Source organism: Microbulbifer regidiadema (SeqCode) (assembly GCF_052466995.1).
This window is the reverse complement of the sequence record NZ_CP174297.1, coordinates 3,602,184-3,659,401: the sequence shown is the minus strand read 5'-3', so window position 1 is coordinate 3,659,401 and position 57,218 is coordinate 3,602,184. Positions and strand designations below refer to the sequence as shown.

Genomic DNA, 57,218 nt, shown 5'->3' with positions numbered 1-57,218 from the left:
TGTTCAAGCAGATTTCAGATACCCCCCGCGGCCTGGTGCTGGTAACCGGGCCCACAGGTTCCGGTAAGTCCACCACCCTGGCGGCGATGATGGACTATATCAACGACAACAAATACGAACACATCCTCACCATTGAGGACCCGATCGAATTTGTGCACGAATCCAAAAAGTGCCTGGTGAACCAGCGTGAAGTACACCGGGATACCCACGGCTTTGCCGAAGCCCTGCGCTCTGCACTGCGTGAAGACCCGGACATTATTCTCGTCGGTGAGATGCGGGACCTGGAGACCATTCGCCTGGCGCTGACAGCGGCAGAGACCGGTCACTTGGTATTCGGCACCCTGCACACCACTTCCGCCGCCAAAACCATTGACCGTGTGGTGGATGTATTCCCGGCGCAGGAGAAAGCCATGGTGCGTTCAATGCTGTCAGAATCCCTACAGGCGGTTATCTCCCAGACGCTAATGAAGAAAACCGGCGGTGGCCGGGTCGCCGCACACGAAATTATGCGTGGTACCCCGGCTATCCGTAACCTGATCCGCGAAGACAAAATCGCGCAGATGTACTCGGCCATCCAGACCGGTGCCAGTGTCGGTATGCAGACCATGGACCAGTGCCTGGAAGACCTGGTGGCGCGGCGTATCATCAGCCGCGAAGTGGCGCGCGAAAAAGCCAAGATGCCGGAAAACTTCTAAACGGCCCCAAATCCGCCCCCCAATCTGGGGAAAAAGTCGAGTTAAAACGCGGTAGACAGCATGGATATTGAAAGACTCCTACAACTGGTTGTAGAGAAAGGTGCTTCGGACTTATTTATCACGGCAGGCGTGCCGCCCTCCATCAAACTGCACGGCCGCGTTGTGCCCTGTAGCAGCACCGCGCTCACACCGGAAAAAGCGCGCGAGCTGGTGGTAAGCACCATGAACGAGAAACAGCGGCGCGAATTTGCCGAGCAAAAGGAGCTGAACTTCGCGATTGCCGTGCGCAATGTGGGGCGTTTCCGGGTATCGGCCTTCTTCCAGCGCAACCTGGTGGGCATGGTACTGCGTCGCATCGAAACCAAAATCCCCTCCATCGACGGGCTCGGCCTGCCCGACGTACTCAAAGACTTGGCCATGACCAAGCGCGGGCTGATCATTTTTGTGGGCGCCACCGGTACCGGTAAGTCCACCTCTCTCGCCTCCATCATCGGCCACCGCAATGAGAACACCAAGGGCCATATCATCACCATTGAGGACCCGATCGAATTTATCCACCAACATCGCGGCTGTATTGTGACCCAGCGCGAAGTGGGCCTGGATACCGAGTCGTTCGAGGTCGCCCTGAAGAACACCCTGCGTCAGGCGCCGGATGTCATCCTGATTGGTGAGGTGCGCTCCCGCGAGACTATGGACCACGCCATCGCCTTCGCCGAGACCGGCCACCTGTGCCTGTGTACCCTGCACGCCAACAACGCCAACCAGGCCCTCGACCGGATCATTCACTTCTTCCCGGCGGACCGCCACAAGCAGCTGTTTATGGACCTGTCCCTCAACCTGAAGGCGATGGTGGCCCAGCAGCTGGTACCGACCCCCGATGGCGATGGCCGCCGCGCCTGTCTCGAGATCATGATCAATACCCCGCTGATGTCGGACCTGATTCGCAAGGGCCAGGTGGATAAGATCAAGGAGTTGATGAAGCGTTCCGGGGAGCAGGGCATGCAGACCTTCGACCAGGCCCTCTACGAGCTCTACGATGGGGGAGAAATTACCTATGAGGATGCCCTGTCCCACGCCGACTCTGCCAACGATTTGCGCCTGATGATTAAGCTCAAATCCGAATCCGATGCCGAGTACTTAAATAGTGCCGCCGGCGAGTTGAGCCTGCAAAATGACTCAGAGTACGGCGACGGTGGCCCCCAGCTCTACTAGCCCCCAATCCTGCCAGATCAATACCGTTTACAGACAATCCGGTCTGTAAACGGTTCGCACCCGCTATAATCCGCCTCCGCTAACGCCCCGATCCAGGAGCCGGTGCCGCCCGATATTTACTGCCTCCCACTTTAATCAACTGATAAGACCGCGAGTACAATTATGTTAGAGGCACTTTTCTCACTTATTGCCGCAACCGCTCTGTTACTCGGCTCCCCCGGGCCCGCGCCACTTGCCCTGGCCGCCTCGGGAGCAACCTTTGGAGTGAAAAAAAGCGGCCGCTTTCTTATCGGTATCCTGCTCGGCCTCAGTGTTGCTATAGTCGGGGCAACCGCCGGTATCGCCGCCCTGCTCGCGGCCTGGCCACAGGCGCGCCTGCTAGTACAGCTTTGCGGTGCCTTATATATTGGCTATATCGCGATTAAAATTGCCACGGCCCCGCTACTGGAACAGGGCAAAGCGGCAGCCGTGCACCCCCCGTCGCTGTTTGATGGATTTATTTTTAACTTATTAAACCCCAAGGCCTATGCCGCCTTCCTTGCCCTCTTCTCCCAATTTTTACTGCCGTTCGGAGAGAGTGGCCCAAGCTATTTCGCCACGGGTTTGGTCTGTTTACTGGTAGCCGCTGCGGTGGATTTTATCTGGCTGTGTTTGGGGGGAAGCCTGCGGCCAGTTTTTTATAAGCCCAGACAGGCGCGAATCATCAGAGTCTGTTTTGCGCTATCAATGCTGGCAGCAGTGCTCGCCGTTTTTATGCGCGGGAACAGTTAAGCCCTAGCAAATTTCTGCAATCAGGCTTTTTACCGAGGGCAACATGCGCCGGCTTACCAGCGGCGCCGCCGTCACCCCCTCCAACTCCACCCGATAATTTGTACCGTCCCGGCGCAGGCCAACAATATATTGCACCGCCACCAGCGCACTGCGGTGGATACGCACAAAGCGCGGGCCAAACTCTCCCTCCAGCTCTTTCAGAGACTCATCCAGAATGGTCTCTCCAGCGGGGTGGTAGGCCACCACATATTTGCTGTCGGCGATCAGACAGCGGATCGAGTCGACCTCCAGCAGCTCTACCCCCAGACGACTGATCGCCTTAATGCGGCTGCGGCCCCGGGGTTCGTCCCGCTCTCGCTTTGTTAACAGTTGCTGCTGGGGTTTACTCAGACGCTGTACCCCGGCAATCGCCTCGCGCAGCTGTTCGACGTTCACAGGTTTCAATAGATAACCAGCCGCTGAAGTGGCAAAAGCGGGTAGAGCAAACTCATCGTGAGCGGTGCAGAAAATTATTGCCGGTGGGCACGGAAGACTGGACAGCTGTTGGGCCAACTGCAAGCCACTGCCGCCGGGCATTTCTATATCCAGCAGTATAAGATCCGGGTCGAGCGCATGTACCTGTGCCAGTCCGGCTTCAATATCTGCCGCCTCCCCCACAGCGCTGCAATTATCGACTCTCTCCAACTGCCGGTGCAGGCGGGCCCGAGCCAGGGGCTCGTCATCAATAATCAGTACACGCAACTGTGTCACTCCATCACCTCAATAGCTTTGTTGGAATTTGTGGCGATCGCTATTTCCTGTGGGTCCACCGCCCGGGGGGACAAGGGTAGCCGCAGTAGCACCCGGTACCGGCCCAGCTCCCGACTGGCGGTAAATTTGAAGCGATCACCGTAGTAAGCGCTGAGGCGCTGACGAATATTTTCTGTCGCCATGCCGTTACCCGCCCTTGTCGGCGCGGCGCCGACCTGCGGCAGCGGATTTTCAATCGCGATATTAAGCATGCCCTCCTCCAGCGAGAGCTGCACCGCAATCTCCCCGCCTGCACGCAGCTGGGCCACACCGTGCAATACCGCATTTTCCAGCAGGGGTTGCAGCAACATACTGGGCAGCTGGACACTATCCAGCCCCTCGCCAATCTGCCAGCGCTGCTGCAAGCGCTCGCCCAGGCGCAGGGCTTCAATCTCCAGATAGCGCTGGGCCAGCGTCACTTCCTGCGCCAAGGGCACCAGTTTCGGATCGGCGAGGCTGGCGCGAAACAATACGCACAAATCCTCCACCAGCCGCTCCGCGCGATCCGGATCAACAGCGATCAAACTGGCCAGGCTGTTCATGCTGTTAAAGAGGAAGTGGGGGCGGATTCGGGATTGCAGCGCTTCGATTCGAGCGCCGAGTTCCGCCTGCTGCTGGTTGTACAGCTGCTGTTGCAGGTAGGCGTAGCGCAAAACCACCCCCGCACAGATAGCGCCGAGTAGGCAGTCGCCGGCAAACCCCCAGCTGTTGAAACTGGTCTGCAACAGTAGCGCGCGCAGATAGCGCTGCACGGCCATTACCAATATCAACACCGATAATACCGCGATAAAGCTCAAGCCGCCGGCGAGCTTGTGGGACATCTTGGCCAGACTGGGCCGCAGCCGGCACAGCAGCGCAGCCGAGGGCAGTATCACCCACTGAACCACCAGAGAAATCAGTCCCAGGCGCTGCCAGCTGAATTCACGCAAACCATCCAGAGCCAGTACCAGCACCAGGGCCAACAACTCCCCCATCAGCACCAACGCTGCCAGAGAGGTCACGCTACAGAGGTCCGGTAAGAAGGGGGCCTGCCCGGAAAACGCAGAATCCTTATTTCCTGCGCGATATTTTCGAATTTTCTGCGTTATAATGCCCAGCGGCCAGGGAAATGACATGCAGTTGTTATTCTTGATTGTCCCAAAGTTCCAAGCGCAAGATATCACCAAGCTCCCCAGCCTTTCATCTCAATGCAGCCAGGAAAACCATGAGTAACGAAAAATCCCCTTCCGAGTCCGCCAACAATCCCGCCGCCAAACTCTGGGGTGGCCGCTTTAGCGAAGCCACCGATGCCTTTGTCGAGCGATTTACCGCCTCGGTGAGCTTTGACCAGCGTATGGCCATGGAAGATATCCAGGGATCACTTGCCCACGCGCAGATGTTGTCAGAAGTGGGGGTATTAAGTGCTGATGAATATCACAAGATAGCCGATGGCCTGAAAGGCATCGCCGAGGAGATAACAGCGGGGGCATTTCCCTGGTCTGTACAGCTCGAAGACGTGCATATGAATATCGAAGCGCGCCTGACCCAGCGCATTGGCGCCACCGGCAAGAAACTGCATACCGGCCGCTCGCGCAACGATCAGGTGGCAACCGATATCCGCCTGTGGCTGCGCGGGCGCATCGACCTGATCGCGGCGGAACTGACCCGCCTGCAAAGCGGCCTGGTCGATTTGGCCGAGCGCGAAGCCGATACCATTATGCCCGGCTTTACCCACTTACAGAGCGCGCAACCGGTGACTTTTGGCCACCACTTGCTGGCCTGGAATGCCATGCTGAGCCGGGATTTCGAGCGCCTGATGGATTGCCGCAAGCGGGTTAACCGCTCGCCGCTGGGCGCCGCTGCGCTGGCTGGCACCAGCTACCCGATCAATCGCGCGCGCACAGCGGAATTGCTGGGCTTCGACGCTCCCACGGAGAACTCCCTCGACTCGGTCAGCGACCGGGATTTCGCCATCGAATTCTGCGCCTTCGCGGCGCTGCTGCTCACCCACCTCTCCCGCGCCAGTGAGGAGTTGGTGCTGTGGACTTCCAGCCAGTTCGACTTTATCGACCTGCCCGACCGCTTCTGCACCGGCTCCTCCATCATGCCGCAGAAGAAAAACCCCGATGTACCGGAGCTGGTGCGCGGAAAAACCGGCCGGGTCAACGGTCACCTGATCGCACTGCTCACCCTGATGAAGAGCCAGCCGCTGGCCTACAACAAGGACAACCAGGAGGATAAAGAGCCGCTGTTCGACGCCGCCGATACCGCGCTGGATTGTCTGCGCGCGTTTGCCGATATGGCACCGGCACTCAAGGCGAAGAAAGAAAATATGCTGGAGGCTGCGGCCAAGGGCTTCTCTACCGCGACGGATCTGGCCGATTACCTGGTGCGCAAAGGGGTGGCCTTCCGCGATGCCCACGAGATTGTCGGCCAGTCGGTATCCTTTGCCATTGAACAGGACAAAGACCTAGCCGAACTCAGCCTGGCCCAGCTACAACAATTCTCTACAGAGATTGGCGACGACGTATTTGAGGTGCTGACTCTGGAGGGTTCAGTGGCGGCCCGCGACCATATTGGCGGCACCGCTCCGAATCAAGTGCGCGCGGCCTGTCAGCGCGCGCGGGAGGAGATTGCGCAGCGCGCCTAAGCGCTGTTTAGGCGGATAAACCGAGAGAAACCTGCTCGCCCTGCTGCTCGCTCAATACGCGGTCGAGTAAAGTGGGCAGGTCTTCAGCAGTCGTGGTGCACTTCCAGCCGGGATTTTCAAACGAGAGGTGGTAGCCACCGGATTTGGCCGCAACCCACAACTCCCGGTTGGCGGACTGGCGCGAGAGAATGACCTGGCTGCCATTGTCCTCCAGGGTCAGGGTCAGCACCGCATCACTGCGTTCGTAGTCGATATCCCAATCGCAGTGATCGAGCGCATCCTCAATACCGATTAGGGTCTGCTCCACAGCCGCATCATATTCCGCTTGGCTCATCGTTGCTTACTTCTGTTACCGTGTAATTTGTTGAATCAGGTGGGCCGCTATACTATCAGGCTTTTGCCGGTTACCGCTGCGAATCTCCGACTCCCAGGATGTTATCAATGCTCAAACGACTCTCTCTATTATCTATCGCCATCAGCGCTACAGCGCTGTTGCTGGGCTGTGGCCAAAAAGGGCCCCTCTATCTGCCGCAGGACCCCGCCATGCCCGCCAGCAATATTCCCGGCGGCCCACCGCAGACAACACCGACCAGCCCTGCGGCGCAGCCCGGCGAGCCCGGCTCCGCAGCAGAGCAAGCGCTGGAAACGGTCGACGAAATTGAATCCGAAGACGGCTATGAGTCCGACTTCGATATCGATAACACCATTGAGAGCGGCCCCACTATCGAGGTCGACGACGAATCCGGTACAGCGGATGACTCCAATGTCGAGGAAGATTTAGCAGAGTAAGAATCGGTAAAATGAGAGAGTTTAGTTATCGCGATGGCAGCCTGTGGGCTGAACAGGTTTCCCTAGAGCAAATTGCCGAGCGCTTCGGCACCCCCACTTATGTCTACAGCCGCGCACACTTTGAGCGGCAATACCGGGATTACGCCGAGGCCCTCGGCGAGCGCCCCGGCCTTATCTGCTACGCGGTAAAAGCCAATAGCAATTTGGGCATTCTGTCGCTGCTGGCACAGTTGGGCGCGGGTTTTGATATTGTGTCCGGCGGCGAACTCGAGCGGGTGCTGCTCGCCGGCGGCGACCCAGCGCGCATCGTCTTTTCCGGGGTGGGTAAAACTGCAGAGGAGATGCGCCGCGCTCTGGAAGTGGGCGTACACTGCTTCAATATTGAATCGGAGGCGGAAATTGATCGGCTGGAGCGGGTGGCCGCAGAGTGTGGCAAGACCGCGCCGATTTCCATCAGGGTCAATCCCGATGTGGATGCCCAGACCCACCCCTATATCTCTACCGGCCTCAAAGAAAATAAATTTGGCATCGCCATAGATAAGGCGATCGAAGTTTATCAACGCGCGGCGGCTTCCGCGCACCTGAAAATTACCGGTGTGGATTGCCATATCGGCTCGCAGCTCACCGAAATCGCACCGTTTCTCGATGCCCTCGACCGCCTGCTGATCCTTGTCGACCAGCTCGCCGAGCTGGGAATAATTTTGCAGCACCTGGACCTGGGCGGAGGCCTCGGCGTGCGCTATCGCGGTGAAGAGCCACCGCCGATTGGCGACTACCTGGCGGCGGTGCACCAGCGTATCGGCGCGCGCAATTTATCCCTGATTCTTGAACCGGGGCGCTCTATTGCCGCCAATGGCGGCGCCCTGCTGACTCGGGTCGAATACCTGAAACGCACCGAAGAGCACAATTTTGCTATCGTCGACGCGGCCATGAATGACAATCTGCGCCCGGCCCTCTACCAGGCCTGGCAGGATATTGTGCCAGTGACACCGGACGAGAGTGACAGTACCCTGTGGGATATTGTCGGCCCCGTCTGTGAAACCGGCGACTTCCTCGGCAAAAACCGCTCTCAATCGCTGCAAGAGGGCCAGTTATTGGCCATGTTGTCCACCGGTGCCTACGGTTTCACCATGAGTTCCAATTACAACAGCCGCTGTCGCGCCGCTGAAGTGCTTGTGGATGGCGACAAAACTTACTTGGTGCGTGAGCGGGAGACTTTTGCTGACTTGGTTCGCGGTGAAACCACGGTACCCCAAAAGCCTGATCAGTGACTTGCATCGCAGTGGGGCCCATTTTCAGCCCGGGCCCCAAACCGCAGCCAACGCAGCGGATAATAAATACGAACAGAGAAATGGAATGCGCGTTAAATTCAGCAAGATGCACGGGCTCGGCAACGATTTTGTGATGCTCGACGGCGTCAGCCAAAAAATCAAACTGACCCCGGAAAAGATCCGCCGCCTGGCGGATCGCTGCCTCGGCGTAGGCTGCGACCAGGTGCTACTGGTAGAGCCGCCCCGCACCCCCGAAGCAGATTTTCGCTACCGAATATTTAACGCCGATGGCAGTGAAGTAGAGAACTGCGGCAACGGTGCCCGCTGTTTTGCCCGCTTCGTGCGCGAGCGCCGCCTCACCGGCAAGAAAAATATCCTGGTGGAAACTGCCGCCGGGTTGCTACACCTGAAAGTGCTCGACGGCGATCAGGTGAGTGTCGATATGGGGGAGCCGGTTCTCGAACCGCAGGCGGTGCCCTTTTCTGCCGATCGCCGCGCCGAGTCCTACCCGCTCGAAGTCGATGGCGAGACCTTCACCATTGGCGCCGTATCTATGGGTAACCCCCACGCCGTCCTATTGGTTGAAGATATCGCCTCGGCACCGCTGGAAAGGCTGGGCCCCCTGATCGAGCGGCACCCGCGTTTCCCGCAAAAGGTCAACGCCGGCTTCCTGCAAGTAGACACGCGCAATGAAGCACATCTCAGAGTATTTGAGCGCGGCGTTGGCGAAACTCGCGCCTGCGGCACCGGGGCCTGCGCCGCCATGGTATACGCCCGTCTGCGCGGCCTGGTGGATGACAAAGTCGATATGCACCTCCCCGGCGGCACACTGACAATTCACTGGAGCGGACCGGGTCAGCCCGTTACTATGACCGGGCCCGCGACCACGGTTTTTCACGGGCAGATTATTCTCTAAACCACTGTCGGGGATATTTGGCCGTCAAGCGCCCGCTGCCCCGCACCCGTGTCGGAAAAAGCAAACACAATGGAACACACAGACGCCAATCGACCCCTCGAAGAGATTGCCGGCGACGCTCAAAAGGAAGTCCAGCGCGACGATAAACTGCTTGCGCGGCAGGTGGCCCGCTACCTGGTGCAAAACCCGGAGTTCTTTGAGGAGCGCATGGAGCTGCTGGAGACGATCAAGCTGCCACGGGAAAATGGCAAAACCGTGTCACTGATGACCCACCAAACCCACTTGCTGCGGGAGCGCAATATCGAGATGCGCCAGCGCCTCGACCAGCTTTTGCACAATGCCCGGGACAACGACCAGCTGTTCTTCAATAGCCGCCGACTGATCCTGGCACTGCTGGAAGCTGAAAATATTGCGGAGGTCACCGAGACGCTCTATGCCAGCTTCGCCTCCGACTTCAACGTCGAGTTCACCAGCCTGACCCTGTTCGAGCCCATCTCCGCCCCCCGCCAAAGTCTGGGGCGAGTTCAAACCAGTACCCTGGCCGATGCCGAGGGGACAATTGGCGGCATTATTCGCAACGGCCGCCCCATCTGTGGTGTTTTGCGCCAGCGGGAAAAAGAGTTCCTGTTTGCCGAGAGTGCGCAACATATCGGTTCTGCTGCGGTAGTGCCGCTGGCCAATCAACTGGGTACCCTGGCGGTGGGCTCTGCCGATCCCCAATACTACCGCTCCAGCCTGGGCACCTTATTTCTGTCCTATATCGGTGAAGTCCTGGAGCGCCTGCTGCCAAAACTGCTCAATCGGTAAGCTGCGATCACTGTCGCCACGTCCGCCGACGGCACGACAGTGAGACGGGAAATTTAAAATTTAGATAGGGCGGCTGCCATATTTGGGTTGCGGTTTGCGCGGGGGATCGGCGGTAACCTCGGGATCAACTTCATTAATCGCACCACCGCCGGCGAGAAACGCCTCTACATCGGAACTTAACTGGCTTCTGGCACGCCGGCGCGAAGTAATACTGCGCTCTTCGGCAAATTCCTCGGAGTCCTTGCTGCGAGCGTTCTTGCCGGGATCTTCATAACCATCTTTCATAACAAAACCCTGTAACCTTTACTCCTGTTACAGAGGGAGTACCTCTGTGCCGCCCCTCTCCCGCGACATCGACAAAACTGACAACCACTTTCGGTGGCAATCCCCTACCGCCTGAATAAGCGGCGATTAATATATAGGCAGTTCCTCACTCCGCTGCCAGTGGCACAAGGAGGAGGCTGTAGAGTTTTTTGTTGCGAATAGGAGTGGAAGTATTTCGGTTAGTTATGCAGTTTTTTGCGCCCAGCCTATAGCGGAAACAGGGAAAAGAGACAGCGCAAATAGCGCAAAGCGGGATGGGGGATTAGTAGAAGTGTGGCGAAAGCCCCTTGCGGGGCTTCCTTTAGCGCTCAATCGCCAGGCGCTAAAAGCGCGGCCAAACGAGCTACACCGCCTCGCTACCGGTTTCACCGGTACGGATACGAATCACTTCTTCGAGCGCCGTAATAAAGATTTTACCGTCACCAATTTTGCCGGTTTGTGCCGCCTTGGTAATTGCCTCAACCGCAGAGTCCACCATCTCGTCATCTACGGCGAGTTCCAGTTTTACCTTTGGTAGAAAGTCCACCACATACTCGGCACCACGATAGAGTTCGGTATGACCCTTTTGGCGCCCAAAACCTTTTACTTCGGTGACGGTCATTCCCTGCACGCCCACTTCAGACAGGGCAGTGCGCACATCATCCAATTTGAAGGGCTTTACTACAGCCGTAATCAATTTCATCTTGAGTATTTCCCCTGATTCGTCCTCGTCGAGAGAACCTTACCCAGGTCACTGCCCCGTTTGTGGGGCAGCACCGGCACTGTTAACTTATTTGCTCATAAATTCCGGGTAAGCTTCCATTCCGCATTCGGTCAAGTCAACACCCTCTTGCTCTTCCTCTTCGCTCACACGGATGCCGGTCACCCGCTTGAGCAGATACCACACCGCCAGAGAGCTGATAAATACCCAGGCAAAGATAGTCAGTGCACCGATCAACTGTCCGCTAAGGCTGGCGTCACTATTGGTCACCGGTACCAATAACAAACCGAACAAACCGACCACTCCGTGTACGGAAATCGCCCCCACCGGATCATCAATTTGCAGCTTGTCCAGGGTGATAATAGAGAAGACCACCAATACCCCGGCGATCATACCGAAGAGGGTTGCCTGCAACGCCGTCGGGGTTGAAGGTTCTGCGGTAATTGCCACCAGGCCCGCCAGAACACCATTTAGCAACATGGTCAGGTCCGCTTTGCCGAAGAGGATACGCGCAGTAATCAGTGCGGCAATAGCGCCGCCGGCAGCGGCGGTATTGGTATTTACAAATACCATAGCGACGCTGTGTGCGCTGGTGGCATCCCCCAGTTTCAATACCGAGCCGCCATTAAAGCCAAACCAGCCCATCCACAGGATAAAGGTACCCAGGGTCGCCAGCGGCAAGTTAGCGCCGGGAATGGCATACACCTGCCCCTTGAGGCCGTATTTGCCTTTGCGCGCGCCCAACAGCAGAACACCGGCAAGGGCGGCCGCCGCACCCGCCATATGTACGATACCGGAACCGGCAAAGTCGGAGAAACCGAGATCCCCGAGGTTATACAGACCGAAAACATCTTGGCCGCCCCAGGTCCAGGCGCCTTCCAGCGGGTAGATAAAGCCGGTCAAAATCACCGCAAAAGCCAGGAAACTCCACAGCTTCATACGCTCGGCAACCGCACCGGAGACAATCGACATCGCAGTGGCCACAAAAACCACCTGGAAGAAAAAGTCTGAAGCCGCCGAATACACAGAGTCGCCTTCAAAACCATTTTCAGCGGAATCGCTGAGAACACTTTCCAGACTAAACGCCTCAATACCTGCAAGCGCCCAGCCGCCGTCGTACATAATGGCGTAGCCCGTCAGCAGGTACATAATGCAGGCGATCGCAAACAGCGCCACATTCTTGGTGAGAATTTCTGTGGTGTTTTTGGAGCGCACCAAGCCAGCTTCCAACATGGAAAAGCCGGCGGCCATCCACATAACCAGGGCACCACACATGAGAAAGTAAAAAGTATCAACTGCGTATTGCAATTGAAAAAGATGATTCTCCATATTTCTCTCCGTTCAAATCTGGATATTTTTAAAATTATTTTTTGCTTGCTGACTAAATAGCCGCACTACCGGTTTCCTCGGTGCGTATGCGCACAACCTGCTCAAGCTCTGCGACAAAAATTTTTCCATCGCCGATCTTGCCGCTCTGCGCGCTGGAACCAACTGCCTCGATTACCGCATCCAGTTGCGAATCTGCCACCGCGATTTGCAGCATGGTTTTCGGCAGAAAATCCACCACATACTCGGCGCCGCGATACAATTCCGTGTGCCCTTTCTGGCGACCAAAGCCCTTCACTTCAGTAACCGTTACACCGTTAACCCCCACCTCCCGCAGGGCATCTCGCACAGCATCCAGCTTGAAGGGTTTAATCACTGCGGTAATTAATTTCATGGCATCCCCCAAAGAAAAATGGACCCGCGCTGAGGCACAGGCCCTTTTGTGTTACCAGGTATAAGTCGCAGCGGCGAGCAGTGAAGGTTCGCACCAGTCGGTCTCATAGCACTCCCTATCGCTGGCATCGGTGCCGACGACAGAAGCGCTCAGGCTCAAAGCGTCAAAGGCTTTACTGAGGGTAATGGCGTAATCGAGATAGGAATCAGACCCATCGAGAAAGCCCTCCTCCTCGAACAGGTTGAGTCCCAGGTGTAAATCGAGAGAAAGGTCTGACGGAAGCGCGAAGCTATATTCCGCATAGGGGTAATAAAACTCACCGGTATCCGCCCAATAATCATCGGAGTAAGCGAGCCCTAAAGTTAAATCCGAGAAACTCAGACTGCCGTATACCTCCTGATAATCTTCATCTGCATTGCCGCCGTGATAGGCGTAATAGATATAGCCCAGATCAAAGCTGACAGTGTCACTGATGTCCGCGCTATAACCGCCGTAAAAATCCTGCTCGTAGTCGGTTTCATCGGAGCCGTAATCGAAATCCACTTGGGATGCCCAGGTACCGATATAGAGGCCATTGGCAAAATCGACATCGATCCCCCCCTGTAGGGCCGGGCCCCCGTCCGTTTGGCTGATGCCACGGAACTTGTAGTCAGACACAATGCCGATATTGGCACTGATACTGGGAGCGCCCTCGGCGGCCATCGCCAGGTTTGCGCCGAGAGCGAGAACGGCACCGGTGACGAGAGTGGCAACTTTATACATTTTATTTTCCACTGTGATTCTCCAAGACTTTTTAAGCGGTTATTTCGAGTGCTTTAGGAGCGCCGCCTGCCATCAGCCCTTTACGGTCGAGTGTGACGGGAGTCGCTTGCGTCTCGTGAAGTGCGACTTTCCCAGGCTCGCAATGATCGTGAATGGGACGCCGGCACAGACTGTTTACATATTGGTTGCAGACTTGATGCCAACACCGCAAGTACAAGTAAAATCAACAAGTTAGAAGCAATCCGCTTAATAAAATCGGTACGATTAGAGACTCGCAGACGGCGCTGCGCACCAACATGGAACTCCCATTGCGCCCCTGCACTGAAGTTGGGAGGAAAAGATTAAGGTGCACTCAGAACAGTGCGCTGGTAGGCTGCTTTTGCGGAAAAATGCACTGGGTTACAATCCGGTGCTATTCATACCCACCCATTTAGCGAGGAACTGCCCGTGGCAGCAGATAAACTGCAACAGCTGCTGAAAGAGCTACAACAACAGGGCGCGGTGGTGACCAGCGACTTGCGCAGCGCCCTGGAAGTCTCACTGGATAAATTGCCACTGGTCTCCCAGCGGGAGTTCGACACCCAGGTGGAGATACTGCGCCGCACTCGGGAAAAGCTGGCGCGACTCGAAGATAAAGTCGAGATGCTGGAGCAGGCCCTGACACAGCGGGACAACGCCGCCGAGGACTAAGCCCAGGGAGCCATTTCAAGGATGAAATCGTGAGCCTCTCAGTCACCTATGCCCGGGCCCAGCTCGGGGTTTCCGCCCCCCTCGTCACGGTGGAAACCCACCTGGCCAACGGCCTTCCCGCTTTCCATATTGTGGGCCTGCCGGAGGCGGCGGTGCGGGAGAGTCGCGACCGGGTGCGCAGCGCCTTAATTAACAGCCATTTCGACTTCCCCCAGCGCCGCATTACCGTCAACCTGGCCCCCGCCGATCTTCCCAAAGAGGGCGGCCGCTACGACTTAGCCATCGCCATCGGCATCCTCAGCGCCTCGGGCCAGGTGCCCACCGAACCCCTGGAGCGCTATGAATTTATTGGCGAGCTGGCCCTCACCGGCGCACTGCGGGAAGTGCGTGGTAGCTTACCGGCCGCCGTCGCCTGCACCGGCGAGGAACGCAAGCTGGTGGTGCCGACGGAAAATGGGGCTGAAGCCGCACTGGCCACGGGCGCAGTCGGCACCGCCGGCTCACTACTGGAGGTTTGCGCCGAGTTGCATGGACGCGAAGCCATGCCCAGCGCGGCTGCCGAGCCTATTGTCGAGGCGCACCAGTGTGCGGACCTGGCCGATGTGCGCGGCCAGCTAAAAGCTCGTCGCGCCCTCGAAGTGGCCGCAGCTGGCGGCCACAACCTGCTTTTCTACGGCCCTCCCGGCACCGGTAAAACCATGTTGGCCAGCCGCCTGCCCGGCATATTGCCCCCTCTGACCACTGAAGAGTCTCTAGAGGTAGCGAGCGTTTACTCCAGTGCGGGACTGCCTCACCAGAGCCTGCGCCCGTTCAGGGCCCCGCATCACAGCGCCTCGCCCACGGCACTGGTCGGCGGTGGCAGCACCCCGAGGCCCGGTGAGATATCCCTCGCCCACCGGGGGGTACTATTCCTCGATGAAATGCCCGAGTTTCCCAGACACGCTCTGGAGATACTGCGGGAACCCCTGGAGAACGGCGAAGTCCGTATCTCCCGCGCGCGGGCTCAAGTCACCTACCCCGCCCACTTTCAGCTAGTCGGGGCTATGAACCCCTGCCCCTGTGGCTATTTAGGCGAGCCGCGCTGCCGCTGCACTCCGGACCAGATAGATCGATATCGCAACAAGCTCTCAGGACCACTGCTGGATCGTATCGATATGCAGGTGGAGGTGGGTGCTATGAATGCTCTGCAATTACAGGATGCCGCGCCCGGCGAGGCCTCCATTACCGTGAGAGAGAGAGTGGATAGTGCGCGCCAGCGACAGGTACAGCGACAGGGTAAAACCAACAACCTGTTACAAGGCGCAGAGCTGGAAAGGCACTGCGCCCTGGGGGAAAGGGAAAAAATGTTACTTCGCCAATCGGTGGAAAAACTGGGGCTCTCCGCACGCAGTTACCACCGAATACTCAAAGTGGCGCGCACCCTGGCCGACCTCGCTCACCTGGACAGTATCAGTAGCGCGCAAATTGCCGAGGCATTGGCCTATCGCAATTTGGATAGGCGCCAAACGGCTAAAGCCTAATCGGCCAATACAGTGTACATAGCCGGTCGGGCAATAGCTTGGGAGTCTCGGAACAGCTCCGTAAGAAGGCCCGTCCTAGGGAGCCTTCAGAGCGATTAGGATCGAGACATTTCAAGCGTTGAAGTAGTGGCTATTAATATTTTTTCTGTAGCATCCCATCTGCGCCAAAGAAAAATAGTGTCTCCCCAAATAATTTGACTCCTTACTCCCGGTTGCTCGGTTTGCCAGAGGGAAAATTGTATTGTTCAAAAAATTTTTAAGGTGCATCAAGTGCCCAAATTGAAATGCGCCTATATTTGGATCAAAAAATTCTAAATTTACAAGATCCAGGGCCATAGCGTGGTTACAGCCACCTCGGATAGCAATTAAACGATATGGATTAACCGATGGCGCCTCACAAAAATAGTCACCGACCCCCGCTGATACCCAACTTACGACTTTTCTAGATTTAACTGCCCCAGTGAAGCCACTATCGTGCAACCAAATATTGGCGTCCTGTAGTTGAGTATCAGGCGCCTTTATCTTGTTATTCAATTGTATTGCCGGCATTATGGCATTAGTTATGCCTCTCCCGCCTTGCCCCATTAAGGAATCTAAGTAATCCTGGTTGTTAACTGGGTCATTGAGTTGCCCATTAAGCCAATAAAGCGATAGCGCACAACAAATCCCCCCGCTAGCCTGGTTCCTTGCCAGCACAGTGTAAACTCCGCTCCCGGGAGACTGTGAAAACAGCTTGATTCTGGTACTACCATATGCCTGGCTGCGAACTCTGGCGAGAATTCTATGGGTTCCTGCAACCTCTTCAGGCGAGGGTAGGGGATCAGCTACTTTTCTGTTTCTAAAAGGCACTTTCGCATCCTCAATTATTGACCACTTTGCGTATTAATACATACATGTAAACAATTGAGACTGAGCATACAAAAGTGTCTGCGTTATCTTTTGATATTTCTTGCTGCTTTCTATTTTAAAACTTGTGTTGCCAGCTTAGCTACATTTATAGGCCTAGCATACTCAATCCAGACGAAATTACTTTAATTATGCTTATGATCTTCTTTGAGTTTAAAGCAGGCTAACAATTGACGCAGAGAAACGCCATAAAAAATCAGGACTATCCAGTAATAGGAACCAACATACAGGACTAGAGCCGTATATCAAATAGTTACAATTGATATAAATTGTTCACTGCATAGATATCCAAATTTTAGAATCAAATTTATACAAATCAGATATAAAAAAATACTAGGTTGAAAAAAATGGCAATACAAGTAGGATAAAGGACATCAAGTTTATCCGCGACAGTTTATGCCCTATTATGGGGCTTTTTTTTGAGAAGAGATAAAAGCCCGTTTATCGGTGCACTGTAAAGGGATGTAAGTGTAATCATGTGTAATTTAATCCAACTGGCCAGATCTATTTCCAGCAAAAGAGAAAATTTACCATTTTCTGTATATTCATCAAATAAGGAGCAATGCATTGCTAATGTTCCAGTTATTAAACCATTACTAATATTTGTACTATCCGGCTCTAAAGAGTTAGGCAAGAATTCCGAAGTTACGTGTAAGACCGGGTCATTTGTCTTTCTTTCGAACAGCCCGAAAGTGGACATGCGTAATATCCCAGATAATCAGGAATACTTCGCGATTCTTTTAGAGTTTGATTACAGCGACTTTGAGCAATTCCATAATGAATATGTATCAAATTGTACACATGTCAATGGAAAAATTACTAAATCCATGAAAAAGTCTCTGTTTCAATTTATTGAATGGTCTGCTTTAGCACCGGCTGAGTCTATACATTATCGAAGAAAAGAAATGCTCCAGTTAATCTATATGGCTGGTTATACAGAAATATCCCAGTTGGTCCAAGCTCCCAGTCTAAGTCATAAAGTATTCGAGATTATTAGTTCAAATGTTGCTTCTAAATGGTGCGTAGAGGATCTTGCATCAAGATTGGCTATGAGTGAATCCACTTTGAGAAGAAAACTGAAGGCAGAAGGCTCTAGTACCCAGGCAATTAAAAGTAGGGCTAGGCTCGGCCATGGACTGCATTTGATTCAAACAACAATGGATCAGATTAGTTCAATTTCAGAAAGGTGCGGCTATCAATCCCAATCAAGATTTACCGAACAGTTTAAAACATTGTTTGGAATAACACCAAGTGAATTAAGAAAGACCAGATTGAACGATTTTGGAGAAGAGATGACTGCTATTTGACCTATGAGCTACGACCATCGTTGGTACAATGTATATGAGGAAATTAACCTCATATACATTTATAGGACTCATGTATGAAAAAGATTGCCGTAATACTCTCTGGTTGCGGATATCTCGATGGATCTGAAATTAGAGAATCCGTACTAACTCTGCTGGCATTGGAGTTGGCGGGCGCTCAATACGAAGTCTTTGCCCCAGATATTGACCAGCATCATGTTGTTAATCATATGACAGGTCAAGAACAGACGGGTATGGCGAGAAGCGTATTAGAAGAATCTGCAAGAATTGCACGAGGCAATATTAAAGAACTTGGCTTTTTGAATACCTCTGAATTTGATGCTTTGATTATGCCTGGTGGTTTTGGCTTGGCTAAGAATCTATCCACCTTTGCCTTCGATGGAAGCGGCGCATCCATCAACGAACTTGTAATATCAAAAATCATCGATTTCAATGATTCAGGAAAACCTATTGGCGCGATATGTATTGCACCAGCCATACTGGCTTTGGCTATCGGTAATAAAAAACCAGCCATGACCGTTGGGAATGATGAAGGTGTCGCGAGTGAATTGGTTAAACTGGGTGTACAGCATCAAGCATGCCAAACTAGCGCATGTATCATTGATCAAAAAAATAAAATCGTTAGCACTCCCGCATACATGGATAACCAAGCTAAGCTGCCAGATATATACAAGGGTATCACTAGATTAGTTTCTGATATCATTAGCATGGCATAATTTTTGGTTAGCTCTCATCTGATGGGTGAGAGCCTATATTCTTAATTGCTAGCTTATGGTATTGATAATTTAAAAAATCGAAGATCATGGGATGCTGTAGGGATTGATTTCATTAGAAACAAATCATTAGTAGTTATTATGTGATCGTTCATGGATCAACCAATCATTTATCTAACAACTTAGTATACAGTACCTTAAAAGTTCAAATGTGTAGTGATCGACTCTTTTTAACCATCTAATTTTGAGCACTCAACATTTCCTTTCCGTCACATTTACTGGTGGGGCGATCAGTTGACACAACCACTTATATAGTTATCATGATAACCACAGGCATCCAAGGGCACTAGATATGAACGAGCATCTATTCATTATTGCCAAGATTTCCCCCAAGACGGAGTTCTTCATGCAAGCCAAGCAGGCCATCCTGTCCATAGTAGCTAATACATTGGAGGAAGATGGCTGCCTGAAGTTTGCAGTACACGAGGATGGGAAACACCTGTTTTTATACGAGGAGTGGCGCAGTCAGAAAGACTTAGACAAGCATTACGCTATGCCTTATATCACTCCGATATTCGAAGCCTATCAAGAGTGGCTAAAAGAGCCTGTGGAGATCAATAAGCTGGAGAGGTTAGCTTAATACCCTTATGTTTTTTCTCAAAGAACTTCCCTCACAACAGATGGTTGAGGGATACTCCAAACGATTTTCTGTAAAAGATCCCGCTGCCATTCAGGACGCGCTTAGTATGATGCGGGATGCGAGCCTACTATTGCGGGAGCTTGAGGGTTATTTTTCCGAACACGGAACCTCCCAGCTACGCTTCCTGGTAATGATCGTTATCGACCGGGAGCCTCAAAGAGACAGTTTACTAGCCTCAGAAATTGCAGAACGCATTGATGTTTCTCGGCCGGTAATGACAAGAACCCTGAAAAGTATGCTGGAAGATGAGCTTATCGCTATGGAAGCAGACTCCAGCGATGGTAGAGCAAAATGTGTAGCACTCACCAGGAGCGGTAAAAAGTTTCTACAGGAAATACTACCAGGATACTTTAAGATAATTTCTAAATTTATGAAGGAATTGAACAGGTGAAGAAATCCTTACTACACGTCCTGTGTATCTGGGCATTGGTTTACCCTATTGTTACTCTATTACTTTTGGGGATGCAGGCACTGGAATTGCAAATTGCAATTGGTTTAAAAGCACTAATAATGACCGCTATTCTGGTCCCACTAATGTATTTCTATCTTGTGCCAAAGGTACATCAATTTTTGGCCCGGCATTAATTTGCCGAGCCATGTTTTGTAGCGCCAATATCTAGTCAGCAGAATATTTTTCAGCTTCTAGCTGTTCATTTAATTTTTCTTCCGCTTTCTGTGCATACTGAAGGCAGCTTACTGATTTTTTCTGTACAGCTGTGTTTTTAAACTCCCAGCCGCTGGCAGGTACATGGGGGGTAAGTAGTAAATCACAAGGTAAATCCCGCACACGGGTAAAGCTTGTACGGAAGTCCTCTAGGATATTGGGGTAGCGGCGGTTATCAATCAGTTGATAACCGGGCGCTGAAAGGCTATCAACATAGGCTACATCTGTAATTTTACCATCCACTTTGTCTTCCCAGGTCCAGGCCATACTGCCCGGGGTATGGCCTGGGATAAAATGTACGCGTAGACGCAAGTCCCCTAGAACCACTTGCTCGCCATCATGCAGAATACGATCCGCCTTTATTGGCGGATATAAAAGTTCGTCGGCAAAGTGTATATCATTGGCGCCGCCGCGAGCCATTAACACCGCTGACTCGGCATTGGTTACCACCTGAGCGCCCGTCACACGTTTTAGCTCAGCTATAGAACCAATGTGGTCTGCATGGGCTTGGCTGTGCAAGATTAATTTTAGGTCCGTGGGGGCAACTCCCAATCTGCGCATATTCTCCAATAAGTGCTCGGCCGTCTGCTCCATGCCACCATCAATTAGAATCGCCCCCTCTTTGCCTTTTAATAACAGTGAGGTAATCCCCTCGGTACCTATTTGCCAAGTGGTATCTGCAATCTTTAGCGGCGCTACTGGCCGGCGCCAGGATTTCGGCACCTTGTAATTTTCCAGTTGCGGCAAGACAGCAAAATTTTCCGCAGCCGAAAAACTGGAATAAGCTGCCATTACTATTGCGGCTAATCTGATTCTTATATTCATCTATTAGTCTCTTTTTTCTGCATCTGAGATACACCCCGGGGCCCCATTGAGCAGGGTACTTTTAATCCAACCAGCAATTCGCGCAAAAACTGCTTTCCGGTGATTAACACCATCCGTATCCGTCATATAGTGATCGTAACCGGGGTATTCCCAATAAGTCAGCTCACAACGTCGGGCTGATGCATAGGCATCTCGTGTTGCTCGGCCGGAACTGAGCGGGGCAGATTTATCTTCTGTCCCCTGGATCAATAATACGGGGGCATGGCTCTTCAATAAATCGTTGACCGGTACCCGATCGACGACATCGGCCCACCAACGCATAGAGTTTCCACCCCAGACTTCCGCGCTTTCTGGGTTAGCTCGGGCATAGGCGAGCTTGGTATCGACCTCTTTAGCTACGTGGGGTGGAACCAAACTCTTTAACACCTGAGCAAAGGACTCCCCCAATCCACTGGAAAAGACCACTGCCGCATCGGGATTTAGTCTCGGCGCCAGTCGTGCAACAAGATCACCACCTTCGGAACCGCCGAACAGGACCAGTTTGCCATTCCACCAATCAGCCCCGCGCAGTTCGTCGACAATTTGCTCTACATCTACCGCACGCTGCTCAACCGTGTGGTTAGCTACATACGCTTTTGAACAATCGTTAAATTGCTCTTCCGGGCTGTCAGAGTGAGTTACACCATATTTTTCTACCAGTAAAACTGCATATCCTGCCGCTAACTCTTTAGCCTGTTGGATAGTAGTATTTTTAACAGCAGGTAAGCAGCCAGATCCCTGGGCTATCAGGAACAAACCATATTTCCCGTTAGCCGATGGTTGCTCTAAAGACCAGTAAAGCGTTGATCCATCAGGGCGTTTACTGACTTTAAGTAGAGGTTCGGCGGACACGCCGATATGCAAAGTCGCTAGCAGAAAACCCGTTGCCGTTATAAAGGCCGATTTAAGAAAACCCATAGCGAGAACTCCCTGCCCTCACCTGAAATTAATGGTGGGGCTATATTTGCTTGGTTATTGTTGGTGAGGAGGTGAACCTCATATTCACCCCCTCTCCGAACCCAAGAAAAAGTAATGGTTCCCGAGCTAATTGAAGCTAATCACATCAAGCTTTTTTCCAATTATCAGCACTTAAGCGATAAAGGCAGTGCCGCTGTAGATGGCTTTCGCTGGGGACCAGTGGATGTTCAAAGACGAGAGAATCCCGCCGCATACCCAGCCGCTCCATCACCCGCTGGGAACGAAGGTTTTGTAATGCAGTAAAGGAAACGACTTCGCTGAGATTCAGGGTATTAAAAGCTACATCCAAAGATGCTTGTGCAGCTTCACTGGCATAGCCTTTTCCCCAGTGGGAAAAGGCCAAGCGCCAGCCAATCTCTACCGCTGGAGTGAAGGGCAAATCTTCGGTCACATTTTTCATACCGACAAATCCGAGAAACTCGTTGGTGTCTCTCAGCTCCAAGGCCCAAAAGCCCCAGCCGTATTTCTCAATATGCGCAATACTGCGATCCACACCGGCATCACTCTGCTGTCGCGTCAGCAATGAGGGGAAGAACTCCATCACCTTAGGGTCGGCATTCATTTCGGCAAATACAGGCTTATCTTCCTCTCGCCACTGGCGCAGCTGTAAGCGTTCAGTCGTGGGTTGTATTAATTCAGGCATGGAATATTCGCTATTCAATATTTTATTTCTGCTGAAAACCTTTAGACGGTGCAACCATAAAATCGCACTGATCCAGCCATTTTCGCTGCCCTGGATATGCAGCTCCCTCAAAGCCCAATTTCTGGTAGAGAGTCCGTGCCGCTAGATTAGTACGCAGGACAAATAAAGAGCACTCGATTACATCCAGGGCTCTGGCTCCTGTTTGTGCAAGCTGTACTACCAGCGCACGCCCCAATCCAGCTCCGCGATGATTGGGCGAGACAATTAAGCGACTTAGGTGGCAGCGGCCCAGGTGTTGGTAATACTGCCCAAAAGCCAGCACAGCACCGCTGCTGCCCTGAAGTGCGTAGCTGGGCAACTCAGGCCAACGACAATCCTCCAAAAAAGACCTCCCCTCGAACGGAAACCTGAAATCGGGACCACCCCACTGTTGGCACTGCTCCCTATCTGATAGCCAGGACATCAACGTTGGGAGTTGCCACTCCTGCACTGGTTTCAGTCTCAAGTTCTCCACGGCAATTCCCTTTAAAGTTACTTGCGGCTCTTCGCCAGCCACCGGTCCAACTGATCGGCGAAAGCTTTGCGGTCCGCCTGACTCAGGGCCGGAGGTCCGCCGGTATGCACGCCGCTGGAACGCAGGGTATCCATAAAGTCCCGCATATTCAGACGCGCGCGGATATTGGCTTTGGTGTAACGCTCCCCACGGGGATTCAAGGCCTCTGCGCCCTTATCGATCACCTCTGCGGCCAGGGGAATATCGCTGGTAATAATCAGGTCCCCCGCCTCACAGCGCTGCACTATCTCGTTATCCGCCACATCAAAGCCGGCGGTGACTTGCACGGAGCGGATATAGCGCGACGGCGGCACCCGCACCGCTTGGTTGGCCACCAGTGTCAATTCGGTGGCGGTGCGCTCGGCGGCGCGAAACAGGATTTCCTTGATGGCGACCGGGCAGGCATCGGCATCGACCCAGAGTTTTGTCATGGCTATACAACCTTATCGAGCGTATCGGGCGCTGCGCCCTCATCGCATTTCTTGCAATTGAGCTGGAATCCCAGCATGGACTCGCGCCCCTCTTTAGTGATTACCCAGGGCCGGTTGGTCCAGGGGGGATTGTGGCGTACATGTTGGAAATGACCACAGGCGAGTTCCGCCACCCAGTGGTCCTCTTCATCCAGGTGGTAGCCGGCAATAGGTTGTTGCATGGAGGTTACACAAGCGGGAAATAAGGCGCAGTTATAGCCAATCCCAGGCACAAAGTATACGCGTGGCCGATCGTTCACACTGGTGCTGGGAGGATTTGAGTCAAGGCTGCTAGAATCTGCCGTTTTCCGCTACGCGAAGATACAGCTCCATCTATGACCCAGCTCAACCCCCGCCAATCCGAAGCCGTGAAGTATGTCGATGGCCCCTGCCTGGTACTGGCTGGCGCCGGCTCCGGCAAGACCAGCGTAATCACCCGCAAGATCGCCTACCTGATCGAGCAGTGTGGCTATGCCGCGCGCAATATCGCCGCCCTCACCTTCACCAACAAGGCGGCGCGGGAGATGAAAGAGCGGGTCGGCAAGCTGCTGGCGGGCCCGGATGGCAAGCGCTCCAAGGCGAGTCACGGCCTCACCGTGTCCACCTTCCACAACCTGGGGCTGAATATCCTGCGCAAGGAATACCGCGCCGCCGGCTTTAAGCCGGGCTTCTCTATCTTCGATGCCGAAGACGCCCGCGCCCTGATCAAAGAGCTGATGTTGAGAGATGGGGACCTGGATACGGACCTGCTGGACCGGGTGCAGAACCAGATTTCCAACTGGAAGAACGATATGCTCACCCCGCGCCGCGCTATGGAACAGGCGCAGAGCCCCGGTGAGCAGGCCATCGCTATCGCCTACGACCGCTACTGCGAAGCCCTCAAAGCCTACAATGCGGTCGACTTCGACGACCTGATCCTGCTGCCGGTGCAGTTGTTCGACAAGGACCCGGAGCTTTTGCAGCGTTGGCGCAAGAAGATTCGCTACCTGCTGGTGGACGAGTATCAGGACACCAATAACTCCCAGTACCTACTGGTGAAGCTACTGGTGGGCGGGCGCGGCGGCCTCACTGTGGTGGGGGATGACGACCAGTCTATCTACGCCTGGCGCGGCGCGCGCCCGGAGAATATGAGTGCGCTGAAGAGCGATTTCCCCAACCTGCGCCTGATCAAGCTGGAACAGAACTACCGCTCCACCAGCCGTATCCTCAAGGTGGCCAACCACCTGATCGCCCACAACCCCCATGAGTTCGACAAGGCCCTGTGGTCCGATCGCGGTCTGGGGGAAGAGATCCGCGTACTCAAAGTGGCCAATGAAAACGAGGAGGCAGAGCGCGTCGCCAACGAGATCTTCCTGCAAAAGAGCCGTCGCGGCTGCAAGTTTATGGATTTTGCCGTGCTCTATCGCGGCAATCACCAGGCGCGCCTGATCGAAATGAAATTGCAGGAACACCAGATTCCCTACCAGATGTCCGGCGGCACCTCCTTCTTCGCCCGTGCCGAGATCAAGGACGTCATGGCCTACCTGCGCCTGCTGGTAAACCCGGACGATGACAATGCGTTCCTGCGTATTATCAACACTCCGCGCCGCCAGATAGGCACCAGCAGCCTGGAAGCCCTGGGCAACTATGCCAAGGGCCGCGAGATCTCCATGTTCAAGGCCTGCTCGGAACTGGGTTTTAAGGAGTATATCAACGAGCAGGGCTATGAGCGCCTAAACCGCTTCGCCCTGTGGCTCGAAGGGGTACAGCGCAACTGTCGCGATACCACCGCCAATGGCGCCCTGCGTGAAATGCTGGAAGATATCGACTACGCCGGCTGGCTCTCACAAAACGCCAGCAGCGAGAAGGTGGCCGAGAAGCGCATGGAAAATGTGTATTGGTTGCTGGAAAGCCTCAACAAGATTATGGAGGGCACCGACGATGAGCTGGAGCAGGATATTCGCTTGGAACAGGCCATCTCCAAACTAATCCTGCGGGACATGCTGGAGCGCCAGGAGGAAGAGGAAGCCACCGATAAGGTCAGTCTGATGACCCTGCACGCCGCCAAGGGCCTGGAGTTCCCGCACGTGTTTATGATCGGTATGGAAGAGAACTTACTTCCCCACCGCAACAGTATCGAAGACGACAATATCCAAGAGGAGCGCCGTCTCACCTACGTGGGCATCACCCGCGCCCAGCGCACCCTCACTATGACCCTGGCCGGCAAGCGCAAACAGTTCGGCGAAACCCAGGACACCACGCCCAGCCGCTTTATCGACGAGCTGCCGGAAGAGGATGTATTGCTAGAGGGGTTTGGCAAGGCGACACCGGAGCAGAATCAGGCGAAGGGAGAGGAAACTTTGGGGTCTTTGTTGAGTATGTTTGATTAATATGGCCCATACATTAATCAAATTAATTTAAAAATTATTGTGCTGGCAAAAGCCGCTACCCAGGACGCAAAAAGGCCGCTCAATGAGCGGCCTTTTTCCTATAGCGCGGAACAGCTTATTTACTGTTATCGGCCATATAATCAACCGCAGCCTTCACTTCGTCATCGCTACAGTCCATACACAGGCCTTTAGCTGGCATAGCATTGAAGCCATTGATCGCATGGCTATACAGAGTGTCCATGCCCTGGGCAATACGGGGAGCCCAGGCAGCTGCATCGCCAAATTTAGGTGCACCTGCAACACCTAATGCATGGCAGGTCTGGCAGCTTGCATTGTAGATATCCTCACCGCTGCGAGTACCGCCGCCACCGGCACCTTCAGGTGCCGCCGCTACTGCCGCCGCACACTCCTCGCCCTTCATGCAGGTTTTACCTGCCGGCGCAATACGCTCTGCGATTTGTTCATCAACAGACTGCTGGGCCACTGCCGCAGCCGCACTGACGGCCAGTGCCGCCACAATACCCAAAATACTCTTCATCATATTCCCCCAAAGGACCGAAGTGAGTTGGCCCGCAAACGTTCTATATACTGCCGCAAACTCCTGCGCCGCGCATTATAAGCACTGCACCGCCCCCTGCCAAAGACTATATGACCCAACACAATCCCCTTTAACCTGCCCCCCAGCTTCTGTATAATCCGCCTCCCATTGGCGCAGATAGCCAAAACCGCCCGTAGCTCAGCTGGATAGAGCGTCGCCCTCCGGAGGCGAAGGTCAGAGGTTCGAATCCTCTCGGGCGGGCCATATACAAAGAAGCCCGCTTATGCGGGCTTCTTTGTATATGGCCAACTCCCAGGCTTTGTTCGGACTCAGGTTCGACTCGGAGGCCGCGCAGCTGCCGCAGGGCGAAGCTAATCCTCACGCGCGATCCGCCTCTGCGCCCTTGTTATAACCAACCCCAAGACTCCGTTCGGACTCAGGCTCTACTCAGAGGTCGCGCAGCTGCCGCAGAGCAACAAGCCTACAAGGCGAGGCTAATCCTCGCGTGCTACCTGTCTCTGCGAACCTCCTTGTATATAGCCAGTTCCCAACTAATCCAAATGCTGCTTTACACCAAGCAGGGATTGACGCTATAGCTGCAACCTCCGACAACAAGATTCAGTCTTACATTGCACCCAGTCAACTGGCGAACCCATGAATATGGAAGAAGTGACAAGAAAGTGATAAAGCAATTGCAAGCTTTGAAGAGGAACAATGAATTAAGAAGTAAAACCTATATTCAAGCTATCCCCCACAAACTAACCTACCAGCATTTCACTCAGTTGATTTCTGCGGTGATAGCAAACCAACAACCGTTCTTGTGCTCGTGTCAGACCAACATACATACGGCGTACATCATCGGCGAGGTCAATATCTTTATCTTCCTGATAGTTAGACTCATAGCTACCATCAAGAATAATTACGGTATCAAACTCTAACCCCTTACCGCTAGGGATCGGCATAACACTGACAGTTTCAGAATCGGGGTTGTAGCGCTTTTTGTATTGGCTGGCCGCAAGCCAAATACAAGGAATTCCAGCCTGCTTCATTGCAGCAGTCATCAGTTTTCCCGCACGCCCTCCTGGATATAGTACTGCTATATCTTTCCACGCCCTCCCTTTCTGATGCCAGGCCGTTAAACAACGCAGCGCAAATTCAATCTCGTCTTCTAGGCTTTCAAAGCTTTTCACCGACGGTTCAGCACCACTTTTCCCCGCTGTTTTAGGCTCGATTAAGGGAACCTCGGAGTCATTAGATTGAGAGAAGTAATCCTTGGCAAAATGATATGCAAAATCGAGAATTTCTCTTGTATTGCGATAGTTTAGCCTAAGTATCGTAGTTCGCCCCTGAGCCTTTATCCCCACACTCGACAAGCTAAAACCAAGACCTGATTTTCTCTTATAAATAGACTGTGCATCATCGTACAGTAGCAGCAGTGAATTAGTATCAGGATCAACCATCTGAGAAATTAAGGTTAGCCATTCCGCTTCAAAATCATGCCCCTCATCAATCAGCACCGCCCCGTACTGTCCCTTGGGAATATGCCCTTTCTCAACCGAATCAATCACCGTGAATACTTGCCGCTCCCAAATGGGAGCATCCCTATTGATTAGATCAACATGATAAGCTCGCAACTGCTCGCCGCACCAATCGTGAAAATGATAAACCTGAACCCGATTGTCGATACCTTTTTCACTAATAAAACTACGCAGCCGAGCGGCAAGCGTAATATTGAAGCACAGCACTAAAATGGGCTTGTTTAACGCCTCGGCCAAATAGAGACATCGATACCCCAGAATTAATGTTTTGCCAGAACCCGCAACACCATGAACAACGCGATGACCATCCCCCAAGCTGCGGGCTAGCTGTTCTTGCTGTATATCCATGATTTTTACAATATCTGGTACACTTTCAACTAATGTGCTCTCCGCTGCACTCTCCTCATTTTCAGCAAACAAGTCTTCCTGTGCTGATTCAATACGTATTTCTGGAAATAGATACCAGCGAATACGATCAATCTGAGGCAGGGTTAATTTATTACCAAACTGGTAATTAAACATCCCCCATAATCGCTCTTGGAATTCTTCTGCGCTAACGCTTTCTGTCATCTCATCCCGACAGATCAACAGGTGGCTTGGCAGTAATTTATCGCGATACTCCTCCGGGATACCCTTATCAAGTTGCTTGCGCGTGATATTAGAAAATACCACACCATACCCATATGGAAAGCACAGTTTCCCTTTATGCTTCCCCATTGCCTGCTGCAACTGGGGGTCAGCCTCCAGCACCTTTAGAACCTGGTAGCTACACTGCCTAGCCTGCTCGATCGGGTTACTCACTTTTTTACGACCGCTGGGGGTTTCGAGTTCAACCTCAGAATGACTAATACGCTTAACACTGGATGGCTTCCAGTCTTTAACCTCCAAGAATAGAATACCGCGAGAAGGGTGCAGGATGATAAAATCTGGATAACGGCGCTTTTCTCCCAGGGGGATATCAAACCAGCACAGATAATCATCCTCCAGAAGCGCTTCGAGACGCCGAGCAAAGCGCCTTTCACCTGAAGTCATTTTGGCAAGGCAGGAACCAAGAGCGGGGATTAATTTAGCCACAAATTCCTCTCTGCATATAAAGGGGAGACTGATAATCTTCCATAATTGATACTCGAATATACAGCTCGGTTACAGTCAACTAGCGGTCACTCATATGAGCAAATGATAACCTTAAAGGATAGAACTTATCACGCCAACCCAACAAGCTTAACTGGATAAAATTTTAATAGAGATATAATCGGCACAGCGGAAATCAAAAAAATACCAATATTGCGCACCTGCTTTAATCGCATTTGCAGGCGCATAGCGCCTTACATCAAAATAGCCTTACCTTTATTCCTGAGAATTATGCAGTGGAAGGAACAAGTATTTGGCTAATTGAGCACAAAGCATCGCTCGGTGATTTCTCACCCATGAATGAAGATGGCTCTAAATTCATAATTGGAACAGCTTTTGTTCCGGCCAGTAGCAAAGAAGACGCTATGTCTTTATTTGAGCAATACCTTGATAGGCAGGGAATGAAAATATTAGCGCTGAAAAGCTGTAAACAATATGATCCCGCTGACTTTAGCGAAGCCAGTAAAGATGGCCAGCGAGTAATACTTGCGGCGTCCAGCTCAATGACAGACGAGCAGGTCCGCTACATAGGCATGTCTTCTGAAGCAATGAGCCTATAGGATTACCTTCCTACCTGCACGATATCGGGAGCCCCTACGCCAACGGCACCCCCAAAGGTTCAATTGCTACCAGCTCCCCCGCTTCCACACTGCCACTCTCGCGCGCCAAAACGATAAAGCAGTTAGCCGCAGCCAAACCGGTAAGGATATGGCTCCCCTGGGTACCCACCGGCTCTACCACCAGCTCCCCATTTTCATCGCTGCGATAAGTACCCCGCTGGAAGTCTGTGCGGCCGGGCTTTTTCTTTAGGGGTTTTAACAATTTTGCCTGTAAAGTCTGCGGGCCAGTCCACCGATCACCTTTCATGACACTCAGCGCGGGCACGGCCAGCTGGTAGAAAGTCACCAGAGCGGAAACCGGATTGCCCGGGAGGCCGAAGAAGGGCGTTTCCTGCAGGAAACCAAAGGCAAAAGGTTTACCGGGCTTCATCGCCACTTTCCAGAAACCTATCTCTCCCAGTTCTTCCAACACTTCGCGGGTGTAATCCGCTTCGCCAACGGAGACACCCCCAGAGGTAATAATGGCATCGGCCGCTCGGGCCGCGCGCTGCAAAACTTCGCTAATAGCCCGCTTGTTATCGGGCAATATGCCCAAGTCCAAGACCGCCAAATCCAACTGCTCAATAGCCGCCAACAGCGCGATGCGGTTGCTATCGTAGATATCGCCCTTGTTTAAAACCTCACCGGGCTGGCGCAGTTCGTCGCCGGTGGAGAACAGCGCGATTACCGGTTTGCGTACCAAGCTAACCGTGCCGACACCGGCGGCGGCGAGCAGAGCGAGATGGGGAACGCCGATACGCTCGCCAGCCTTAAGCAGGCAGGCCCCTGCGGCCACATCCTCAGCGCAGCGGCGGATATGCTCGCCGGGGCGAACTGCACCGTTGATTCGTATCGAGCCGGCGAGAGTGTCGACATTTTCCTGCATCACCACAGTATCCGCACCGACAGGGAGCGCAGCTCCGGTCATAATGCGCACACAAGTGCCCGGGTTCAGTACCCCCTCGAAAGGCGCCCCGGCAAAGGACTTGCCGATCAGCTCCAGCGGCAAGCCACTGGCCAGATCCTCGAAACGCAGGGCGTAGCCATCCATCGCCGCATTGTCACAGGGCGGTAGGTTAACGGTGGAGACAACGTCCTCGGCCAAGACTCGGCCATTAGCTTGTGCCAGGGGCAATATTTCGCTGCCATCGACGGGGCTCAGAGCTTCGAGAAGTTTTTCGCGGGCACTTTCTATGGGCATCAGGCCCGCTTGGTTACAGCAGTCAATGGTGGACATGGACAATACCTCTTACTTCATTCCTTTGCAGTTGGGACAAATCACTCACTGCCGTTTTGCGAGAACGCAGAGCCCATACCCAACCTTTTTAATAAGTGTTTAATCTAAATCTTCACGCTGACATCACTGATACCCAATGCACAAATAATCAATGGCTCAGTGAGGCCGGCGGAAATCAATTGCCAGGTCTGCCCTTCGCGGCTACTGCACGCCTGCCCTGAAAAGCCATTGTCCCATCTTTACCAAAGAGCACACGAAGAACAAGCGCTCTATTAAACAGGCTCAAAATGGAATCTTATAACCCAGCAAGACTACCGGCCTTAAACTGGGCAAAGTAGCCAGCACCTTCCCGCAGCTGTAGACGCTCGCAGGAGAGGCGGGAAATATCGGCGTAAAACACCTGTTCTGCCGCAGTTAATCGCAGGCGTATGCGGCCATCAACAAGCTGTTGCTGGGTCACTAAAGTTACCGGCAGGCAATTGAGGATACTGGACAGACCCGGCTTCTCTACACAGAGGCTGATATCTCCGGCTTGTAGCAGAAAAGCTGCACTATCGCCTTTGCGATAATGCCCCGTTACTCTATCGGCAAAGATAGGAACCCCACCCCAATCCAAAGTCAGTAAGCCAGCGCGCAGGGATTCCACTCGCGCTTCGATCCGGCTGCGGCAGCTATCCGCCACTCCCTGGCGATCTAAACGCCGGGCAACTTCGGCCAGGGGAAGTGGCGCGGACAACTTGGCGGAATCCATCCACAAACAGCGCTGGGCCAGCAGCTGTATTTCGTCAAAGTCGTGACTGGTCCAGATTACCAGCGCCGGATATCGAGCCCAGAAATCCCGCAGGATCGGCAATAGGCGCCGCAGTACCTGAGCGCGGTCAACCGCTGATAGCGGTTCATCCAATAACTGCAAAGGTGCATTGTTAAAAAGCTGGCGCAATACGGCCACTCGCTGAGCCTCGCCGCCAGAGAGTAATTCCACCGGCTGATGTAGCAGCGCGTCAATACCAAAAGCCTTTAATAGCCGATCACACTCTTGCTCGGGCAGCGGCCTGCGACTGTAGCGGCGAGCCAGTGCCAGGTTATCAGCCACCGATTGGCCGGCAAACAGACGGCTATCCTGAAAGCCTAAAGAGAGGCTTCTCTTGTGGCTAGCCAGGGCGCGGCGCCCGCGCTGCCAGAGCGTATTGGCAAAAGTGATATTGCCCCGGCAGCAGCGCTGGCCGGCCAGCGCTGCCAGCAGTGTACTTTTGCCACTGCCAGAGGGCCCGGTCAGGCCAAAAATGCCAGAGGCCGGCAGCTCCAACTGCCAGGGTCTGGCGCTATTCAGCGAGGTCACCAACCCGGTAACGCTGAGCCCGATAACCTCAGAGGAGCTGGCCGCAGTACCGAACAGAGGCGAGGTGATTTCCACTAACCCAGTACCCCCATAACCGGCTTAGCGCGCTCGCCGTTTGCTCCACGCGGGGCCAGTCTATACCCCAGCCAGCGCGCGGCGAGCAACAGCAGGGTGCTGATCCCCATCAATAGTAAAGCCAATCTGTGCGCCGCCCCGTACTCCATCGCCTCCACATGTTGATAGAGCGCGATGGAAACCACCTGGGTCTCAGCGGGAATAGCGCCACCAATCATCAGCACCACCCCGAACTCCCCCAGGGTGTGGGCAAAAGTCAAAGCGCAGGCGCTCACAATAGCGGCGCGGCTGGCCGGTAACAGCACTTTTAGCAGTGCCGCCCAGGGTGGAATACCCAGTGCAGCGGCGGCCTGGATCAGGCGCCGACCATTAGTATTAAATACAGCCAACAGCGGCTGCACCATAAACGGCAGGGAATAAATCACCGAAGCAAATACCAAGCCGGTAAAGGAAAACACCAGGGGACCGTGAAAAATATATGACAGCCACTGACCGGGGGCGTAATTGGGGGAAAACAACAGTAGTAAATAAAAGCCCAACACTGTGGGTGGCAGTACCAGTGGCAGGGTAATTAATACCTCTATACCGTGGCGCCAGCGGCTCTGCCATTGGCTCAATTTCCAGGCCAGCGGCACGCCAATTATAAACAGCAGTAAGGTCGTTAAGCCGGCCAGCTTTAACGTCAGCCACAGAGCCTGCCAATCGGCAGCGGCGATATTCATAAACCGCTCCCTCGATATTGCGCCGTCAACACACCGTAACCCAAACGGTGCAGTTGCAGCTGTACTTCCGCTGAGCGCAAGTAATCGGCGAGAGACTGCGCCTTTTTAGGGCGGCGGCTCTGAGTGGGAATCACTAGCTGCTGCTCAATAGGGTTATACAAATGCTGCGGCAGCAACCAGAAGTGATCGCGGCCGGCTGCCAACACCTGGCTGGCGGCGACAAAGCCCAGCTGTGCATTGCCGGAGTCCAGTATTAAATAGGCTTGGCCGGCGTTGTGGGCCCGAGCTAACTGGGCTTGCTTTTCCTCCCACAAACCCAGGCTTTGCAGTACCTGCCGGGCGGCGCTACCAAAGGGGGCCACCTCGGGATCAGCTAATACGATTTTACCGAGCCAGATTTGCAGTAACTGCTCAATGTTCGATTCTGATTTTAGGTGCCAGAGAGCGAGTAAACCCAGGGCGTAAGTCTGACGAGTGTTGGCCAGTGCCCCGCCCTGCTTTTCCAACAGTTCGGGACGCTCGCGATCGGCAGACAGGAATAAATCGAAGGGAGCGCGGTGCGCTATTTGTTGGTAGAGCAGCCCGGAGCTGCCACTGCTGATTTGCACCGCGCAGGCATGGCGACGCTCAAATTCCGGCAGCACCCGCTCCAGTGCCGGGCGAAAGCTGGCCGCTACCGCCACTCGCAAAGTACAATTATCCGCATTTACCGGCAGCGCAACCGTCACCAGTAAAATGAACAATGGCAGGCTCAGCCCTCGGACCACTTTTCCATCTCCGCAGTATCGCTGACCCGGGCCTCAACCCAGCGCTCTGAAGGCTGGCCGCGCTCATCGACAATCACTTCGCGCTTCCAAAAAGGCGCCTCGGTTTTGAGGCGATCCATAATGTATTGGCAGGCGGCAAAGGCGGCCTGGCGGTGGGCGCTGGTAACGCCGACAAAAACAATCTCATCGTTGACCTGCATGGGACCAACCCGGTGAACAATGGTGACACGCCCCAGGGACCAGCGCTCGCGGGCAGCATTGATAATCCGTTGCAGGCTCTTTTCGGTCATGCCCGCATAGTGTTCCAGGGCCAAACCGCAGACATCACTACCGGCATTGAAGTCCCGCACCGAACCCACAAACAGGGCACAGGCACCATCGCCACTACGGCCCTGTAGCGCGGTGTATTCAGCCGCTACGTCGAGAGGCGTTGCACAGACTTCGATACGATCAACAGGGTTCATGCGAGCACCACTAGCCACCGGTAACCGGCGGGAAAAATGCAACTTCATCCCCGGCTTTTACCAGGGCTCCGCTTTCCGCCAGCTCCTGGTTCAGGGCCATACGGATATCGTCCCGTTGCAGATGCGCGCTCCAATCCGGGTACTGCTCACATAGGGTGTTGCGCAGCTCGCTGAGACTGCCGGAAAAGTTCTCCAGGGCAATCTCACCCAGGCCCAATTGCTGGCGCAGGCGTGCGAAAAACAGAACCTTGACCATCGCTGTATACCTCTACAATTTTTACACTTTGTCCGCTGCGTCAGCGCGCCAGCGGCCGCGCTTACCGCCGTTTTTCTGCAGCAGGCGGGTTGGGCCAATTTCCATCGCCGGGTCCACAGCCTTACACATATCGTAAATGGTTAGCGCCGCTACCGAAGCCGCTGTTAAAGCTTCCATCTCTACCCCCGTGCGCCCCGCCAAACGGCAGAAAGCGCTGATATGCACGCTGTGCTTTTCCGGCTGCAATTCAAAGTCCACCGCTACCTTGGTCAGTGCCAGGGGGTGGCACAGGGGAATGAGATCCGAGGTTTTCTTCGCGGCCTGGATACTGGCGATACGGGCTATGGATAGGACATCGCCTTTCTTGTGAGTCCCCTGGCTCAGCAGTTCAAAAGCCTCTGCACTCATGCAGATACTGCTCTCGGCCAGGGCGCTGCGGTCGGTGATAGCCTTCTCGGTGACATCCACCATACTGGCTTCGCCGCGCTGGTTTAAATGGGTTAGCTGACTCACGAATTACCCCCGGCTCTCGCAGGGTGCGCTGACAGAGCGCACATGGGGGACAAAGTTGCAGGGCTTGTGGCGGGCATCCAATTGCTCCAGCAATATGCCCTCCCAGGCCGTACGACAGGCACCGGTGGAACCGGGCATGCAGCAGATCAGTGTGCGATTGGCGAGACCGGCGAGCGCGCGCGACTGTATAGTGGAGCTGCCGATATCCCCCAGGGAAATATGGCGGAACAGCTCGCCGAAGCCGTCGACAGTTTTATCGAACAGCGGGCTCAGGGCCTCCGGTGTGGAGTCGCGCTCGGTAAAGCCGGTACCACCGGTCACCAATACCACCTGCACTGTCGGATCTGCAATCCAGGCGGAGACCAGCGCGCGCATCTGATAAATATCGTCCGGGGCAATGCGTTTATCCGCGAGCCGATGGCCGGCAGTTTTAAGGGCTTCCACCAAATACTGGCCGGAACTATCGGTCTGCTCGTTGCGGGTATCGGATACCGTGAGTACCGCGATATTGAGCGGTACAAATTCTTTACTGGCGTGTGCGGACATAATCAGTGGTCTCTCACAAAACTGTTTTCTAGCGTTTTATCTGGCCTACTCAGGCCGAGATAATCTGCCGGCGTATTGATATTGCGATGCCAATCGCCGGCATTTTTAATCGGTATGGATTCCCCCCCCAGGTGACGCAGCAGCGCGCCGACAGAATTGCGTACACTGCCTTCCACCGCACGGCGCAAATAATCGACGCAGTCGCCAGTTAAGGGCAGCCACAGGGGGAAAAAGTGGCCATCAAAATAACAGGGGCGGCCTCTTGCCTGCCCCTCGGTCAATAACTCTGTGAGGTGTTCCCGCCCGAGTAAGGGCATATCGACCGGGATCACCAGGGCCGCATCGGCGCCGGTCGCCAGCGCGACCGAGTAGAGACCGCCCAGTGGGCCCCGCTCCGGCACCAAGTCTGCAATAGCGCCGGGGCGAGCGCCACTAGTCACGATTTTTTCCAACGGTAACTCACTCAATAGGGCCTCGGCATACTGTAAAAAATTGCCCTGTTGCGGGTGTACCAGCAGGGCCTTGTCGCTGCCCATCCGACTGGAGCGGCCGCCGGCCAGTACCACGCCGATTGTCAATTTGCCCCTCTGAACCTCACTCATAAAACTACCCCCCCAGCATCGCCAGGTTGCGGGTAGCGCCGGTAAACCCTTCGTGTAACTGGTGGCCTGCGGTCTTATCGACTATCAGCTCGCGGATATGGGCCGCCAGCGCATCGCTGTCGCCAGCGGCGATGATTTCGCGCATATCAAAGCCCTGATCGGCGAACAGACACAGGTGCAACTTGCCCTGGGCGGATACCCGCAGGCGGTTGCAGCTGGCACAAAAGTCTTTGCCATAGGGGGTAATCAGGCCGATACGGCCGGCGTAATCCGGGTGGAAGTACTCCCGCGCCGGGCCCGCATCGCGGGTGCGGATAGCCTGCTCCCAGCCTTCGCGCAACAACAGGGTTTCTATATCGCCACCGGAGACATGGTTGCTGGCGAAGAAGTCGCGGTTATCGCCGGTGCGCATCAATTCAATAAAACGCAGGGTCACCGGAGTCTCGCGAACCCAGGCGAGGAAATTATCCAGCTCCGCCAGGTTGTACTGGCGCATCAGCACTGCGTTGACCTTGGTATCGATACCCAAGGCCAGGGCGCGATCCAGGCCAGCTAAGGCTTTATCCAGGCGGTTGTGGCCGGTGATATGGTGGAATTGAGCCGGGTCGAGGCTGTCGATACTGACATTCACCTGATCCAAGCCCGCGCGGTGCCAGTCGTCTATCTGACTGGGCAGGCGGTAACCGTTGGTGGTAATGGCTAAGCGGCGAATCTTATCGCTGGCGCGCACGGCTTCGAGCAGCGGCACCAGGTCTTTGCGCAGGGAGGGCTCTCCGCCGGTAAGGCGTACCTTTTCCGTACCCAGTGAAGCGAAAGCGCGCACTAATGTGCCCACCTCAGCGACTGAGAGAGGATTTTCCCCGTCCAGGGAGCGTCCGCAACCGATGCCCTCGGGCAGGCAGTAGTTGCAGCGGTAGTTGCAGATGTCCGTCACGGACAGGCGCAGGTAGTAAAACCTGCGGCCAAAATTGTCTTGTAACATTAAACGCCTTTCCAATTGCGGGAGGCCGCGCAGTTTCCCGCTAGACCCTGGTGGCCGGTACGGCCACGGTCCCGGCACCTTGCCGTGTCAATAAAAAACGACGCGGTTTAGGTAGCGGGACTCGGTGTTTAAACTGATGTCAGTGTATCAAGCTGGTTAATTTATGCTTGGGTTAGAAGTGTTACTCCCTTGGTGCTCGAACGGATGCTCCTCGGGGAGACATCAAAACGTGCAGCTTCAATCGATTAAAATTTATAAATTATAAAAACAGGTCCAAGGTGCGGGGAAAACCCCGGCCGAAGCCGGGGGCCTCGCTAAGGAGTTCTTTCAGCCGCTTAGAAATTAGCGGTTACCATAACCCAGAGCTTATCGGTGTTAGTAAGCCCTGTGGAGTCATCATCGGCATCAAACGCGGCGTACTTAACCAGGGCGGAAATATCCTCGGTAAGTTTGTATCCGTAGCTCAGGTTCCACTCGTCCCCGTAACTTGTAGAGCCTTCGGCTGCCTCAAAGTTGTGATAGGTCAAGCCCAGGTTGCCGCCGGCAAGTTTAATAGAGCCGCCAACATAAAAATCTTCGATACCGTCAGCGGGGGTTGCCAGGAATTTGTCGGCAAAGCCCTGGTATTTGTGCAGGGTTGCCAGCGGAGTTTTAAAACCAACATCATTGTCGGAACCCAAAACTTCATAACCGAGTTTTGTCGCAACCGGACCCAGGTCGGCTCCCAATTCTGCCAGGTAATAGTTAGCACTATAGTCATACTGGTTATCACCAATATCTGACTGCTGTGCATAACTGAGGTTGGCTTTTACCGGACCAAATTTACCTTTGTAATCTACGCCGTAGGTGCGGCTGGCATTATTGGTGGAATCTTCCAGATCCAGGTTGTAAACAAAAGCGCTGACTTTATGGTTTTCAGCCACTGGATAAATCGCGTGTAGCAGTTGGATATCACCGCCCATATCGGAATTGGAACTGTCTTCACCAAAAATACGGTTAACGTTGTACACATAGCTGTAATCTAACTGGAAGCTATCGGCACTACCGTACTGGTAACGCACACCATCGTAGGTCTGCTCGTTTTGTCTCCAGCCAACACCGCCGACAAATCGCTGTCCATCCAGATTAATACGCTGGCGACCTGCAGTAATTATGGAGTTGCCACCGCTGTAGCGAATATAGACCTGGTTGATTTCAGTTCCTTCTGGATCAACCACCACCGGGTGGTCGATATTGCCATTGGTGGTGGAGTTGTAACTGTCATTACCAATCGCAGTAACATCATCCATTTCCAGGAAGCCGGTAAAGCCACGGTAGCTGCCACTGCGCCAGTTGAGACGGGTTCTTAACGTGGATGCAACAGCTTCGTCTTCCATGTCATACTGATCGATAGTATCGTCAACTAAGGCATCTTGATCGACAACTTCTACGCGGTAACGCAGATTCAATCCGACTTCACCGGATTTCAACGCATCCACCAGAGTGGCACTTTCACTTTCCTGCGCAGCGGCCTGCAATGCGACTGTGCTGCAGGCCCCCAACAGTAAGGCACCGAGAACTTTTGGAAATTTGGAGGTATTCATGACGCTTTTCCTTCGCAACAACGGATTGAACTGAAACAAATTACAATTTTTCTGGCCCAACTGAAACCATAGTTTTTTTTCGCGATTAAATTTTCTTTACTTTCCAGCCTTAAAAGTGGCGTCACTCTGAGAAGCTAGTGGGCACTACCTATCCCGCAAAGCCCCGGTTTTTCGACTTTTATTTCGTACAAGATTCTTCCTTTTGCCGAAATGCAAACGGGGCATAGAATTTTCTCTTTACATTGACAAATACAAAAGGCATCTACCAATCACGTATAGAACTCAGAGCCAATAGCAACCCCATAAAAATTCAGCCTTCTTTTATTACTTCAATGCATATCTCGTTCCAATTCGTAAGTGATCACACCGGGGAGCGGAAGAAACTGTCATAGTGACGCCCACAGCAGTTAGCCCTAGGGTATATTCGCAGAAGCAAATAGCTATACAGACCCTACTTGCCGCAATAGGAAGCTACTCTAACAGAATAAAATTGAATAATTACTATTGAAAGGAATATCGACTTGATAAGTTGAGCCAGCATTATCCCCGGGAGACTCACCGGTGAACTGCTCTGCGGCAAGAAGATCGAGAACTGCCGCTCCCATGCAAATTCCGAGCACTTGTACTGCCACACCGCAGGTCACATCAACCTCCTCACCTCATCTAACTTGAGTGCATTCTGGAGCGCAAGTTCGGTATAGGCTTTGAGAGTTACCGCTCCATCCTATAGATTAAGAGTACTAAAGGAGTAAATCTTCAAATGAGGCAAATCTTTATGACAAAGATTCTAAAGGAAGGAAAATCCCCCTAAAACATTTGAGCGAAATATCGACAGATGAGATAGCAGATATCGCCATTAAAAAGGACTTGAAGCTCGGCAGCAATCTTTGAATGCCGGCTGTGATATTGTTAGCCAGGATACCGAAAGGCGGTCGGTGATTGATAGAAAGTTACCAGATGAAACTATAGAAGTAATTCTCTCAGGATAGACAATATTTTATGAAAGCGAATAAGCCTGAGCTGGATCAATCTGGAATTTCCAGAAATTAACAAGAAAAGGCTTGGCATCACAAAAAATAATAGGCAATACCCAAGCTATATTTAAATCCAGCCAGAACACACTAGAAAAACGCTTCAGTTTAGTTCAACCTCCACGGCCCACAACAAATAAGCTTGGCCAGACAAGCACACTAGCGGCTAAAGCCTCCTCCATATAACATTCTAACTTATAATCTCACGGCCTTACGAGACCAACCTTGTATTTCATTCTTACCTGTCATTTAATCACTGCAGAATTTTCAACACATTTTTCGGGCAAACCTTGCCTATCGCAACCAAACATTCGTACCAAACGAAATGCAAATGGACAAACAAATATGCATTCATTAAAAATAGTGGCCACATCAATACTTTTAGCAGGCTGCATTTCTGAAAGTTACGCAGAGAGTAAGTTTTATGCTGGACTGGAGCATCGGCATGACTCCATTAATGGCAACCTGAGCGCAGGCCTTAACGCCGAAATTTTAAACGGCGACACAATACATACCCAGCACTATGAGTCCTCGGAAATACAACCTAAATCATACAACTCATGGGGCATTTACTTGGGGTACGAATTTCGACCCAACGTTTCAGTCGAAGCGGGATACTCTCAAAGTAACAATCAGAAAAAATATTTTGACGACCCAAATGTTGGTCTATCACATGGAATTGGCGAGGTTCAACTCAAACACTTAAGCATTGATCTGCTAGGTAAATATAATCTCAAAAAATACGACAAAATAAGCCTAATCGGCAGTCTAGGAATAAGTTCAAGGGAGGTAGATTCTTATGTTCAGTATGAAACAGGCGGCGGCTGTATAAATGAGATGAACTGTAATGCTAACGTAACAAATAAAGATAGCGATAGCAGTACAAACACACGACTTCAGTATGGAGTTGGTTTTCAATACAGTCTTGGCAAAAGTGCCTCTACACGACTTATGCTAAAACAACGCATCAATGATCCCGCCGAGTCAAGCTACGCCCTATCTCTTGGAGCACAGTATCATTTTTAACAAATAATATAATTCAAATAAAGCAGGCGCTTAAAGCACATTCATTACTTTAGGCGCTCTTTTCTAAGTTCGAAATTAGGTTGCCAGATTAAGTGAGACTGATAGATCTAGATATATTTTAGGCGAAGACAGCTCAAAGTTTCATTCTAAACCGTTAATCAATGCTCCATCTATCTCCGGCAGATTTAAAAATCAGGTGCTGACTTGTATGTCAGTAACTTACATATTCACCAAAAACATAGAAGCTTTTTTGGCATTTGAAAACGCTTACGCCCGACTCTTAAAATTGACGCCAGACTAAAAATCTCTGGCAGCTCCACAATTTCTGTATCCCGCTTTTACTCTCCGGCATACCGATATACTCAATTGACTCAACCTTTAAATCAGTATGTTTTAGCTTGGAACAGAGCTTTGACGGCTACACTTACTCGGTTTCAGCAACCCGAAATAGTAAGAGTCGAAAATACTGCCTTTTAAATTGCTTCTCAGGAGCCAATAGCTAGTTCGTATGCTACAAGTACTTATCGCTAGCCTATCCCGTGATTCACGCCGATACATGTCGGCACCAACCTCCCAGATGGCCTGGCATCCAATCTTCCATCACGCAATGACGATATCGATTTAATCAAGAGGAGAGGTTTATGGCACTGAGTTCATTGCCCAAAGCGGCTTTTTTACTACTGGCGACGCTTGCGCTGACTTACTCTACGTTGACGATTTCCGATAGCCACACCAAAAAAGAAAAAGGTCCACCAGCGGTCAAACACGGGGATGTCGAGAAGGCGTGGTCTAATGCGGGAAACGGCCAGCGAATTACCGTATTTACCGCCGATTTAACCACTGCAAATGAAAATAAGCTCGGTAAAAAAGTCAACCCACAAACCCCTAAAGATGCACAGGGTTTCTTTATTGGCGCCTACAACAGTCTTACCCATAGAATGAGATTTATGCTTGGCTACAGCCATTTGTCCAAGGGCGGGGTGAGCATGTCGCATTTTCATATGCAATGTAAAGGTGATGGCAAAGAGCCGCCTATTTGTAAACCGGGCCAACCCAGTGGCCCAATTATCCAGACTATCTGCGGGATGCCCACACACCCCGGTATGATGTCCGATTGGCCCAAGACCCAGGCGGACAAAGGCAAACACACCCTGGCAGAAAAATGTGCTGAGGGCACCAATGGCTATATTATGGGTATATGGACGGTAGAAGAGCCTTATCGCAAGGGGCTTATGGAAGGCAAGGTCTTCGTTAATCTACATACCCCGCTGGACCCCAAAGGCGAGGTCTCCGGCCTGTTAACCAAACAGTAGTGTCCTGCACCGCTGGGTTCACTGGTGCTAAAATACGCTGGAAAAATAAGGTTCGACTGGACCCTGCTATCTCAATAGCAGGGTCCGGTTTTCGTACTCAATCTATCAATTATCGACTCTGAAAAATCAAAATTTTGCCGTAAGCATTAACCAAAGCTTATCGGTATCTATGCTGTAATCCTCCGCATCGTAACTTGCATACTTTACCAACGCAGAGAAAGTGTCATTAAATTTATGGCCGTAACTGATATTCCACTCGGTGCCGTAATCCGCTGAACCTTCATTAGCCGTAAAGCTGTGATAAGTAATACCCAAATCACCACCGGCCAGTTCCAGCTTGGCTCCCAGATATAAATCCTCAATGCCATCTGCTGGGGTTTGCAGGAACTGATCCGTATAACCTTGGAATTTGTGTAGCGTCGCCAGTGGTGTGCTGAAACCAACACCGCTATCTGAACCCAATACTTCATAGCCCAGTTTGCCTTTAACCGGCCCCAGAGGAGCACTAATTTCAGCTAAGTAATAATCAGCAGCAAAATCACTGGGATTACTGCCAATATCCTCCTGGCGCGCATAACTCAGCTCAGCTGCAAACAGAGCAAAATCCCCCCGGTAAGCGGCACCAAAAGTGCGGGCGGCAAAGCTTGCTGCGTTATCCAGGTCCAGGTTGTAGAAGAAGGCACTCAACTGATGCTTTTCTGCCAGTGGATAGCTGGCATGCAGTAGCTGAATATCCCCATCCAAGTCTGACTGAGGGCTATCTTCACCGAAAATACGATTGACGTTGTAGATATAGCTGTAATCCAGCTGCAACTGGCCCTCCCCGCCAAACTGGTAGCGTAAGCCGTCATAAGTCTGCTCGTTCTGACGCCAGCCTACACCGCCAATAAAGCGCTGGTCATCCAGATTAATCCGCTGCCGTCCGACGATAATTTTACTGTTGCTGCCGCTGTACTTTACATAGGCCTGATTGACCTCAGTGCCCTGAGGGTCAGCAATTACCGGGTACTCAGTATTGCCATTCACTGTAGAGTTGTAATTGTCGTTACCGATTTCACTGACGTTATCCATTTCAAGCAATACATCGAAGCCACGGTAGCGGCCACTGGTCCAGTTCAGGCGGGTCCGCAAAGTCGAAGCGATGGCAATATCGTCTATAGCATCTTGCTCAACATGCTCGACCCGATAGCGAAGGTTCACGCCTACCTCTCCGGAAGTTAGTGCATCCGTTAAGGTGGCAGTTTCATTTTCTGCCGCGAGTGCCTGAGAGGCAGAAGCTCCGAGGATGATAGCCGCGACTGCGGTGGATAATTTCTGTTGGTTCATTCGCCGCTCCTTTACAAAACTATTTTGGGTGAAAGGCAACTGCACGAATATGATCGAAGTTATTGCCGACCACAGCAGTTATCCCAGCGCGAGTGCATTATGCAAGCGGAGTAGCAAGCGATTTATTGATATACATCAAATAGAAGCCTCGCCTTCATCAATATTAGCGAACTATTTTTGTCAGGTTTATTCGGCGAATAAAAATTTTTGAATAAAAAAAGTGTTTGCGCGAAAGGAGAAAAACTAAAAACAACTGCAATCAACAAAACTCGATAAAATTATTTTCCAGCATCGCAATCGGAAGTAATAACCATTAAAAAATTATGAAAATAGTTTCAAACGTTAAAGATTATATTCAAATTTAGTCCAGGAAAAATCAGTAGGAATCAAGCATATCTGAGCGGCGAACCCTCTTGGCAGCTTCACAACCAAGTTCAGTATCGCAAACGTTGATCGGATTCGAAGGCATCGGGTCTTATAGGGGGGGCGATAACCCCCAGGGAGTGGCAGGGTAGCAGCCTTCGGTTTGAATTTCTCAAGGCCCCGGCTGCCCCCGCACACACAGGGGCAATCTATGTAACCTATTGTTTTTAAAGGGTTTTTTCAATCAATCTACTCAGACAAGCCGCTGCTGGTATATCTTTTCGGTTAAAGCTTCTCTACCAGCACTCGCCACCGATCCTCTCCCTCTTGACGCAGATCGATAGTCGCTCCCGTTAACTGGCGCACCACTTCAATATTGGTTAACAGATGCAGACTCGGCTTCAGGGTGGTAAAGCTGCCGCCAGCTCCCAGTACCAGTGGGAGTATCAGCTGGTCGGCCAGATGTTCACCCACCGCTACACCGGCGTGTATATAGCGCTGCATCTGTCGAATCGCGCGATCGGCAACGCGCTCGGCACTGGTCCCCTGCTCAGCCATAGAATCAAACACTTCGGTCAACTGCTGGGATTGCAGGCGCAGAGAGAGCACATTGCCCGGCCCCTGAGATTTCACCTGCCTTTGGTGCAGGCGCTCCGACGGCCACTGGCACTGCTTGCGCACCCGCGCCAACTCCCGCTCGGCCACATGAGCGGGGATATGAGCCGAGGTGGCCACGGCTTCACGCTCCAGAAATTCGCCACGCTCGGTCAACGCCAGTGGCGACCACTGCGATAGCGGTTGGATGCGGGCATGCCAGGAACCACCGCCGGCCGGATAGAAGCCGTAGCCATCCAGAGCCACGTCTACACAGCCCCCCATACGCGCCAACAGGGGTAAGTAGGTCCGGGCAATAAAATCGAAGCTGGGTGCTTTTTTATTATGGGTACCGCCTTCAAAGTGCAGCTCGCTAATCCCATCGGTCAATAGCAACGGTAACAATACGGTTTGAAAAACCAAGCTGGTACTGCCGGCAGAACCGATAGGAAAATGGTAGCTACCGGGGCACACCTCTCCCGGTGCAAAAGTAATTTCCGCCGCACCCAACTGCTCACCGCTAACCTCGGCGCCACTAATCTCTTTGGCTGCACGCAAGCAGGCGAGGTGCTGGCGCAACAAACCGGGCTTTCTACGGCCGGCGCGAATATTTTTTATTCGCACCGGCATACCCAAACACACAGACAAAGTGAGGGAAGTCCGCAAAATCTGTCCGCCGCCCTCCCCCTGGGCGCCGTCTATCTCAATCACTATCTTATTCCTTAAACTTACAGCTTTATTGGCGGGCGCGCCTATCCGGTGGGGCGCAACTTCACCAGTTCATTCATTACCCCATCGAGGCCGCCGTATACAGAGATTTTGTCGATACGACTGCTGACCCGCTCCAGGGCTTCCAGCTCCTTTAAGCGCAGCAGTACCGGGTTGTTGTCCATCAACTTGGCGGTATTGTGCAGAGAGCGCATCGCCTGGGTTTCTTCACGGCGCTTGATCAGGTTTGCCTCAGACTCCTTCTGCGCTTCGACCACCTGATTGAGGATCATCTTCATATCACCGGGCAGGATAATATCCTTGACCCCGACACTGGCGAGCTCAATGCCATACTGCGCCAGCTTGTCGCGAATACCCGTGGCAATCACGATATTCAGACGGTCTTTATCCGCAAGTAAGCTATCCAGTGTCTGGGTACCCACCGCCTCCCGCAGGTGCAGTTGCAATTCGCGGTAAATAAATCCCGTACTATCGCTGAGCTTGAGTGCTACTTTTTTCGCATCGGTGATTTTGTAAGCGCCGGTCAGGTTAATGCGCAGGCTGACCCGATCCTTGGTCAGGATTTCCTGGCCGCTGACCTCGATAGTTTTCAGGCGCAAGTCCAGTACCTTGACCTCAATAGAGCGGTTGTATTTCCAGTAACCGTAACAACCGGGCTGTAGCACTTTTTCCAATTTGCCGTTGACCATTAACAGACCCACGTGCTCATCGGGAATCTCGTTGTAGCTGACCGCCTGTAGGGCGCTGCGCATTTGCCCGGCGCGAACGCCGCGCCCCAGCAACCCCAGGACTTTTTTATCGATGGTGTACTCCTCAGAAATGTCCACCACTTCCACACGCACCGACTCACCACCTCTCCACACTGCACGGAAAGTGCCGGGGGGCAAAATATCCACCAGGTGGTTATCCCGATAAAATAGTCCCACCTGGTGATCTGACAACTCGTAGGATTGCAAGTATTTGCCGAGGGTTTCACCATAGGTCTTCAGCAGAAATTTGGCTTTTATTTCCCCAAAAATCACATCGGTAATATCGTAAGTCTCTGCCCTTACGTCACCGGACAGGAGCGAGATGCGATGGCTGCCGGGCGGCAACACCCCTTCAAAACGGTTGCGGCGAAATAGCAGCACTCGCTCGCTATCCGCAACGTCTACGTTCTTCCATATTTTGAACAGAGATATCATGGCTATTATCTTTTATTCCATTTTTATACTGCGCTACCCCTCAGGGCCGCAAAAGTGGGGCCCGTCCAGCAACAGGGGGGCAATCGTTTGTACCGAGCGAGGCCGGACGGCAGAGGATTCACAAGCTTCTCCAGCGGGCTCCCCCTGAGCCCCCAGCCACACTCCCTGGCCTGGAGAAACTATCGCAAATCTTGCCGCCGGGCCGCACAGGGCAGACCCGCGATCAACAGCGCTGTTGCCGGAGCACTTCCGCGATAAACGGCTAAATCCCATTTACCGCACCGGGAGGCTACCGGGCCCCGGGTAGATTTTTAACGGGGAGTTGAACCCCAGGCTCTCGCCTTTCCACAAGGTCGTTTGGAGGACGACGGAACTTTGGCAGGATTCGAACCTGCTACCGATCGATGATTATCGACTGCTCTACCCAATGAGCTACAAAGTAGGCGTTTGAGCTTCTAACCCGTAGGTACACCTGCCACCAGCGGCGGTGGTGCCGGGCCGGGATTCAGAACCGGCTCCGCTAACGGGCCAAAGGCCTCAAACTCAGTTGCAACCGCCCGGCAAATTCGCCCAGCGGCCCGCATGCTTTAGCAATTCTTGAAGTGCGGCCTATCCCTGGCCTAGACAGCGTCAGCCTTTGACGCAAACTACCTGCTTGAGGGTATACACGATTTCCACCAGGTCTTTCTGTGCTGCCATCACCTTTTCAATAGGTTTATAGGCCGATGGGGTTTCATCGATCACACCCTCGTCTTTGCGGCACTCCACATCAGCGGTGGCCGCGCGGTGCTCCTCCAGGGAGACCAGCTTTTTGGCCTTGGTGCGGGACATCACCCGCCCGGCGCCGTGGCTACAACTACAGAAGCTTTCCTCGTTACCCAGCCCCCGCACAATAAATGACTTAGCGCCCATACTACCGGGAATAATACCCATTTCACCGGTACGCGCTCTTACAGCCCCTTTGCGGGTTACCAACACATCCCTGCCGTAATGGTGCTCGCGGGAAACATAGTTGTGGTGGCAATTCACCGCTTCCATACGCGCCTCAAACTCCATTCCCAGGGCCTGCTTTACCGCACCGATAGTACGCTCCATCATCACCTCACGGTTGATGCGGGCAAATTCCTGCGCCCACTCCACCGCCTGCACATAATCATCAAAGTGCTCGGTACCCTCGGGGAAATAGGCCAGGTCGCTATCTGGCAAATGAATATGCCAACGCTCCATATCCCGCTTGGCCTTCTCAATAAAATAAGTGCCAATTCGATTGCCCACGCCCCGGGAGCCGCTGTGCAGCATCAACCACACACTGCCCCGTTCATCCAGGCACATCTCGATAAAGTGATTACCGGTGCCCAAGGTTCCTAAGTGATTGATATTATTGGTATTTTTTAATACCGGGTGGCGTTCTTTGAGCTGTTCGAACTGAGCCGCAAGCGGCGTCCAGCCGACCAGTACATCCTCGGGCGTATCGGCCCAAGCCCCTTTGTCACGCCCCCGTTTACCGCGAAACCCACCAGTGCGGCCGTGGGGCACTGCGCGCTCGATGGCGCTGCGCACCCCAGCCAGATTGTCCGGCAGTTGTGCCGCCGTCAGGCTGGTGCGCACCGCCATCATGCCGCAACCAATATCCACCCCTACGGCAGCGGGGATTACCGCCCCCAGAGTTGGGACCACGCTGCCAATGGTGGCGCCCTTGCCCAGATGTACATCGGGCATCGCCGCCACCCACTTGTGCACGAATGGCATCTGCGAAATATTTTTAAGCTGCGCTTTGGCTTCCTCTTCAAAGGGCACGCCCAGGGTCCAGGATTTAATCGGTACCCCACCTGCCTGCATCACTTCATATGGCATTGGCTTCATCTCTCGCTCCTTTTGAAACCGCGCTTGGTATTCATCTGTTTCGTTTGGTTATTGATATAGCGAATGGAGTGCCAACTTTTACAGAGAATTGAAAATTTTTTGTAACTTATTGTTTTTAAAGGATTTATTTTTAAATTGGACAGTTTTTAGAAGGCTAGTCGTGATAACTCAATCATAAAAATCTATCTTTTTTGATAGATAAATAATATTTTAGATAGTATGAAAACAATCGCTATCAGTATTCTCGGCATCAGCAAGGACCGGCGCGGCAAAGGCGACAAGCGCTGGGACAAGTGGCGCCCGAACATCTCCATGTGCCAACACGATGATCTGTTGATCGATCGGCTGGAACTTCTCTTCGACAACCACTCGAAAAACCTGGCCGACCAGGTCACCGAGGATATTGCGCGAGTCTCCCCTGAAACCGAGGTGGTTCACCACCGGATAAATTTCGCCGATCCGTGGGATTTCGAGAGCGTGTACAGCAACCTGCTGGATTTCGCCCGCGCCTACAACTTTAAGCCGGACGATGAACAGTATCTGGTGCATATCACCACCGGCACCCATGTGGCCCAGATCTGCCTGTACCTGCTGACAGAAGCGGGCTATTTCCCCGGGCGTCTGCTGCAAACCTCCCCGGCGCGCAAGCACAGCAGCTTGCCGGGCGAGTACCAAATCATCGATTTGGATCTATCCAAATACGACCAGATCGCCTCGCGCTTCCAGAGGGAACACCAGGAGGGCACCACCTACCTAAAGGGTGGAATCGAGACCAACAATCTCGCCTTTAACCAGATGATCGAGCAGCTGGAGCAGGTCTCGATCCGCTCCGACGCCCCCATACTGATTACCGGCCCCACAGGGGCGGGCAAATCCCAGCTGGCCCAGCGCGTCTATGAATTGCGCAAGCAGCGCGGCAAGCTGGAGGGTGGTCTGGTAGCGGTAAACTGCGCCACCCTGCGCGGCGAAAATGCGATGTCCGCCCTGTTCGGCCACCGCAAAGGCGCCTATACCGGGGCCACCACCCACCGCCCCGGTTTGCTAATGGAAGCGGATAGGGGCCTGCTGTTTCTCGATGAAATCGGTGAGTTGGGATTGGATGAGCAGGCCATGCTATTGCGTGCGATTGAGCACAAACGCTTTATGCCGTTCGGCTCAGATAAAGAAGTAAGCAGTCACTTCCAGTTGATTGCCGGTACCAACCGGGATCTGGTACAGCTCTGCCAAGAAGGTAAATTTCGTGCGGACCTGCTCGCCCGTATCGACCTGTGGACCTACCGATTGCCCTCCCTGCGCGAGCGCCTTGAAGACCTGGAGCCCAATATCGATTTTGAACTGGAGGCCTTTTCCAGAAAGTCCGGGCACCTGGTCAGCTTTAATAAAGCCGCACGGGAAAAGTACTTGAGCTTTGGGCGCTCATGCGAGGCCAGCTGGTCTGCAAACTTTCGCGATCTTAATGCCAGTATCCTGCGTATGGGTACCCTCGCCGATGGTGGGCGTATCACGACTCAGGTAGTGGAAGAGGAAATCCATAGGTTGCGGATTAAATGGCAGGGTACACAGAGCCAATCATCACTACCCCTCCAACGCCTGGAGAGACTACTTGGCCCTGACATATACCGCACCATAGACTATTACGACCAGATCAAGCTGGCTACTGTCATCCAGGTCTGCGAGACATCCAGTTCAATGGCGGAAGCCGGACGCAAACTTTTCCACGTCAGTCGCAAGGAAAAAAGATCCAATAACGATTCCCAACGGGTGCGCCAGCTACTAGAAAAATACCACCTAAATTTTTCCATGCTATGCAAGTGGCACAAAAATAATAAGTGTTAAATTAGCCACAGTTGGGAAAAGAATAGTGCTACACCCAAAAAATACAAGCGCTTACAAATGGCGTAAAATTTGCCATTTATCCCAAGTAAGAAGATGAAACCTAAATAGCCACTGAGATATGATGCCCCCGTGAAAAACACATGGATTAGAAGGAATTACCCATGGCGACATATCAAAGCATTGCGCTCAATGAAATTGGCCTTATTGTCAGAGGAAAAGAAAATGATGCACACAGTCCCGGCGTGCTTGATCAACATGCGGACTGTATACTGCCAAATGGGCAACCCATTGGCTTTTTTGGTGAGGGAGGCGATGTCTCATCAGGACCATCAGGATCATCAGGATCACTGTTTAAGAGCTCTATCCCCTCTTGGGCAAATGGTCCTTCAGCATCATTCAACAAATCCGGTTTAAATATGAAAGGCCTAGTAGCCGACTATGACGACATGCTTAAAATACGCCCTTATTATGTCAATATTAATTCGGCAAAATTATACAATATTAAATCTACTGCAATATTAATTGAGGTATCAGAGCCTCAAGCCACACTGTTTAAATCTTTTTGGTACAACCTTAAAATCTCACCCGGCGCCTTTAATATGCTCGGGGGAAATTGTTCAAGCAAGGCAGCCAAAGCCTTTAATTATGCAAAAGTTCTCAATAAGGATATTCCGGGGCTTGACACGCCAGACAACCTTTATAAGCACCTAAAAGCCAAATTTAAAGATAAATGTACAATTCTGAGTGGGTTTATTGGTGCACACCCTATCAGCGGAGACAAATATGACCTTGTTTTCGAATAGATTAAAAAAAATTTTATTTCCCACGCTATCAATTATAGTATTGGGGTTATTCATCGGAGGAAATGCAATGTCTGAAGATATGGAATTAAAATGGGAATGGCCCGCCGCTCGCAAAGCAGAAAAAACTATTGTTATTGAAGTGACGACTCTGAAACCTGTAGGCAGTGGTTTATTCGGCCTTAAGAAAACACCTTCATTTGCTGCCAATATTCCAGACCCCATTACCATATCTGGAATAATTCAGGAGCAAGATTCCCCATTAGATGGAAAAACCCTAAAAATTACCGCCCCAAAACTGGAATTAGGCTCATTAAAGACAGGGGAGTATGCAACCTTAGGCATTATCAATAATGATGTATGTATTTGTATTGTGTCCGGTAAAGAGACTCAAGAACAGGGCAATATATTGAATTGCCAGTAGCCATGGGAAACAACTTGTTGTTTTTAATAGGCTCCTTGTGCGGAGCCTACTTTGTATATTTACTGATCCTTTTCTTTTTGCAGAATCAGCTTATCTTTCCTGGCAGAAAAACAAGCCTTATCGGTCAATTAAGGTATATTCATTACCAGCAAAAAATTATCACTCATGATAAGAAAACTCTATACGGATGGACAATTTATACTAAAGAATATACACAGAAAAAAAGTCCTATTCACTTAATCTATTTTGGCGGCAATACAGAAGAGGTGAGTACAACCCTGGAATTACTACTGGAATTTGGTTGTGATGCTATAACCACTTTTAACTACAGAGGTTACGGAATTAGTGAAGGTAACCCCAGCGAGAAAGCCTTACTGGGCGATGCTATTACTATTTATGATACTATCAAAAAAAATGATCCCAAGGCAAAGCTGGTTGTGATGGGGCACAGCCTTGGCAGCGCCATTGCGGCTTATTTGACCAAAGTTAGAAAACCCGGCTACCTGATACTCTGCTGTCCCCTCCACAGCATAGAGAAAATTGCTATGGAGAGCTACTATGTGCCCAAATTTTTAGTAAGGCAAAAATTCACTTTGGCGAAATATGCAAGACATATACAGGCGAAAGTATTGGCACTTATCGCTAAAAATGATTCGGTTATTCCATATAAACACTCACTACAGGCACTAAAACAGCTACCGGAAAATAGTCAAATAGAAGAAATAGCAAGTACAGACCACAATGAGGTATTGTCATCGACAAGGAGCAGAGAAACTGTAAGGCATTTTATTAAAAGTATATCCTGAGTTCTTTAAATACCACACCATTAAAAGGTATCCATTTACAACCTGCCAGAGCCCATCTACTACAGAGCTAAAAGAAAAGTATTTTCAGCGCTTAAAGCCGAATATAATTACACCTCTGACATATTATCATCGGTACCCATACCTTAAACACTAGCAGCATATATTTTCCCCTCTTTACTTTATCCCACTGCCTATATTTTGCAGATAAAAACCATTAGAAAATAAGCATCATTCCCTCTGCATGCTGTCACCCGAGACTCAAAATTGTTAACCTCACTAAAGATCTCAACGAAGGACTATTAAATGAGATATATCAGCCTAATTCCTCTCTGCTTCCTACTCAGCGCCTGCGAGCCAACCCAGTTCGCAGGTGGTACCGCCTTGCCAGATGGCTCTGTCTACCAGGGCGATATGCTAAACGGTCTGTTTCATGGGCAGGGTCAGCTCGAATGGCCCAACGGCATCCATTACCATGGCAGCTTCCATGAAGGTCGCATGACCGGTGAAGGTAAGTTATCTGAAAGTGATGGCTGTAGCTACGAAGGGGAGTTCCTCAACGGAGAGTTCCATGGCAAAGGCCGCTATAGCTGCGATGAAGCTGAGTGGGCGGGGGAATTCCTTGAGGGAGAGTTGCAAAACGGTACCCTGAATTGGAATGACGGCGAAACTTATAGCGGTGAGTTTTTGAACTATAGCTTCCACGGCCAAGGCAAGCTCACAAAAGAGGATGGCAGCCTTTATCAGGGCACCTTTGAAAACGGCTATTTAATACAGGGCAGTTACTCGGATAGCGATGGCTATCGCTATACCGGCAGCTTCGAATACGGTTCCTACTCCGGCGAAGGAGAACTCACCCAATCCGATGGTACGATTATCCGCGCTACTTTCCGCTATGGCGAAGCGGAGGGTGAAGGGGTGCGCATCAGTACCGATGCCAAAGGCAGCACTATCGAGGAAAGCGGCTATTTCTCCAGTGGTACCTATTACCCCAGCGAAGACGTCTGGCGTACACAGGCAAATATACCCGGCGCCCAGGCAGAAATTCGTCTCTACAGCGAGAGTGAGCGCTTACAAAATGCCATCGCCGCACTGCCCGCACAGAGGCCCGGTGTACGCGATATCTACACACTGCTCATCGGTGGTGATGGCACCTCTCCGGTATTCGCCAGAGAGCTCGACTGGGTGGCAGAGCGTCTCGACGAAGCTTTTGCCATCGACCAGCGCCTGCTGCGTCTCAGCAATGGCGGCGGTTACGCTTTCCCCCTGGCCACCCGTACCAGTATCCAGGAGAGCCTCAAGGCTATTGATCAGTTGATGGATCCCAGAGAGGATTTGCTGCTGATACACCTGGTCAGCCATGGTGCCCGCAATGGAGATTTCAAAATTGCCGAGGGCGAAATCCCCCTCAACGATTTCACCCTGAAAGATGGACAGCAATGGCTGGATAATATTAACGCCCAGTACCAGTGGATTATTGTTTCGGCCTGCTTTTCCGGTCAGTGGGTAGAAGCACTAAATAGCCCCAATCGAGTCATCTTTACTTCGGCTGCTGCCGACCGCAGCTCCTTTGGTTGCAGTGACGATTCCCAGCGCACCTGGTTTAGCTCAGCGCTTTACGGCGAGGCCCTAAAGCAAGGCGTCGACAATCCCAAAGCCTGGTTTGAAGCTACCAAATTAAAAGTGACTGAGATGGAGCGGGAACAGGGCATCAGGAAAAGCCGCCACTCGCTTCCCCAGTATTCAGTGGGAGAGGATTTCCTAGCTTGGTGGCAGAAAAAAACCAATTAACTCGCTGGGGGCTCTCTGAAAAGATCCCTCTTCGCCCGCAATCGGTATCTCTAAGCTCCCGAGCGCAGAGTACCCCTTTTTGCTAACAACGCTCTGATACGATCCAATATTTATCCCAGCGGCGTGCCGCCCCTTGCACAATCACTGTACAAGCGATAAACACTGATATTCTTTCATTTATTACCCCCAACCTGACGGCAGGGATATAAACTCTCTGTATCATTCTCTTTATTACCCTAAACCGCTATAATTTAATATAAATTCGATAAGCAAATAAACTGGAGCAGGGTAAAATATATCGCGAGAAAATTAGACGCCTTCCCAAGAAACCCAATTTTCAAGAATCAATTTTTAGAGCTTTAATTAGGCACTACATGGCCAAAACAATAGTTTCTATCGATTTATCAAATCTTTATTTTTATCACCCCTATAAACCTCCTGCACTTCAGAGTTGAATGCAGGATATTCATTTTACCTCTCGCAGAAATGTATAAAGAAGAATAACCAGGCATGCAATGTGACAAGAGTGCCTATTGTGTGGATATTAGACGTTTATTGTCTGTATAACCGCCACTTCAAATATGAAAAAAATATTGGATTTTGAGCCAAAAAATAGGCTTAACTTTTTAGCTACCTACAGGAAAGCTCTTACTTGCGACAGAGGATATCCCACAGCGGTTGAATCCCATTCACAGATTGTGAATGGGATTCAGGATAGGTTTAAGCAGATTTTTGCTGCTCAATAAAGCGCTGCATCTGCTCTTCCAGCATCGACAGCGGCAAGGCGCCGTTACTTAGCAGTGCATCGTGAAACGCCCGCAAATCAAATTTGTCACCAAGCTCTCTTTCCGCCTGGGCACGCAGCTGGCGAATTTTAATTTCGCCCATTTTGTAAGACAGTGCCTGACCCGGCCAGGAAATATAGCGATCGACCTCCGCGCGCACATTTGCCGGAGACAGCGACGTATTCTCGGCAAGGAAGTCCAGCGCCCGCTGGCGCGTCCACCCCTGGGAGTGAATACCGGTATCAATCACCAGGCGCGCTGCACGCCACATCTCATAACTGAGCCGACCAAAGTGTTCGTAGGGCGTGGTGTACAGCCCCATTTCCTTGCCCAGGCGCTCTGCATACAGGGCCCAGCCCTCGCCATAAGCGCTCAAGTAGAGATTGCGGCGAAATTCCGGCACATTCTCAAGCTCCTGCGAAAGGGCGCCCTGTAAATGATGGCCCGGCACCGCCTCGTGCAGGGTGAGCGCGGGCAGCTCGTACAGCGGACGCTGGTCCAGTCCGTGCGTATTCAACCAGTAGGCACCGCCCCGAGTGCCGCCAATGGCCGCCGGGTTATAGGAGGCGGTAGTGTAATTGGGGGCTATTTCACTGGGCACCGGTACCACACCGTAAGGCGTGCGCGGCAGCCGCTTAAAGAATGCCGGCAGTAAGTAGTCGATACGCTTGGAGATATAGGCCGTTTCCTTGAGCAGCTGCTCCGGTGTCTCAGCATAGAACTGTGGATCTGTACGCAGGAACTGGGTGAACTCCGCAAAGCTCCCTTTAAAACCCGAGGCCTTAATCAGCGCGGTCATTTCCGCGCGGATTCTCTCTACCTCGGCCAGACCTGTGCGGTGAATCTCTGCCGGGTCCAGATCCAGAGTCACGTAGTAGCGGATATTGTGGCGATAGTAAGCGCTCCCACCAGGCATCTGCTCGGCCCCCAGGGTCTTGCTGGCGGCTTCGAGGTAATCTTCCTCAAGGAAGTCCGCCAGCCGCGCGAAAGCGGGAATAGCCACCTGTGCAATCACTGCCCGTCCGCGCTGTCGCAGGCGCTTCTGCTCAGCGGGCGCTATAGACTCTGGTATCTCGGCAAAAGGAGTGTACAGACTGCTTTTTCTGGGATCTTTGTATACCTGGGCCCGCACTGTTGGCGCTATGCCCTCAACAACGATTTTCGGCAATACAAAGCCGCTGCGAATGCCCTCGCGCATATTCGCAATATTCTCATCGAAGTAGCGACCAAATTCGCCGATGCGGGCAATATAGTCTTCATAGTCGGCGATATCTCTCATCGCCAGGCCGCTATTGGCTTCCAGTGCATCGGCATAGAAACTTGAGAAGGTATTCAGGGGGATTCGGTCGAGAAATAACTCTTTGTGCTCAACTGAACTAGCCAGCACCCAGGAGAGCAGTTCACTATTCACCCGATCTGAAGCACTCAATTTGCGCTTGTCGATAGCTTCAAGGCGCCGAATAAAAGCCCGCTCAGCCTCAATACGGCGCTGGCGATCTTCGGCAGTCACCCCCGGCAGTTCGCGATTGTAGTCGGACACCCCAACCCGCCCAGCACTAATCGGGTCCTCTCGCAGTGTGTACTGCCAATGATCGGCAATAACCCCCTGTAGTGCTTCAGTGGCCGTGGCTGCCCAGGCTGAGGGCGTGACTAAAACGGCGGCAATCATCGGCCCCGCCAGGGATTTCAGGTAATAGGAAAGTGATCTCTTGGTTTTCACCCCGGGCTCCGTAGTGCGGTTGGTATCTTACAAGAACAACAGAGCTTGCCGATTGGCTCCTTTATAAAGACTCAGCAAAGACAAGCTTGTGTCAGCACTATACACCAAGGGGGCTATAGGGGCTCGGCGGGGTAGACATAGCACCACAGTAGGGGCGGCGCCCCTCCCCCACCAAGTGATCAGCCTATTGGCAGTTAAGCTGCGTGGGAATAACAGAACACATCATAGTTTTCACTCAAGCCGAGGGAGTACATGGACTTGCTCCAGAAGGAGTTGATAAACCAGTTGCGGAATTCATCTGCAGTGGGGAACCAGAATTCACCAAAATTTGGGTCGAAAAACGCCACGTCCTCTGCAACCCAGGCCGCCATCGCATGGCCACCCATTTTGCCCTCAATACCGATCTTCTTATAAGTACCTACACCTTTCGGTGGCTTCCGCAGGATTTCATTGACGAGATTGGCCGGATTTTGTCGTGTCGTTTTCCCCCTCCCGTAAAAGTCGCCATGAAAAGCCTGGATTCTATTCTGGGCATTTGCCCCAGGATTCACGATGCTGTCGTTCGTGTGTACCCTTAGAATATTATTAGATCGGAGCCATGACTCAGAGACCCGGTCCTGATTGACGGCATTGCCACCAATCTGGTGCAGAGTCATTACGTGAAAAAGGTGCTGTTCACTCAGTGTGCCATTGGGGAAGAGCCAATTCCAAAGACTGCCTCCCTTTGCGTGATGCTTTATCCAGTGTACAGAAAGGGCTTCACAAACCCCGGCAGAGGTATCTTTATGTATAGTGATCAACCCTCTCACTGGGTTTAAACACTGGCTGAAATTATATAAGAGTGTGCCGCCATGTTGTTGCACCGATCTCTGCACAGGGGCAACTCTGGTTCCCGTAACTGCAAGTATTGTTTTATCAAACCAAATTGGCATACCCATACCTCTGTATTTGCAAAAAT

Annotated in this window: 58 protein-coding genes, 1 tRNA gene and 1 riboswitch (1 of these 60 only partly in view); of the genes, 24 read left to right on the top strand and 35 right to left on the bottom strand. The window is 52.4% G+C overall.

The annotated features are described in order from the left end of the window. The 3 genes from ACJJIK_RS16040 to ACJJIK_RS16030 form a co-directional block, all read left to right on the top strand. A protein-coding gene (locus ACJJIK_RS16040) for a type IV pilus twitching motility protein PilT (RefSeq protein ID WP_444929290.1) crosses the window boundary here: on the top strand, positions 1-695 show its 3' portion. It extends 340 nt beyond the left edge of the window; 695 of the gene's 1,035 nt are visible here — the last part of the coding sequence; its start codon lies beyond the left edge, outside the window; its stop codon occupies positions 693-695. A gap of 60 nt (positions 696-755) precedes the next feature. Continuing rightward, a complete protein-coding gene (locus ACJJIK_RS16035; protein WP_444929289.1) occupies positions 756-1,907 on the top strand; it encodes a PilT/PilU family type 4a pilus ATPase in 1,152 nt (383 codons plus the stop codon). Positions 1,908-2,069: 162 nt separating this feature from the next. Next, a complete protein-coding gene (locus ACJJIK_RS16030; protein WP_444943334.1) occupies positions 2,070-2,678 on the top strand; it encodes a LysE family translocator in 609 nt (202 codons plus the stop codon). A 3-nt stretch (positions 2,679-2,681) separates the two neighbouring features. Here the strand turns inward: ACJJIK_RS16030 and ACJJIK_RS16025 are convergent, their stop codons facing one another. Together ACJJIK_RS16025 and ACJJIK_RS16020 are read right to left on the bottom strand one after the other, a co-directional pair. Then, a complete protein-coding gene (locus tag ACJJIK_RS16025) occupies positions 2,682-3,428 on the bottom strand; it encodes a LytR/AlgR family response regulator transcription factor (protein WP_444943333.1) in 747 nt (248 codons plus the stop codon). Beyond that, positions 3,425-4,582: a sensor histidine kinase gene (locus ACJJIK_RS16020; protein WP_444943332.1), complete on the bottom strand. Its 1,158-nt coding sequence runs from the start codon at positions 4,580-4,582 to the stop codon at positions 3,425-3,427. The genes ACJJIK_RS16025 and ACJJIK_RS16020 overlap by 4 nt, the downstream gene beginning before the upstream one ends. A gap of 89 nt (positions 4,583-4,671) precedes the next feature. On the opposite strand from ACJJIK_RS16020, the gene argH reads away from it, so the two are divergent. Then, positions 4,672-6,096: an argininosuccinate lyase gene (argH, locus tag ACJJIK_RS16015; protein WP_444929285.1), complete on the top strand. Its 1,425-nt coding sequence runs from the start codon at positions 4,672-4,674 to the stop codon at positions 6,094-6,096. Positions 6,097-6,103: 7 nt separating this feature from the next. Here argH and cyaY read toward each other — a convergent pair whose 3' ends face one another. Then, entirely contained in the window at positions 6,104-6,430 is a 327-nt protein-coding gene (gene cyaY / locus ACJJIK_RS16010) for an iron donor protein CyaY (RefSeq protein ID WP_444929284.1), read from the bottom strand. Positions 6,431-6,537: 107 nt separating this feature from the next. Between cyaY and lptM the strand changes: the two genes are divergently transcribed. The 4 genes from lptM to ACJJIK_RS15990 all read left to right on the top strand — a co-directional run bounded on the left by lptM (position 6,538) and on the right by ACJJIK_RS15990 (position 9,879). Further along, positions 6,538-6,885, top strand: a complete 348-nt coding sequence (lptM, locus tag ACJJIK_RS16005) for an LPS translocon maturation chaperone LptM (RefSeq protein WP_444929283.1) — start codon at positions 6,538-6,540, stop codon at positions 6,883-6,885. Between the two features lie 11 nt (positions 6,886-6,896). Beyond that, positions 6,897-8,156, top strand: a complete 1,260-nt coding sequence (lysA, locus tag ACJJIK_RS16000) for a diaminopimelate decarboxylase (protein ID WP_444943331.1) — start codon at positions 6,897-6,899, stop codon at positions 8,154-8,156. Between the two features lie 85 nt (positions 8,157-8,241). Next, positions 8,242-9,072 carry a diaminopimelate epimerase gene (gene dapF / locus ACJJIK_RS15995; protein ID WP_444943330.1) on the top strand — a complete coding sequence of 277 codons (831 nt, stop codon included), beginning with the start codon at positions 8,242-8,244 and terminating at the stop codon, positions 9,070-9,072. Between the two features lie 69 nt (positions 9,073-9,141). Next, positions 9,142-9,879, top strand: coding sequence for a DUF484 family protein (locus ACJJIK_RS15990; RefSeq protein ID WP_444929280.1), 738 nt, complete (start codon positions 9,142-9,144; stop codon positions 9,877-9,879). Positions 9,880-9,939: 60 nt separating this feature from the next. Here ACJJIK_RS15990 and ACJJIK_RS15985 read toward each other — a convergent pair whose 3' ends face one another. From ACJJIK_RS15985 to ACJJIK_RS15965, 5 genes are all read right to left on the bottom strand, one after another. Continuing rightward, positions 9,940-10,164 (bottom strand): hypothetical protein, encoded by a 225-nt coding sequence (locus ACJJIK_RS15985; protein ID WP_444929279.1) that lies wholly within the window; start codon positions 10,162-10,164, stop codon positions 9,940-9,942. A 382-nt stretch (positions 10,165-10,546) separates the two neighbouring features. Then, positions 10,547-10,885, bottom strand: coding sequence for a P-II family nitrogen regulator (locus ACJJIK_RS15980; RefSeq protein WP_108731383.1), 339 nt, complete (start codon positions 10,883-10,885; stop codon positions 10,547-10,549). 87 nt (positions 10,886-10,972) lie between these two features. Further along, the gene (locus ACJJIK_RS15975) at positions 10,973-12,232 is read right to left on the bottom strand and encodes an ammonium transporter (RefSeq protein WP_444929278.1); all 1,260 of its coding nucleotides are present in this window, start codon (positions 12,230-12,232) and stop codon (positions 10,973-10,975) included. Positions 12,233-12,284: 52 nt separating this feature from the next. Beyond that, entirely contained in the window at positions 12,285-12,623 is a 339-nt protein-coding gene (locus ACJJIK_RS15970; RefSeq protein WP_444943329.1) for a P-II family nitrogen regulator, read from the bottom strand. 51 nt (positions 12,624-12,674) lie between these two features. Then, positions 12,675-13,385: a TorF family putative porin gene (locus ACJJIK_RS15965; RefSeq protein ID WP_444929276.1), complete on the bottom strand. Its 711-nt coding sequence runs from the start codon at positions 13,383-13,385 to the stop codon at positions 12,675-12,677. A 447-nt stretch (positions 13,386-13,832) separates the two neighbouring features. Between ACJJIK_RS15965 and ACJJIK_RS15960 the strand changes: the two genes are divergently transcribed. Together ACJJIK_RS15960 and ACJJIK_RS15955 are read left to right on the top strand one after the other, a co-directional pair. Beyond that, positions 13,833-14,075: an accessory factor UbiK family protein gene (locus ACJJIK_RS15960; RefSeq protein ID WP_444929275.1), complete on the top strand. Its 243-nt coding sequence runs from the start codon at positions 13,833-13,835 to the stop codon at positions 14,073-14,075. Between the two features lie 29 nt (positions 14,076-14,104). Continuing rightward, complete coding sequence (locus ACJJIK_RS15955; protein ID WP_444929274.1) at positions 14,105-15,595, top strand: YifB family Mg chelatase-like AAA ATPase; 1,491 nt, start codon at positions 14,105-14,107, stop codon at positions 15,593-15,595. A 111-nt stretch (positions 15,596-15,706) separates the two neighbouring features. On the opposite strand, the gene ACJJIK_RS15950 is transcribed toward ACJJIK_RS15955, so the two are convergent. Further along, positions 15,707-16,444, bottom strand: coding sequence for a YopT-type cysteine protease domain-containing protein (locus ACJJIK_RS15950; protein ID WP_444943328.1), 738 nt, complete (start codon positions 16,442-16,444; stop codon positions 15,707-15,709). A gap of 533 nt (positions 16,445-16,977) precedes the next feature. Here ACJJIK_RS15950 and ACJJIK_RS15945 point away from each other — a divergent pair. The 4 genes from ACJJIK_RS15945 (at position 16,978) to ACJJIK_RS15930 (ending at position 19,630) form a co-directional block, all read left to right on the top strand. Continuing rightward, the gene (locus ACJJIK_RS15945; protein WP_444943327.1) at positions 16,978-17,808 is read left to right on the top strand and encodes a helix-turn-helix transcriptional regulator; all 831 of its coding nucleotides are present in this window, start codon (positions 16,978-16,980) and stop codon (positions 17,806-17,808) included. A gap of 74 nt (positions 17,809-17,882) precedes the next feature. Further along, positions 17,883-18,542: an isoprenoid biosynthesis glyoxalase ElbB gene (elbB, locus tag ACJJIK_RS15940; protein WP_444943326.1), complete on the top strand. Its 660-nt coding sequence runs from the start codon at positions 17,883-17,885 to the stop codon at positions 18,540-18,542. A 349-nt stretch (positions 18,543-18,891) separates the two neighbouring features. Then, on the top strand, positions 18,892-19,179 hold the full coding sequence (locus tag ACJJIK_RS15935) for a putative quinol monooxygenase (RefSeq protein ID WP_444943325.1): 288 nt from the start codon (positions 18,892-18,894) through the stop codon (positions 19,177-19,179). A gap of 7 nt (positions 19,180-19,186) precedes the next feature. Beyond that, complete coding sequence (locus tag ACJJIK_RS15930) at positions 19,187-19,630, top strand: MarR family winged helix-turn-helix transcriptional regulator (RefSeq protein ID WP_444943324.1); 444 nt, start codon at positions 19,187-19,189, stop codon at positions 19,628-19,630. A gap of 225 nt (positions 19,631-19,855) precedes the next feature. Here the strand turns inward: ACJJIK_RS15930 and bla are convergent, their stop codons facing one another. The 6 genes from bla to ACJJIK_RS15900 form a co-directional block, all read right to left on the bottom strand. Next, positions 19,856-20,722 (bottom strand): subclass B3 metallo-beta-lactamase, encoded by an 867-nt coding sequence (gene bla, locus ACJJIK_RS15925; RefSeq protein ID WP_444945075.1) that lies wholly within the window; start codon positions 20,720-20,722, stop codon positions 19,856-19,858. 9 nt (positions 20,723-20,731) lie between these two features. Then, positions 20,732-21,685, bottom strand: coding sequence for an alpha/beta hydrolase family protein (locus ACJJIK_RS15920; protein ID WP_444943323.1), 954 nt, complete (start codon positions 21,683-21,685; stop codon positions 20,732-20,734). A gap of 145 nt (positions 21,686-21,830) precedes the next feature. Next, the gene (locus tag ACJJIK_RS15915) at positions 21,831-22,388 is read right to left on the bottom strand and encodes a GNAT family N-acetyltransferase (protein WP_444943322.1); all 558 of its coding nucleotides are present in this window, start codon (positions 22,386-22,388) and stop codon (positions 21,831-21,833) included. Positions 22,389-22,410: 22 nt separating this feature from the next. Continuing rightward, the gene (locus tag ACJJIK_RS15910) at positions 22,411-22,902 is read right to left on the bottom strand and encodes a GNAT family N-acetyltransferase (protein ID WP_444943321.1); all 492 of its coding nucleotides are present in this window, start codon (positions 22,900-22,902) and stop codon (positions 22,411-22,413) included. 17 nt (positions 22,903-22,919) lie between these two features. Further along, on the bottom strand, positions 22,920-23,372 hold the full coding sequence (locus tag ACJJIK_RS15905; RefSeq protein WP_152450565.1) for a YaiI/YqxD family protein: 453 nt from the start codon (positions 23,370-23,372) through the stop codon (positions 22,920-22,922). Between the two features lie 2 nt (positions 23,373-23,374). Further along, positions 23,375-23,593 carry a DUF3565 domain-containing protein gene (locus tag ACJJIK_RS15900; RefSeq protein WP_444929262.1) on the bottom strand — a complete coding sequence of 73 codons (219 nt, stop codon included), beginning with the start codon at positions 23,591-23,593 and terminating at the stop codon, positions 23,375-23,377. Between the two features lie 153 nt (positions 23,594-23,746). On the opposite strand from ACJJIK_RS15900, the gene rep reads away from it, so the two are divergent. Further along, positions 23,747-25,780: a DNA helicase Rep gene (rep, locus tag ACJJIK_RS15895; protein ID WP_444943320.1), complete on the top strand. Its 2,034-nt coding sequence runs from the start codon at positions 23,747-23,749 to the stop codon at positions 25,778-25,780. A gap of 115 nt (positions 25,781-25,895) precedes the next feature. Here rep and ACJJIK_RS15890 read toward each other — a convergent pair whose 3' ends face one another. Then, complete coding sequence (locus ACJJIK_RS15890) at positions 25,896-26,318, bottom strand: c-type cytochrome (protein WP_444943319.1); 423 nt, start codon at positions 26,316-26,318, stop codon at positions 25,896-25,898. Positions 26,319-26,505: 187 nt separating this feature from the next. Here ACJJIK_RS15890 and ACJJIK_RS15885 point away from each other — a divergent pair. Next, positions 26,506-26,582 (top strand) — tRNA-Arg (locus ACJJIK_RS15885). 494 nt (positions 26,583-27,076) lie between these two features. Here the strand turns inward: ACJJIK_RS15885 and ACJJIK_RS15880 are convergent. After that, positions 27,077-28,930 carry a 3'-5' exonuclease gene (locus ACJJIK_RS15880; protein WP_444943318.1) on the bottom strand — a complete coding sequence of 618 codons (1,854 nt, stop codon included), beginning with the start codon at positions 28,928-28,930 and terminating at the stop codon, positions 27,077-27,079. 293 nt (positions 28,931-29,223) lie between these two features. Here ACJJIK_RS15880 and ACJJIK_RS15875 point away from each other — a divergent pair, with 293 nt between their 5' ends. Further along, the gene (locus tag ACJJIK_RS15875) at positions 29,224-29,547 is read left to right on the top strand and encodes a hypothetical protein (RefSeq protein WP_444929257.1); all 324 of its coding nucleotides are present in this window, start codon (positions 29,224-29,226) and stop codon (positions 29,545-29,547) included. 34 nt (positions 29,548-29,581) lie between these two features. Here the strand turns inward: ACJJIK_RS15875 and moeA are convergent, their stop codons facing one another. The 12 genes from moeA to ACJJIK_RS15815 all read right to left on the bottom strand — a co-directional run bounded on the left by moeA (position 29,582) and on the right by ACJJIK_RS15815 (position 39,277). Then, positions 29,582-30,823, bottom strand: coding sequence for a molybdopterin molybdotransferase MoeA (gene moeA, locus ACJJIK_RS15870; RefSeq protein WP_444929256.1), 1,242 nt, complete (start codon positions 30,821-30,823; stop codon positions 29,582-29,584). A gap of 295 nt (positions 30,824-31,118) precedes the next feature. Then, entirely contained in the window at positions 31,119-32,237 is a 1,119-nt protein-coding gene (locus ACJJIK_RS15865; protein ID WP_444943317.1) for an ATP-binding cassette domain-containing protein, read from the bottom strand. Then, positions 32,237-32,959, bottom strand: a complete 723-nt coding sequence (gene modB / locus ACJJIK_RS15860) for a molybdate ABC transporter permease subunit (RefSeq protein ID WP_444943316.1) — start codon at positions 32,957-32,959, stop codon at positions 32,237-32,239. The genes ACJJIK_RS15865 and modB overlap by 1 nt, the downstream gene beginning before the upstream one ends. After that, positions 32,956-33,702, bottom strand: a complete 747-nt coding sequence (modA, locus tag ACJJIK_RS15855) for a molybdate ABC transporter substrate-binding protein (protein WP_444943315.1) — start codon at positions 33,700-33,702, stop codon at positions 32,956-32,958. The genes modB and modA overlap by 4 nt, the downstream gene beginning before the upstream one ends. Positions 33,703-33,710: 8 nt before the next feature. Further along, positions 33,711-34,190 carry a molybdopterin synthase catalytic subunit MoaE gene (gene moaE / locus ACJJIK_RS15850; RefSeq protein WP_444943314.1) on the bottom strand — a complete coding sequence of 160 codons (480 nt, stop codon included), beginning with the start codon at positions 34,188-34,190 and terminating at the stop codon, positions 33,711-33,713. Between the two features lie 10 nt (positions 34,191-34,200). After that, positions 34,201-34,446 (bottom strand): molybdopterin converting factor subunit 1, encoded by a 246-nt coding sequence (gene moaD / locus ACJJIK_RS15845; RefSeq protein WP_444929251.1) that lies wholly within the window; start codon positions 34,444-34,446, stop codon positions 34,201-34,203. Between the two features lie 21 nt (positions 34,447-34,467). Then, positions 34,468-34,959, bottom strand: coding sequence for a cyclic pyranopterin monophosphate synthase MoaC (gene moaC, locus ACJJIK_RS15840; RefSeq protein WP_444943313.1), 492 nt, complete (start codon positions 34,957-34,959; stop codon positions 34,468-34,470). Positions 34,960-34,962: 3 nt separating this feature from the next. After that, a complete protein-coding gene (gene moaB / locus ACJJIK_RS15835; RefSeq protein ID WP_444943312.1) occupies positions 34,963-35,505 on the bottom strand; it encodes a molybdenum cofactor biosynthesis protein B in 543 nt (180 codons plus the stop codon). A 2-nt stretch (positions 35,506-35,507) separates the two neighbouring features. Then, positions 35,508-36,107, bottom strand: coding sequence for a molybdenum cofactor guanylyltransferase (gene mobA, locus ACJJIK_RS15830; protein ID WP_444943311.1), 600 nt, complete (start codon positions 36,105-36,107; stop codon positions 35,508-35,510). Between the two features lie 4 nt (positions 36,108-36,111). Next, complete coding sequence (gene moaA, locus ACJJIK_RS15825; protein ID WP_444943310.1) at positions 36,112-37,089, bottom strand: GTP 3',8-cyclase MoaA; 978 nt, start codon at positions 37,087-37,089, stop codon at positions 36,112-36,114. After that, positions 37,078-37,228, bottom strand: a riboswitch (molybdenum cofactor riboswitch). Its footprint overlaps the gene before it by 12 nt. A 196-nt stretch (positions 37,229-37,424) precedes the next feature. Next, positions 37,425-38,672 carry a porin gene (locus ACJJIK_RS15820; protein WP_444943309.1) on the bottom strand — a complete coding sequence of 416 codons (1,248 nt, stop codon included), beginning with the start codon at positions 38,670-38,672 and terminating at the stop codon, positions 37,425-37,427. A gap of 476 nt (positions 38,673-39,148) precedes the next feature. Further along, entirely contained in the window at positions 39,149-39,277 is a 129-nt protein-coding gene (locus tag ACJJIK_RS15815) for a hypothetical protein (protein WP_444929245.1), read from the bottom strand. Between the two features lie 651 nt (positions 39,278-39,928). Between ACJJIK_RS15815 and ACJJIK_RS15810 the strand changes: the two genes are divergently transcribed. Together ACJJIK_RS15810 and ACJJIK_RS15805 are read left to right on the top strand one after the other, a co-directional pair. Next, positions 39,929-40,729 carry a porin gene (locus tag ACJJIK_RS15810; RefSeq protein ID WP_444943308.1) on the top strand — a complete coding sequence of 267 codons (801 nt, stop codon included), beginning with the start codon at positions 39,929-39,931 and terminating at the stop codon, positions 40,727-40,729. A 641-nt stretch (positions 40,730-41,370) separates the two neighbouring features. Then, positions 41,371-42,042 (top strand): CHRD domain-containing protein, encoded by a 672-nt coding sequence (locus ACJJIK_RS15805; protein ID WP_444943307.1) that lies wholly within the window; start codon positions 41,371-41,373, stop codon positions 42,040-42,042. A 126-nt stretch (positions 42,043-42,168) separates the two neighbouring features. Here ACJJIK_RS15805 and ACJJIK_RS15800 read toward each other — a convergent pair whose 3' ends face one another. From ACJJIK_RS15800 to ACJJIK_RS15785, 4 genes are all read right to left on the bottom strand, one after another. Beyond that, positions 42,169-43,368 carry an alginate export family protein gene (locus ACJJIK_RS15800; RefSeq protein WP_444943306.1) on the bottom strand — a complete coding sequence of 400 codons (1,200 nt, stop codon included), beginning with the start codon at positions 43,366-43,368 and terminating at the stop codon, positions 42,169-42,171. Positions 43,369-44,016: 648 nt separating this feature from the next. Then, positions 44,017-45,036 carry an RNA 3'-terminal phosphate cyclase gene (gene rtcA / locus ACJJIK_RS15795; RefSeq protein ID WP_444943305.1) on the bottom strand — a complete coding sequence of 340 codons (1,020 nt, stop codon included), beginning with the start codon at positions 45,034-45,036 and terminating at the stop codon, positions 44,017-44,019. Positions 45,037-45,077: 41 nt separating this feature from the next. Continuing rightward, a complete protein-coding gene (locus ACJJIK_RS15790) occupies positions 45,078-46,238 on the bottom strand; it encodes a slipin family protein (protein WP_444943304.1) in 1,161 nt (386 codons plus the stop codon). Positions 46,239-46,868: 630 nt separating this feature from the next. Beyond that, positions 46,869-48,101 (bottom strand): RtcB family protein, encoded by a 1,233-nt coding sequence (locus ACJJIK_RS15785; RefSeq protein ID WP_444943303.1) that lies wholly within the window; start codon positions 48,099-48,101, stop codon positions 46,869-46,871. Between the two features lie 219 nt (positions 48,102-48,320). Here ACJJIK_RS15785 and rtcR point away from each other — a divergent pair, with 219 nt between their 5' ends. From rtcR to ACJJIK_RS15760, 5 genes are all read left to right on the top strand, one after another. Next, positions 48,321-49,937, top strand: a complete 1,617-nt coding sequence (gene rtcR / locus ACJJIK_RS15780; protein WP_444943302.1) for an RNA repair transcriptional activator RtcR — start codon at positions 48,321-48,323, stop codon at positions 49,935-49,937. Between the two features lie 161 nt (positions 49,938-50,098). Continuing rightward, positions 50,099-50,740 (top strand): hypothetical protein, encoded by a 642-nt coding sequence (locus ACJJIK_RS15775; protein ID WP_444943301.1) that lies wholly within the window; start codon positions 50,099-50,101, stop codon positions 50,738-50,740. Positions 50,741-50,807: 67 nt separating this feature from the next. Then, positions 50,808-51,161: a hypothetical protein gene (locus ACJJIK_RS15770; RefSeq protein WP_444943300.1), complete on the top strand. Its 354-nt coding sequence runs from the start codon at positions 50,808-50,810 to the stop codon at positions 51,159-51,161. Positions 51,162-51,175: 14 nt separating this feature from the next. After that, the gene (locus ACJJIK_RS15765) at positions 51,176-51,967 is read left to right on the top strand and encodes an alpha/beta hydrolase (RefSeq protein WP_444943299.1); all 792 of its coding nucleotides are present in this window, start codon (positions 51,176-51,178) and stop codon (positions 51,965-51,967) included. 303 nt (positions 51,968-52,270) lie between these two features. Continuing rightward, on the top strand, positions 52,271-53,755 hold the full coding sequence (locus ACJJIK_RS15760) for a C13 family peptidase (RefSeq protein WP_444943298.1): 1,485 nt from the start codon (positions 52,271-52,273) through the stop codon (positions 53,753-53,755). 720 nt (positions 53,756-54,475) lie between these two features. On the opposite strand, the gene ACJJIK_RS15755 is transcribed toward ACJJIK_RS15760, so the two are convergent. Both ACJJIK_RS15755 and ACJJIK_RS15750 read right to left on the bottom strand, forming a co-directional pair. Next, positions 54,476-56,260, bottom strand: coding sequence for a DUF885 domain-containing protein (locus ACJJIK_RS15755; protein WP_444943297.1), 1,785 nt, complete (start codon positions 56,258-56,260; stop codon positions 54,476-54,478). A gap of 194 nt (positions 56,261-56,454) precedes the next feature. Then, entirely contained in the window at positions 56,455-57,192 is a 738-nt protein-coding gene (locus ACJJIK_RS15750) for a YopT-type cysteine protease domain-containing protein (RefSeq protein ID WP_444932365.1), read from the bottom strand. Positions 57,193-57,218: the final 26 nt, after the last annotated feature.

What these genes read in the sequence shown, in the direction of transcription:
- ACJJIK_RS16035 (WP_444929289.1), top strand. Translation starts at nt 756, where the DNA reads ATGGATATTGAAAGACTCCTACAACTGGTTGTAGAGAAAGGTGCTTCG.
- ACJJIK_RS16030 (WP_444943334.1), top strand. Translation starts at nt 2,070, where the DNA reads ATGTTAGAGGCACTTTTCTCACTTATTGCCGCAACCGCTCTGTTACTC.
- ACJJIK_RS16020 (WP_444943332.1), bottom strand. Translation starts at nt 4,582, where the DNA reads ATGTCATTTCCCTGGCCGCTGGGCATTATAACGCAGAAAATTCGAAAA.
- argH (WP_444929285.1), top strand. Translation starts at nt 4,672, where the DNA reads ATGAGTAACGAAAAATCCCCTTCCGAGTCCGCCAACAATCCCGCCGCC.
- cyaY (WP_444929284.1), bottom strand. Translation starts at nt 6,430, where the DNA reads ATGAGCCAAGCGGAATATGATGCGGCTGTGGAGCAGACCCTAATCGGT.
- lptM (WP_444929283.1), top strand. Translation starts at nt 6,538, where the DNA reads ATGCTCAAACGACTCTCTCTATTATCTATCGCCATCAGCGCTACAGCG.
- lysA (WP_444943331.1), top strand. Translation starts at nt 6,897, where the DNA reads ATGAGAGAGTTTAGTTATCGCGATGGCAGCCTGTGGGCTGAACAGGTT.
- dapF (WP_444943330.1), top strand. Translation starts at nt 8,242, where the DNA reads ATGCGCGTTAAATTCAGCAAGATGCACGGGCTCGGCAACGATTTTGTG.
- ACJJIK_RS15990 (WP_444929280.1), top strand. Translation starts at nt 9,142, where the DNA reads ATGGAACACACAGACGCCAATCGACCCCTCGAAGAGATTGCCGGCGAC.
- ACJJIK_RS15985 (WP_444929279.1), bottom strand. Translation starts at nt 10,164, where the DNA reads ATGAAAGATGGTTATGAAGATCCCGGCAAGAACGCTCGCAGCAAGGAC.
- ACJJIK_RS15980 (WP_108731383.1), bottom strand. Translation starts at nt 10,885, where the DNA reads ATGAAATTGATTACGGCTGTAGTAAAGCCCTTCAAATTGGATGATGTG.
- ACJJIK_RS15975 (WP_444929278.1), bottom strand. Translation starts at nt 12,232, where the DNA reads ATGGAGAATCATCTTTTTCAATTGCAATACGCAGTTGATACTTTTTAC.
- ACJJIK_RS15970 (WP_444943329.1), bottom strand. Translation starts at nt 12,623, where the DNA reads ATGAAATTAATTACCGCAGTGATTAAACCCTTCAAGCTGGATGCTGTG.
- ACJJIK_RS15965 (WP_444929276.1), bottom strand. Translation starts at nt 13,385, where the DNA reads ATGTATAAAGTTGCCACTCTCGTCACCGGTGCCGTTCTCGCTCTCGGC.
- ACJJIK_RS15945 (WP_444943327.1), top strand. Translation starts at nt 16,978, where the DNA reads ATGTGTAATTTAATCCAACTGGCCAGATCTATTTCCAGCAAAAGAGAA.
- elbB (WP_444943326.1), top strand. Translation starts at nt 17,883, where the DNA reads ATGAAAAAGATTGCCGTAATACTCTCTGGTTGCGGATATCTCGATGGA.
- ACJJIK_RS15935 (WP_444943325.1), top strand. Translation starts at nt 18,892, where the DNA reads ATGAACGAGCATCTATTCATTATTGCCAAGATTTCCCCCAAGACGGAG.
- ACJJIK_RS15930 (WP_444943324.1), top strand. Translation starts at nt 19,187, where the DNA reads ATGTTTTTTCTCAAAGAACTTCCCTCACAACAGATGGTTGAGGGATAC.
- ACJJIK_RS15920 (WP_444943323.1), bottom strand. Translation starts at nt 21,685, where the DNA reads ATGGGTTTTCTTAAATCGGCCTTTATAACGGCAACGGGTTTTCTGCTA.
- ACJJIK_RS15915 (WP_444943322.1), bottom strand. Translation starts at nt 22,388, where the DNA reads ATGCCTGAATTAATACAACCCACGACTGAACGCTTACAGCTGCGCCAG.
- ACJJIK_RS15905 (WP_152450565.1), bottom strand. Translation starts at nt 23,372, where the DNA reads ATGACAAAACTCTGGGTCGATGCCGATGCCTGCCCGGTCGCCATCAAG.
- ACJJIK_RS15900 (WP_444929262.1), bottom strand. Translation starts at nt 23,593, where the DNA reads ATGCAACAACCTATTGCCGGCTACCACCTGGATGAAGAGGACCACTGG.
- rep (WP_444943320.1), top strand. Translation starts at nt 23,747, where the DNA reads ATGACCCAGCTCAACCCCCGCCAATCCGAAGCCGTGAAGTATGTCGAT.
- ACJJIK_RS15890 (WP_444943319.1), bottom strand. Translation starts at nt 26,318, where the DNA reads ATGAAGAGTATTTTGGGTATTGTGGCGGCACTGGCCGTCAGTGCGGCT.
- moeA (WP_444929256.1), bottom strand. Translation starts at nt 30,823, where the DNA reads ATGTCCACCATTGACTGCTGTAACCAAGCGGGCCTGATGCCCATAGAA.
- modB (WP_444943316.1), bottom strand. Translation starts at nt 32,959, where the DNA reads ATGAATATCGCCGCTGCCGATTGGCAGGCTCTGTGGCTGACGTTAAAG.
- moaE (WP_444943314.1), bottom strand. Translation starts at nt 34,190, where the DNA reads ATGAACCCTGTTGATCGTATCGAAGTCTGTGCAACGCCTCTCGACGTA.
- moaD (WP_444929251.1), bottom strand. Translation starts at nt 34,446, where the DNA reads ATGGTCAAGGTTCTGTTTTTCGCACGCCTGCGCCAGCAATTGGGCCTG.
- moaB (WP_444943312.1), bottom strand. Translation starts at nt 35,505, where the DNA reads ATGTCCGCACACGCCAGTAAAGAATTTGTACCGCTCAATATCGCGGTA.
- mobA (WP_444943311.1), bottom strand. Translation starts at nt 36,107, where the DNA reads ATGAGTGAGGTTCAGAGGGGCAAATTGACAATCGGCGTGGTACTGGCC.
- moaA (WP_444943310.1), bottom strand. Translation starts at nt 37,089, where the DNA reads ATGTTACAAGACAATTTTGGCCGCAGGTTTTACTACCTGCGCCTGTCC.
- ACJJIK_RS15820 (WP_444943309.1), bottom strand. Translation starts at nt 38,672, where the DNA reads ATGAATACCTCCAAATTTCCAAAAGTTCTCGGTGCCTTACTGTTGGGG.
- ACJJIK_RS15815 (WP_444929245.1), bottom strand. Translation starts at nt 39,277, where the DNA reads ATGGGAGCGGCAGTTCTCGATCTTCTTGCCGCAGAGCAGTTCACCGGT.
- ACJJIK_RS15805 (WP_444943307.1), top strand. Translation starts at nt 41,371, where the DNA reads ATGGCACTGAGTTCATTGCCCAAAGCGGCTTTTTTACTACTGGCGACG.
- ACJJIK_RS15800 (WP_444943306.1), bottom strand. Translation starts at nt 43,368, where the DNA reads ATGAACCAACAGAAATTATCCACCGCAGTCGCGGCTATCATCCTCGGA.
- ACJJIK_RS15790 (WP_444943304.1), bottom strand. Translation starts at nt 46,238, where the DNA reads ATGATATCTCTGTTCAAAATATGGAAGAACGTAGACGTTGCGGATAGC.
- ACJJIK_RS15785 (WP_444943303.1), bottom strand. Translation starts at nt 48,101, where the DNA reads ATGAAGCCAATGCCATATGAAGTGATGCAGGCAGGTGGGGTACCGATT.
- rtcR (WP_444943302.1), top strand. Translation starts at nt 48,321, where the DNA reads ATGAAAACAATCGCTATCAGTATTCTCGGCATCAGCAAGGACCGGCGC.
- ACJJIK_RS15775 (WP_444943301.1), top strand. Translation starts at nt 50,099, where the DNA reads ATGGCGACATATCAAAGCATTGCGCTCAATGAAATTGGCCTTATTGTC.
- ACJJIK_RS15770 (WP_444943300.1), top strand. Translation starts at nt 50,808, where the DNA reads ATGTCTGAAGATATGGAATTAAAATGGGAATGGCCCGCCGCTCGCAAA.
- ACJJIK_RS15760 (WP_444943298.1), top strand. Translation starts at nt 52,271, where the DNA reads ATGAGATATATCAGCCTAATTCCTCTCTGCTTCCTACTCAGCGCCTGC.
- ACJJIK_RS15750 (WP_444932365.1), bottom strand. Translation starts at nt 57,192, where the DNA reads ATGCCAATTTGGTTTGATAAAACAATACTTGCAGTTACGGGAACCAGA.